We start from the raw sequence: 57671 nt of genomic DNA on the forward strand, positions 1-57671 counted from the left end.
CCATTTAAAACCGGGGACCTTAGAAATAGATTTTAAAACATAAACAACCTTAATTAGCCAATAAGCCTTATTTATCTTCAATAATCAATTTTAACAGGACAACAGTGAATTTATTTCAGCATCTATCTTGTTTTAAGACCCTGAAATAAATTCAGGGTGACGACTCATCAGAAAATTCTAGTATTTCTCCAAAGCGGCTTTAACCTTCTCCATCAGCCACATTGGTGTAGATGTAGCACCGCAGATACCAACTTTATCGTTTTCATTAAACCAAGTTTGATCTAACTCTTCAACATTAGAAATGAAATAAGAATTATCGTTATGTTTTTTACAAACATCGTAGAGCACTTTACCGTTAGACGATTTCTTGCCCGATACAAAAACGATTTTATCATAATGACTTACAAAATCTTCCAGCTCTTCGTAACGGTTAGATACTTGCCTACAAATGGTATCGTTAGCCTTAACTTCATAACCACGGCTCAATAACTCATCTTTAATGTGATAGAATTTATCGGTGCTTTTGGTGGTTTGGCTGTATAAAGTAAACTTAGCAGGCAATTCTACATTGTCCAGTTCAGCTAAATCCTGAAAAACAATCGCCTTACCATCGGTTTGTCCTTGTAGCCCGATCACTTCTGCATGACCATGTTTACCAAAAATAAGTACTTGCTCATCATCGTCATGCGAATTTTTAATCCTGTTCTGTAATTTCAGCACAACGGGACATGAAGCATCTATTAAAGTCAGGTTATTTTCTAAAGCCAGTTGATAGGTTGAGGGCGCCTCACCATGGGCCCTGATTAAAACCTTTTCGTCCCTTAAATTTTTTAATACTTCGTGATCGATGATTTTCAATCCCCGATTGGTTAAACGCTCTACTTCTTCATCGTTATGCACAATATCGCCGAGGCAATATAAATAACCTTCGTTATCCAGAATATCTTCAGCCATTTCTATGGCATATACTACGCCAAAGCAAAAGCCTGATGATTTATCGATGTTGACCTGTAAGTTTAAATTGCTCATTTTTTCTTAGGATTAGTTATTTATCGTGGTAATGTCCCTTTGCAGAAATTACAAATACAGTAATAATCTCTTCATCGATTCTATAGACTAACCTATCTTTTTTATTTATTTGTCTTGACCAATAGCCTGAAAATCCAAATTTTAATTTTTCAGGTTTACCTATGCCTGATGCCGGATGAATGCTTAACTCTATAAAAATTTGCTGGAGTTTTTTAATGGAAGCTTTATCTCCTGATTTAAGTATTTCAGCCAATTGTCTTTTAGCTTGATCCGTAATGTCTACAAAATACTTTTCCATATATTCTGAACATCCTTAACCCTTGTTAAACGTCCATTTTTCACATCATCCTCCCCTTTAACTATTTCATTTATAAATTCAGGGCTATAGCTTTTTTCTTTTTTAAAAGTTACATTCAACGCCTGTAACACAGCCTCAACTGCCAAAAGTTGCTTTTTATTTTTAGGCTGTACGATTAGTGTTTCCATGCTATAAAATTAATTAAAATAGTATCACAAAATTAAGCAAAAATATTTGTTCCAGTTGTCATGTATAAGACAACAAAAAAGATTAGCTGCGAAGCAAACATAGTAGCGCCAATATATTTTTGTTGTTTTAAGCCCAAAGCATAGTAAAACTTTAACAATATTACCGAAACAATAAACCAGGCCACATAATTCTGAACAGGGATTTCATGCCAGTCCCACTGCCAGTAATTAAATTTCATGGCTACTGGTTCCAAAAAGAAATCGAACACTACCAGTGTAAAAGCACCAAGAACCGAAGCCAAAATACTATGCCTGATTTTCATACTTTTCATCATTTGCCCAACACTGAAAATAAGGATCACCCAATTTACACCCATTAGTAATGGAACTGCAGCAACCTTATACCCCAATGTATCGCCGTAATAATAACTACCAAATATCTTTCCTGTATGCACACCTAATACTTCAACTAAAAAACCACAGAGAAACACACCCGAAACCAGTAACAATAAACGTTTCACATCGGCATTGTACGAAAAAACAATTACTGCAAACATTAGCAACAAATGAAAGGGGACAAGTTTGATAAAATAAGGCTGAGCAGCTGGGATTAAGAAACCAAGCAAGCCAACCACATGAAAAACGACAATTATTGCAACTGCAATCCTTTTAACCTTTAAATCGTTTCGATCGTTCTGCCCTTCCATGTGCTCGTTTTAAAAATATGTTTTTTTATAGAAATGAATGAAATGATTATGAAGAACAACATCTGTAAAGGATGTAAAATCAGGTTTATCAAAACATTTTGTCCCGATAAATAGGAGATCATTATTCTACTTAATACAATTAAAGTTAATGGTAATACAAGTAAAGCAACATTAAAGTTTAAGATTAAAATTACTGGTCCTATAGTTACCAAAAGCTGGTAAAGTAATAATATTATGATGTTATTACCAAAACCTGCCAGTAAATTCTTACTGAAACCATTTAAGCTTCCTCCTAAATTCTTATACATCCTACAATAGATCAGTCCGTTGGCTAAAAGGGCCTCTGCATTAAATTTTTCTTGTTTTACCAACTTCATAATCTCCACATCTTCTACAACCTGGTGTTTAACCCGCTCGTGCCAATGGTTTTCTTTGTAATTATTGGCATTAAAAAACATGCATTGTCCGCTTGCCGCTGCAAATGCCGGATTTTTTGAAAGCTTAACCAAACGCAAAGGCAATAAATTTAGCAGTATAAAATGCATTAAGGGCACCGTTAACCATTCGCCTATCGATTTTATAGTTTGGTTGGTAAAAACGCTTAACAAAGCCAGACCTCCAATTTCCATCCGGTTGATTAGGCTATTAATCAACCCTCTTTTTATCGATTCATCGGCATCAATAAACAATAGATATTTCCCTGTAGCCAATTCGCTGAGCTGATGACATGCATAATTTTTTCCAAGCCAGTTTTTCGGGAGTTCTTTTCCTTGTACAATTTTAAATTGCGGATTCGTAAGGCAAAAGTTTTCTACTACGGAGAAAGTACTGTCGTTGCTGTTATCATCTAACACAATAACTTCATAATCGATATAGTCCTGATTTTTTATCGAGACAAGCAATTCAATTATATCCTCTTCTTCATTTCTAGCGGGGATTAGGATCGAAACTTTATCATGATAGTGTTTAACTACTCTCGGCAGTTTAGGGTTAGAAAGGAAATTGAAAACGGTAACCGAAAACCGGATGACCAGGAAAATTAAAACGGCGTAAATAAAAATTGTCATTCAATTAGCTGATTTTGTTTAATAACCGATTGATCGTAATGTTTATTATAAGCGCTTTTTAGTAATTGTAAACTTACATATTCTTCATTCTCCCAGTGTTGTAAATAAGTATAAGCGGAGGGCTTTCTTTTTGCAAAATAATCAATAAAGGTTGCGGCAAAAATGATATTGATTTTTTTCTGACTGGCATTAATCATTTGCATCACTCCCTTTTCGAAACTGATATTTTTTAGATGGTTAGAATATAATTTACCCTGGGGGAATACAAGTACCAAATTTGCGGGGTTATCTAACAGTTTTCCTGCATAATTAAGGGTTTCCAAAACATCTTTACTTTTATTTTCGGCAGCAAAAGCACCAAGATACTTTAGAAAACCAACTTTAGTATAGTTTTCGGCATTCACTAAAACATGGAATTGCTTCTTAAATACTTTTTTATTGATGTAAAAGAGGAAAAAACCATCCCACCAGCTAAAATGATTGGCCAAAATCAAAATGGCAGTATCTTGTTTAATTCCCACCTCACCATATTTAAAAGCCGAAAAATCTTTTTTGATGATAAATTGGATGTACCAGGAGAAAAAGCGAAAGATCAAATTATTTTTTCTAGGCTGATACATTTCGGGAAATTGCAAAAAATTGGGGTTAATTGCAAATTTTACGGCATTTATAGACCTCGCTTGTAAAAGTAATATAGAATTTTTAATATCCTGTGCAAAGATTTCTCCACTACGGAAATGACGAATCACACGAATGGTTTACTTCGATTAAAGATAGCTCTTGTTCATCCTACAACTTCCATTTTACATCCATCTTAGCTCAAATAAACGCGATCTTCTTCACCTTCCACATCCATTACCACATCTACATGTTCTTTTAAGATGGTAGCCAGTTCAAGGCCAACAAAATCGGTGGCAATAGGAAAAATTTTATGGCTTCGATCAACTAAAACCACGGTGCGGATTTTTTTATGCGGCGTATTTAAGAAAACGCCCAAACCATAAGCAAGGGTTTTACCGCTGTTCAATACATCATCAACAATAATGATCACTTTGTTTTTCCAATGGCTTTCATCCAGATCTGTTGAAGCAACCAATTTGCTGCTTTCCTTTTGCAGGTCGATACGCAGTAAGGTGAGTTTAAAGCCTGAGATCTTTTTAAGCACTTTTTCTAACCTTAGCGCTAATTTGTAACCACGGTCCCAAATACCTGCAAGCACCACTTCTTTCTCATTCAGGTTATCTTCTAAAATCTGATAAGCGATACGGTCTATTTTCTGCTGAATTTGTTTCTTGTTAAGAATAAGTAATTGCGATGCCATTGTATAAAAAGGATTGAATACAAAAAGAACGATTTTAAGAATGAAATTCAAACTATTTGAAAAATAATTTCGATTGTTTGCAACGTTTTCACCAGAGATGCGTCTAATCTATAACCAAAACACAAAATCGAAGCCCTTGTTTCACAAATACAGCGTAATGGTAGCTTCAGAATCATTTAACGAAAAAATAACTATGAAAATCCTTATCAAATCATCAGCCATTTTGTTTATAGTGGTAACCAGCTATATGGCTAAAGCACAAGAAACTAAAAGTTTCACGGTTAAAAACTTCAACAGCATTGGGGTAAGTAGCGGAATTGACTTATACTTAACCCAGGGAGGCAGTGAAAGTGTGAGTATAAAATCAGATTCAGAAACATTGAAAGATATCATTGTTGAGCAAAGCGGCAGCAATGTTACCATAAAATTTAAAAACGGCATCGACTGGAGCGGTATGTTTAAAAACCGTACCATTAAAGCTTATGTAAGTTTTAAAACCCTAAATGCACTTGCAGCATCAGGAGGTTCGGATGTTTTTACACAAAACCAGATCAAGACAGATAAACTAGCCATTCGCTCTTCTGGCGGATCGGATTTAAAACTTACAATTGTTTGCAACGATTTATCTATTCAATCAAGTGGGGGCAGCGATCTCGATTTAAAAGGCAAAGCAGAAAATATGACCATCCAATCTAGTGGTGGTAGCGATATCGATGCTTATGGATTAATTACAGATTATGCAAAGGTTCAGGCTTCCGGTGGCTCTGATGTAAATCTTTACGTAAATAAAGGTTTAGAGGCCAGTGCAAGTGGCGGTGGTGATGTTAGTTATAAAGGAAATGCTTCACTCAAGAAAACATCAAGCTCAAAAAGTGGAGATGTGCACCACGTAAATTAAAAGTTTAGTTTAGTTAATAATACGCGCTGCTTTGTGGATGCAAAGCGGCGTTTTTTATTCGGTGATTGCACAGATTAATAGATTACACAGATTCTGATCATTATTGGCTATAGCAAGAAACCTGCAGCCTTGCTATCCTCTATCTTTTTCTGTACGGGTAGTAAATAAAGTTGGCCCCCTCTGGAACAATAACGAATACGCACATAAAATCTTCTGGTTTTTTATAAACCTTTAAGAAGGATTCCTTTTTCTCCTTGCTGATGATTCCTTTTTCTACAAATTCCTCCAATGTAGAGGCCTGTATTGTCCAATCGGTGTTAAGCTCTTCTTTATTTAAGATAAGTTCGCCAATGTTTACTTCATGTTGGTGTGCAATAAAAATTGGGTAAGCAGAAATACCTTCAACCATAATCTCAATTGCAACTTCTTTAATCGCATCAGCATAAAACTCCAGGTCCTTTTCTAAACTTACCAGCGGGCTCTCCTGCTTTTTTTTTGGTGTTCCGTTCTCTTCGGGCGTTGCGCCTAATAATTCTTCTCTATCCATTTCAAGGTAAAAGGTTTATGGTTTAAGGTATAGGTTTTTTAATATGACAACATTTGATTTTAAGGTTATAGCCTTAAACCTTTTGCTTTACGCCTTCAACCTTAATAATACTACATTTTCTACGTGTTGCGTATGCGGAAACATATCTACAGGTTTAATGCGCTCCACATCATATTTCTCTTTTAATAACTCTAAGTCTCTTGCCTGAGTAGCCGCATTACAGCTTACATAAACAATTTTTTCAGATTCCATCTCCAGCAATCTTTGTACTACATCTGCATGCATACCAGCGCGTGGCGGATCGGTAATAACTACATCTGGTTTACCATGGGCCAGAATAAATTCTGAAGTGAGAATATCTTTCATATCTCCAGCATAGAAAATTGTATTATCGATCCCGTTCAGTTCAGAATTGAATTTAGCATCTTCAATAGCGGTTGGCACATATTCTACCCCTACCACCTGCTTCACGTTTTTGGCAATAAAATTTGCAATAGTTCCTGCTCCGGTATATAAATCATAAACCAGTTCATCACCTTTAAATCCTGCAAAATCCCTGGTGATTTTATATAATTCGAAGGCTTGTTCAGAGTTGGTCTGATAAAAAGATTTCACGCCAATTTTAAAACGGATACCATCCATTTCTTCAAAAATATGATCGCGGCCAGAGAAAACCACTACATCCTGATCGAAAATAGTGTCATTCTTTTTTTGGTTAATGATATACAGTAAAGAAGTAATCTGTGGAAATTCATTTTTAAGAAAAGCCATCAAACCATCAACCTGTGTTTGTTCTGGATAAGCAAATACCACCGCAACCATTACCTCACCTGTGCTAGAAGTACGGATAATGAGGTTACGCAAAACACCTTCATGGTTACGCAGGTCGTAAAACGACAAATCATTTTCTAAAGCATATTTACGAACAGTGTTTCTAATCGAATTAGAAGGTTCATCCTGTAGATAACAGTGCTCGATATCTAAAATTTTATCGAAACGCAATGGTACGTGAAAACCCAGCGCGTTCATATCAAAATCTTCATCGCGCTCTACATCGGTTTTTTCTAACCAACGTTTGTTAGAAAATGTAAATTCGAGTTTATTGCGGTAATATCTGTTTTTTTCTGAGCCTAAAATCGGTTCAGTTCCTGAGGTATCTATTTTACCTAAGCGCTGTAAAGCCGCCTCAACATTTTTCTGCTTAAACTTTAATTGAGCATCGTAACCCATATGCTGCCATTTACAACCGCCACAGGTTCCGAAATGAGGACAAAAAGGATCTGTACGCAACGCTGATTTTTCATGAAGCTGATCGATAATTGCTTCAGCAAAATTCTTTTTCTTTTTGGTCAACCGAACATCCACCACATCACCAGGAACGGCTTTATCAACAAAAATGACCAATTCGTCAGCTTTGCCAACACCTTTTCCTTCTTCAGCAATATCGATTATATGTACGTTTGGAACAATAGTTACCGTACCAGGTTTTCTTCTACTCATTATTTTGCAAATATAGAAAAAAGAGGTTAAAGGTTAAGAGCAGAAAGGTAGAGGGTTAAAAAACCAATTAGTCAAAAGATTGGCCATAATCATCCTACTCGAACAAGAACTGTCCGGCAATGAAAACCCTGATTTTAAAAATTATTTTCCAAAAAATTTAAATGCTGCACCCCAAAAGCCATCTAACCAGTTAAATTTTAGGTCAAATTTTTCATCTACCAGTACAGAAAACTCTAATATTTCTTTGCTCATGATAAAAAACCTATCTATTTAAGCAATAATACTAATTTTATACCAAAAACCAAAACGGTATAAATTAATTTTATGTTAATTTTAGGTGTCGATCAAAAACTACTACTTATGCTGCCAACATCTCCCCCCACCCGCAACTACACGTTTACAATATCCTCCTGTTTTATTTTTGGCTCCACAAACTGAAGAGACTGGGGCAGTACTTCCTCCAGTTCCGCTCCCTGTTCCCGTAGCGATGTAATTACCAAAACTTGCAACACCGTTACCTAACTTGGTGTTATACGATATTTCAGCAAAATTATACCCAAGAGTACCATAAACTACTTCATCATTCCTTAAAATATACGCCTGAATATTTTGTGCGCTTGACAAACTTGTTTTAATTGATAGTTTTAAATCAAAAGAAACATTAGAACTAATTTTATAAGCCCATTTGCCACTATTATTTCTTATGGTTTTATTCTGATTATACATATCAGCATAAGAAATATCGCAGTAATCGCATGTAACCTCATAGCTAAATTCGATTGGAACTACAGGTACTTCTGTTTTTTTATCAACTGTTTTCTTACAAGAAAATATAAATATGGTGGCAATAACTATATACAAGCTGTTAAATGAGCCGATTCTATTCTTTTTCAAATTCTTAAGCATAAAGGTAAATTTTGTGATATTTTAATATTGTCTTGCACAAACATCAGAATAGAAAGTGACATCCGATTACGGCTTTCCGTATCACCTAAATTTTAATCAGCATGATATTAAAAAACTAAATAGCCAAGCGTTTATTATCAATTGATTTTCAAACCTTTATTTGATAACTAAATAAAAATCCGTAACTTAAAGTATCATTCACATAAAAATGGAGGTTCATTATGAACGTTATCCGTAAAATTGAACATTGGGGAGATGTTCATCACTCAAAATGGCTAGATTATCTTCGGATTATACTTGGCCTGATCATTTTTGGAAAAGGTGTTTCTTTCATTAGCGACACTTCGATTCTTCAGAACATGATTACACAAAACAACGTATTTGGTTTCTCGGGCATGCTTATCAGTGTCGCCATTCATGTTGTTGCATTTGCGCATTTGGTTGGGGGTGTTTTAATTACTTTAGGCTTAGTTACCCGCTTTGCCGTTGTAATTCAGATTCCAATCTTATTGTTTGCGGTGTTTTTTGTTAACCTTACGCCGGGCTTCTCCACACCGAATTCGGAATTGTGGTTTTCGGTACTGGTACTCTTTCTGCTCATCATGTTTTGGGTAGTAGGTTCAGGCCCGTTATCGGTTGATGAAGGATTGAAACACAAAAAGGGAAGACGTTACGCGTAGCTCATAAGTTTTAGCATGAATGAATGCAGCGGCAAAGCTATGGCTCCGCCCTGCATTGTAAAGGTGTCATTACCCGCATAAATAACAAAGCTACTACTGGGTTTTACTTCTTGACAAGCAAAGTAAAAGCCCTTTGATAATGAAGGCGCAGAACTTCTTTTAATTTCTATTGCCCATTTTTCGGCACTTGAAAACTCTAGAATTAAATCTATTTCTGCACCTCCAGGTGTTCCATAGTAGTAAGTTTGCACTCCTGATGGAATTACAGACATAATATTTTCAATCACAAAACCTTCCCAACTTCCACCTACTACCGGATGGCCAAGTAGTTCATTATAACTTTTTATATTGAGCAAGGCATGAGTAAGGCCGCTATCTCTTACATATATTTTTGGTGATCGTACAAGACGTTTCCCAACATTAACGGTATATGGCTTTAGTCGTCTAACTAATAATAAATCTACCATCAAGTCTAAATACCTGGCTATAGTTACTCCTGTAACCTCGATATTGCGGGCCAAATGGGCTGCGTTTAACACACTACCTTGATTGTGGGCAAGCATTGTCCAAAAACGTTCGAGCGTTTCTGCAGGAATACGTGGCCCCAATTGCGGGATGTCCCTTTCTAAATATGTTTTGATAAAGTCCCTCCTCCATATCAAACTATTTTTCTCCGATGCAGCTAATAAACTCTCCGGAAATCCACCTCTCAACCAAAGGTCGTTAACCTTAGCTAAATCCTCTTGTCCATACTCTACAACATTTACAGGAAAAAGCTCCAGATAAGTAATCCTTCCAGCTAACGATTCGCTAGATTGTTTTAACAAATCTAAAGATGCCGATCCGAGAAACAGAAATTGTCCGGTCTTATTCCCTCTTCTACGCTCTTTATCCACAATCCCTCTTATTTGCGAAAATATTTCAGGCAAACGTTGAACTTCATCAAGAATTAAGAGTAACTCTTTGTTATTTTGATGAAAAGCAGTGATATCTCTAACTTTTTCTCGATCTAACCGGTCCTCAAGATCTACATATATAGACTTAACGTCATCAATAAGGCTAATGGCCAATGTAGTTTTACCTATTTGACGGGGGCCTAACAGCACCACAACAGGGCTACGTTGTAACGCTTCTTTAAGCACTGGTTCTAAATTTCGGAGGATCATGTATGCAAATATAACATACAATATTATATTTGCATACATAATTACCTGTTTAAATTGATAAAAGATTCAAAAGCTATTATTAACTTTCGCTTTTACTAACGATCATGAAAACGAAGATACTTTTTGTACTGCTTTTTGCGGGACTGGGATGTTATGCACAAAATTCGACGGAAGAATATTTTAAGCTAACGCGAGCCGGATTCACCGAAAAAAATGCCTACGAAACAACTGCTTTTGTAGAAAAATACTTCCGTGTACCTGGCAATACAGGCTTTAATGCCAGTATCCATTATGTAGAAAGCATCCTTAAAAAGGCTGGTTTTGTAAAACAGGAGCAGAATGAGTTCGAAGCTCCTTTAACTTATCGCATCGAAAAAAGAGCGATGAAAAACAATACCTGGGAACCTGTTGATGCCAATATAGATATTGTTGGCGAATCTCAACCGCTTATTTCTTATAAAACTAACCGCAACATGATTCCGATCAATTGCGGATCAACAGCTGCAGGTGGTGTTACAGCTAGTGTGGTTTACATCGCCAACGTATTACCTGCTGAAATAGAAAAAATGGATTTAAAAGGGAAAATCCTATTTTCTGAGAACAGCCCGTCGCGGCTACTTCAAATAGCCACAAAAGCAGGAGCCATTGGCGTGTTGGGTTATTCGATGCCAAAATATACCCTACCAGAGGTACACCAAACTTCTATCCAGTTCGGCAGCATGAAAGCCAATAGCGAAGTATGGACATTGCTTTTATCTTATGCCGCCAAAGAAAAATTAAAAGCAGTCTGCTCAAAAGGCGAAACCAAATTGAAGGTGAATATTCAGACCAAAATTTATCCTTCCGAAGAATTAACCATAGTAGCAAATGTTAGAGGCAGTGTAAATCCTAATGAACGTTTTGTGTTCAGTGCCCATGTTCAGGAGCCTGGTGCAAACGATAATGCAAGCGGCGTTGGCACATTAGCCGAAATGGCAAGATTAACAGCAGCATTATATCAAGCAAAAAAGATAAGCCCGAAGCGTACCTTAACCTTTTTATGGGGCGACGAAATTGTATCAACAAGAAGATATATTACCGAAGATACCACCCGGGCCAAAGACATTATGTGGGGAATGAGTTTGGATATGGTTGGCGAGGACACTAAAAAAACCGGTGGCTCATTCCTGATTGAAAAAATGCCTGATCCATCGGCCATCTGGACAAGGGGAACTGATAAACATACCGAATGGGGCGCGGGCGATGTTACTGAGAAAGGTCTTTTCCCACATTATTTTAACGATTTCATCTTCGATATCTGCAAAGCACAGGGCAAATTTGCCAACTGGACGGTTAATTACAATCCGTTCGAAGGCGGTAGCGACCACACGCCATTCTTGCAAAATAAAATTCCAGGATTACTGATGTGGCACTTTACCGATGTGTTTTACCATACGGATAATGACAGGATTGATAAAGTTTCGCCAACAGAAATGAAAAATGTAGGGATAAGTGGATTGACTGCGGCTTATACTCTGATTTCGGCAGATGAAAATACTGCTATAGCTACTGTTTCGCAAGTTAAAGCAGACGCTTTAACCCGCTTAAAAACTGAATTTGAACTGAGCAAAAAAGCCATCGCCGAAGGAAAAGAGGTTACTGATGAAAAACACATTGTTGAAGTTTGGTGCAAATGGTATGTAGATGCACTGGCAACGATTAAGGAAATGCCAGTAAAATCTGAAACTACAAGAGTGGGATCGGCCATTAAGTTTGCCACTGGCGAAATCGAAAAACAAACAAAAGTGTATTTAGCCGAATTGAAGTAAGTTAGTTTTTATGGTTGATCAAATTAATAACTACTTTAACCATCATCTCTTTTTCTTTAGGATCACTTTCTGCAATAAGTAATGTAAGCGCAACCAGCGCATTATCGGCAATTCTTTTTGTACCATCTTCGCGGTAGAGCATTTTATTTTTATCCAGAAACCAAACAAATAAAAAGGCAGCGATCCGTTTATTTCCGTCAGAAAATGAATGATTTTTTACTACGAAATATAATAGATTGGCCGCTTTTTCTTCCATACTCGGAAAGCTCTTCTCCATCAAATGTTTGATAAATGGTATATAATGAACTTTTAAATGATTGGTCTTTTTCATTTCCAAAGAGTTTGCTTCCTCCAAATTTCACCCTCAAATCATCTATGGCTTCAAGTGCAGAATCATAATCTATTTTGAAATCGCCCCTATGGCCAGAAACTTCATTTTCTAGCTGCTGATGGTCATAACGATCAAGAACATCTAAAGCATAAACATAATCTGTAAGAATTTTAAAGGTATCCTTTAGCTCATCATGATTAAGCAAGTGGTTATTTTGAACAGCACCGACCAACTTAATCGCCTGCTTTAATTCTTTAAGTTGCTGACTTTGCTCTTGTAATTTTTTATGATTTAAGGCATACCCATTTATCAGATAATCTCTTAAAATCTGATTGGCCCATATACGGAATTTTGTTCCCTCAACCGATTTTACCCGATAGCCAACTGATATAATCACATCTAAAGAATAAAATTCGATTTCTCTGCTAACTGATCTATCGCCTTCTTTTTGAACTGTCAAGGATTTCTTGACAGTTGAACTTTTGTCTAGTTCATTTTCATTAAATATATTCTTAATGTGGAGACTTATATTCTGTTTAGTTTTATTGAAAAGCTGTTGCATCTGCTGCTGAGTAAGCCAAACAGTATCATTACCGAAAACCACTTCTATTGCCGGCAATCCCTCCTCATTTTTATAAATTATAATTTCATCCTTAGTCATTGCCTTAAGTTAGTAAAATATTTATTCTATTTTCGCACTATGCCTAAACCAAAAGCGATAATTATCGGAGCAGGAATTGCGGGAATTGCATCTGCTATCCGCCTTGCAATTAAAGGTTATGAAGTTGATGTTTTCGAAGCTGGCTCTAAACCCGGAGGCAAACTGGGTGAAATAGAAATGAATGGTTTCAGGTTCGATACCGGTCCAAGTCTTTTTACCATGCCGCAATATGTGGATGAACTTTTTGAACTGGCTGGTAAAAACCCTGAGGATTATTTTAAATACATTAAACTAAAAGAAGTTTGCCGTTACTTTTACGAAGATGGTTTAAGGCTAAACGCCACCTCCGATCTTGATAAATTTGCTAAAGAAATAGAAGAGAAAACCAATTCAACCGCAGCAGAAGTCAAGCGATATTTAAAACAAAGCGAGACAATCTACGAGGTTACTCATCGCGTTTTTTTAGAAAGAAGTTTGCACAAACTTAAAAGCTACCTCCATTGGGATACCTTAAAATCGATATTCCGCTTTGGCCAGATTGATGCTTTTAGAACACAGGCAAAAGCAAACCGAGCGTTCTTTAAGGATGATAGAATAGCACAACTTTTTAACCGATATGCCACCTATAATGGTTCCGATCCCTATCAGGCACCGGCCACATTGAATATAATTCCACATTTCGAGTACGGCTATGGAGCCTTTCTTCCAAAGAACGGGATGTACAGTATCGTTACTGCCTTAGTAAAATTGGCTGAAGAGTTAGGAATAAGATTTCATTACAACCAAAAAGCTGAAGAAATTATATATTCTAATGAACCTAAACCCAAAGTACAGGGCGTAAAAGTTAATGATAAAACCTATAAGGCCGATGTTGTTGTTTCAAACCTAGACATCTGGTTTACTTATAAAAATTTGCTTAAAGCCATACCCAAACCTAAAAAGCTCTTAAATCAGGAGCGCAGCAGTTCAGCATTAATATTTTACTGGGGAATGGATGGGAATTACAGTGATTTAGGTTTACACAATATTTTCTTTACTGAAGATTATCAAAAGGAATTTAATGCCATCTGGAAAGATAAAACCATTTGCGAAGATCCTACAGTATACATCAACATCAGCAGTAAACATATCAGGGGTGATGCACCTGCAGACAGTGAAAACTGGTTTGTAATGATAAACGTTCCGGCTAATAACGGTCAAAACTGGGATGTGTTGATTAAAGAAGCCAAGATAAATATTATCAAAAAGATCAGCCGTTTGTTAAACAGAAATATTGAAAAAGACATTATTTGTGAACAGATCTTAGATCCAAGATCCATAGAAAGCAAAACAGGATCGTATCAGGGTTCTCTGTACGGTAACAGTTCAAACAACCAGTTTTCTGCCTTTTTAAGGCACTCTAATTTCAGTTCAAAAGTTAAAAATTTATACTTCTGCGGTGGCAGTGTACATCCGGGCGGAGGAATTCCACTTGCTTTGTTATCGGCTAAGATAATTGATGATGATATCAGTTCAGTGGTTGGTCAATAGTTTAATGGTTCATGGTTGATAGCTCACGATATATAGCAGTATTGCTAAAAGCAATTATCGACTATAGACTGAAGACTCCAGACTAAGGACTGCAGGCTAACGACTCCCTTTAAGTGCCTCCTCGAGCTTTTCCCCATCAAGATCAAATGCGTCTACAATTACCTTTGCCTGGGTGTAAAAAGGATCACGTTCCTGAAGCTTTTCTTTGATAAATACTAAAAGCTGCTCATCATCTAAATCTTTAATCAACGGGCGCTTTTGGCGATTATGTAAACGTGAAACCAAAGCAGCAGGTTCCATTTGCAGGTAAACCGTTTCTCCATGTGCATTCATCCATTCCATGTTATCGAAGAAACATGGCAATCCGCCTCCAGTGGCTACCACACAGGTTTCTGGATAATCGAAGGTTTTAAGCATTTCGCTTTCATACTCCCTAAAGCCACTTTCTCCATATTCGGCAAAATATTCGGCAATGCTTTTACCGGTTTTTGAAACAATTTCAGCGTCAAGATCAATCACTGGGCATTCTAAACGATGTGCCAACTGTTTAGCTTTTGTACTTTTGCCGCAGCCCATATATCCGATAAGGAAAATTTTCATGTGTGTTCTATTTAACCAACCTAAAGTAAGTGATCGCGTTTTAACATAATATAATCGGTTACAGGTGGTGTAAAACCTTCTTTTTTTAATAAAGTTACAACCTGTCCGCGATGATAAGTAGAATGATTAAATAAATGAAATAAAATTTCATCTAATCGGTTTTCGTACTGAACACCTTGTGTGTTGCGGTACAAAATCTTTTTATCTAAAGGATAAATACTCAATGCCTCCCTGATCAGTTTAAAATTTTCTAAAGAAAGGGATTCAAAGTCTTCTTTTGGATGGGTATACCAAACACCATAAAGCGGTTTCTTACCAGAAATCCGTTGTGCCCAGATATGCTGCGCATTAAGCACATGACTAAATAAGCGTTCTGCATCCGACAATTCAATTGTTGCTAGTTTAAATATTTCGATAATCCGACCATCAGCAAACTCGGTATAATTGATGATTTCTTCTTCCTGCATCGTTTAACTTAATTTAACCCTTGGATCGACATAAGCATATAAAATATCAACCAGAATGTTGATGACCACAAACACGAAAGCGATAAAAAGAATAGACCCCATCACCACGGGAAAATCAGACATTTCTAAGGCGGTTACCGTTGTTCTTCCTAAGCCATTATAGCCAAAAATATACTCTACAAAAAAGGAACCTGCCAATAAAGAGGCAAACCATCCTGAAATAGCCGTAATTACTGGGTTCATGGCATTCTTTAAAGCGTGTTTATAAATTATAGTATTTCTACTTAAGCCTTTAGCTCTGGCAGTCCTGATATAATCCTGTGCCAAAACATCCAGCATAGCGCTTCTGGTTAACTGCACAATAATAGCCAAAGGCCTTAAACCAAGGGTAATCATCGGCAACCACAAATTTCTTAAGGTTAATACTTCACCATTAAATGGATCGTAAGAATATAAGCTACCGCTCATTTTTAGCCCTGTATAATTGCTCAGCAAAAAGCCGAACAGCCAGGCAATAATAATTCCAGCAAAAAAAGAAGGTGCCGATATACCCAGAATAGCAAATGCATTAGCTGATTTATCGATCCATGAATCTTTATAAACTGCTGAAAGTACCCCTAAAAAGACACCAATTATTGTGGCAAAAATCATTGCTGTTAAAGCCAGGATAAAAGTATTCGGTACTGTTTCCGAAAGTATAGCCGTTACATCGCGTTTGGTCTGGTAAGAACTACGAAGATATGGCCATTTAATCACCAGTGCCTTTTTATCAAAAGCCATCAGTTTTGCGTAATGGTATTTCTGTTGATTGGTGCTATCATTATCCAGAATACTAATTGGCGATAAATCGTTAATGTATAAAACGAACTGGACAGGTTTGGATCGATCTAAACCAAATTCTTTACGAACGGCTTCAAGCGACTGTACATCGGCCCTTTGTCCCATCGTCATCCGTGCAGGGTCGCCAGGCAAAATATTAAACAGCACAAAAACAACCAATATTACACCACCCATTACCAGCAGTCCATACATCAGTTTTTTTAGTGCGTATCCGATCATGTTTATTTATCGAAATATTTTCGACTAAGTTGGTCGAAGGTAGGAACGTTATGAAAATGCCATTTATTGATCACTACTCCGTTCTTCATCAATAAAACACCAGGATTTGCTCTTACCATACTTTTTAAGGGCACGGCATCGGCATAAAAAACCTCCGAAAACAGATTGTTCTTTTTGATAAAGGCCTGTGCATCCTGAGCAGAATTGGACGTAAGCAATACCGTACGGATATTAAATTGCTGAGTAGCGTTTAAGGCCAAGGCGTTTAATTTACCAATAGCAGTTTCATTAGTTGAATGAAGATCGTAAGCCACAAAAATTAAATTATAGTAGGGGTTTTCGATCAGTTCTTTGGTATAATCAGTACCCGAAGCATCAGTAATGTTCAGATCTTTAATTTTTGGTTCAAAACCTTTCTTAACTAGTCTTTTTGCCGGTTCGCCGATAATTTCCCAATTGTTATCCTTCCAAATCTCAGTTTTAAGATAGGCTTTATCGCTCATATCTTTCTCTTCATTGGTTTTCTTGTTCTTTAAGTGATACATGATTTCAAACTCATCTGGTTTTTCTCCTGGAGGAATCACCATTAATGATGGAAGATGTGCACCAACTTTATAAGGCAGGAAGTCGATAATCGGCAAAACATTATAAGTATACAGTCCAAAACCTAAAGATATAACTGTTACGGCAATGGCAATATTTCTTTGAATGGTTTCTTTTTTGAACAAAGGCTGGATCAGGTTCTTATTTAGAAAAATAACAATGATCAGCGCTAAAAGGATCAGGTCTTTACTGAACGATTGCCATGGGGTAAGTGGAATGGCATCGCCAAAACAGCCACAGCTGGTAACTACTTTGAACGCCGCAGATATAAATGTTAGCAGGGTAAAAAAGATAATGAGCAGCAATAAACCCCAGGCTACTTTTTCACTCCAGAAACCCAACAGCAATAAGGCCCCGAGAACAATTTCTAAAGTACAAAGTAAAATGGCAATACCAGTAGCCATCCCGCTCAGGAAATTCATGTGAAAAACTTCAAAATATTCCTGTAATTTATAGCCAAAGCCAAGCGGATCATTCGCTTTAATTAGTCCTGAAAATATGAATAAAGCACCGACAAAAATCCTGGAGAATCTTAAAAGTATGTTTCGCATCTGTATGTATCTATTTTTTAAAGGCTATTATGCTATTTATTTAACTCCGAGTTTAATTAGCGCGAAAACCGAATAGTTCAGCATATCCTGATAATTCGCATTAACACCTTCCGAAGCCAGGGTTTGTCCCTCGTTATCTTCTATCTGTTTAACCCTAAAAATTTTCATTAAAATTAAGTCTGTTAATGAGCTAATGCGCATATCACGCCAAGCCTCTCCATAATCGTGATTTTTGGCAAACATTAAATCTTTGGTCTCCGTTACCTTTTCTTCAAACCTTTTTTCAACTTCGGCATAAGGCATTTCATTCGGGTCACTTTCAGTCAATTCGAGTTGCATCATGGCAATAATGCAATAGTTTACAATCCCAATATATTCGGATATTACACCCTCTCCCACTTTGCTCACTTTTTTTTCCTCCAAAGTACGAATGCGCTGCGCTTTAATAAAAATCTGATCCGTGATCGAACTTGGCCTCAATATCCGCCACGCTGTGCCATAATCTTTAGTTTTTTTTAAAAATAATGATCTGCAAACTGCAATCACTTCATCGAATTCTGTAGAGGTATTTGTTTGTGCCAAAGCCAATAATTATTTAGTTTTTAGTGTATTTTTGTCGTGAAAAAACAAAAGCTAAAGATACATTTTTAAAGCGAAACCCAAATCCCCGAAAGGGTTTATTATGGCAGAAAAAAACTTTTTTGAGCCCAAACAAAGCTTAAACATTAAAGGTAAGCTTATCGATTTAAGTACGCCAAAAGTGATGGGGATTTTAAACATTACCCCAGATTCTTTTTACAGCAATAGTCGCACAAAATCGATAGATGAAGCTTTAAGCAAAGCGGCCCAGTACTTAAGTGAAGGTGCTACATTTATTGATATAGGCGGATACTCATCCAGACCAGGCGCCAAGGATATTTCTACCAATGAAGAGGTTGACCGCTTGGTACCAGTGGTAGAAAATTTAGTAAAAACATTTCCGGAGGCAGTTATTTCCATCGATACTTTCAGGGCGAAAGTTGCTCAGGAAACCATTTCTGCAGGTGCGCATATCATTAACGATATTGCCGCTGGCGATATGGATGAACAGATGTTCGAGACTGTAGCCAAGCTGCAAGTACCATACATCATGATGCACATGCAAGGTACGCCTCAAAACATGCAGCAAAATCCGGTTTATAGCAATGTATTGCTAGAAGTAATTGATTATCTGGCGAAAAAAATTGCCGCCCTTAAGGCCCTGCACATCCATGATGTAATTATTGATCCTGGTTTTGGCTTCGGAAAAACGATCGAGCATAATTACGAACTACTTAAACAGATGGAGGCTTTTAAAATTTTCAAACTCCCAGTTTTAGTAGGCTTCTCGCGTAAAGGAATGATTTATAAAACGCTTGGTACTACGGCAGCAGAAGCGCTGAACGGAACCACGGTACTTAATACTATTGCGCTGCAAAAAGGAGCCAGAATTTTAAGGGTACATGATGTTAAGGAAGCAGTAGAATGTGTGCAGTTGGTGGAGATGTTGGGTTAAACTGCCGCTATTGGATTAATTACCTTGGTCAAATATTTGTTATTATATCCTAAAATGATCAAGGTGATGACTCCTCTTAGGTTCGTCCTGCTGAACTTGTTTCAGCATCTATTCTCAAGAGACCCTGAAATAAATTCAGGGTGACGATCTTTATTAAACAATTAACCAGTTTAAACAATTAACCGATATTGTAAACTGAAAACCGTTTTACTATATTGCCATTAATGAAAGGATTAGATTTTGATTTTGTAAAATTCACCATTACCGATGTGGTTGACATTGTGCTTGTGGCACTTTTAATCTATTACGTTTATACCCTAATCCGCAATACCTTAGCTGTTAATTTGCTGGTTGGAATGCTTATTATCGCAATATTCTATCGTATTGTTGATGCTTTGCACATGAAGCTACTTACAGCCATCATAGAGAAATTTATGAGTGTGGGAATTATTGCATTGATTGTGATCTTCCACCCAGAGATCAGGCGTTTCCTTTTACTGATCGGAAAAAATGCTTTTTTACAAAAAAATAAGGCCTGGTGGGGGTATTTATTTGGCCGAAAAGAGATTGAAAGAAATAATTTAACCCGTATAAAACCAATTATCGACGCCTGTAAAAGCATGAAGAAAACGCGTACAGGAGCATTAATGGTATTTGTTAAATTCTACGATGAGCAGTTTTTTGCCAATAGCTGTGAGCTTGTTGATGCCAAAATATCAAAACGTTTGCTGGAAAGTATCTTTCAGAAAAACAGTCCGCTGCATGATGGGGCCGTGGTTATTTCTGAAAACAAGATTAAAAGTGCCAGTTGTATTTTGCCTTTAACGGATAACGACCAGTTACCTTCACAGTTCGGTTTAAGGCACCGCGCAGGTATTGGCGTTTCTGAAACAACCGATGCCGTTGCAGTAATTATTTCAGAAGAAACCGGAGAAATATCTTATGCCAAACAGGGCCGTGTAAGGATGAATGTTTCTTTCGGAGAACTGGAAAAATTGCTCAATAAGGATTTTTAGTAATCACAGGTGACGATCCAGTAAAATAACCTCCCAGTAAAAGCTAATCTTATTCATCAACCCATTAAACGCAAAATGGTAAATGTTTCCATTCACCATTTCATTATAAATTGAAATTATCTTTTATCGGTATAATCTCCCAATCTGTGTAATCATTTCCTAGCAGTATTGCTCAAAAGCACCGATCAGATTATCAGCGATCATTTGCGCTGGTCTACCCTCAATCTGGTGACGCTCGATCATGTGAACCAATTTACCATCTTTAAATAAAGCCATTGCCGGAGAAGATGGCGGAAAAGGCATCATGTAATTTCTAGCCTGATCTACTGCTTCTTTTTCCATACCTGCAAAAACAGTAACCAATTTATCAGGATGTTTTTCATGTGCAGCCGCTGCTCTAGCCGCTGGGCGTGCATTTGCTGCCGCGCAACCGCAAACAGAGTTTACAACTACCAATACAGTTCCCTCGCCTTTAATAGCTTGATCTACGTCTGCTGCATTTTTTAACTCTTGAAAACCAACGGTGGTTAATTCCTTACGCATTGGCTCTACTAAATATTCTGGATACATTATCTTAGTTTTTTATTTACAATATCAATGGTACAAAAATAAGAAAATCGAATGGCATGCACCATCCGATTTATATTTTTAAGGTAAAATTAATTATCTATTTCAAGCCTTTGATAAAGTTATCAAACATCTGAGGATTAGCGATGGCTCCAGCTATGACTAATATAACCATCACGATAAATAGTGCACTTAAAATGGTTGCAATCATTCCACAGATCTTGCCTGCTTTTGCATTTTTATATGATGATTCTGTATATAAACTCGGATTGAACCGATATTTTTTCATATCGCCAGCTCCTAATATCCAAGCTATTACGCCGAATATCAATCCAAATATGCCGTAAAAACAGCACGCAGGTATAGCCAAAATACCCAACACAAGAGAAGCTGTAGCATTTGGTAAGTTCTGCTGACCAAAGCCTCCTCCTCCAAACTGGCTAAATGGCGGTGGTTGTTGAAAGGGTGGTGGGGTTACTGGCCCATTACCCCAAGGCTGAAATGGGGCAGGTTCTGGTTTTTGATCTTTTGAAAGATCAATAGGTTTATTTTCCTGAGGGGTCTCTTGTTCTTCTGACATAGCTGTATTTAGATCAATTGGTGAGTGTATATTTTGTAAATGTAATTGATTAAAATAATTACTGCAACTCCTGCAAAAACGATTTTGATGAGCTGTGCCCCAAATTTAAAATCTACTTTTAGGTGTACGATGGTAAATAACACCACAAAAACGAGTGGGATTGTTGCGGGATAAAATTTAAACGATGCGATTAAATCCCCTTTAAAAAGGGCCAAAACCGAACGTTGCAAACCACATCCTGGACAATCTATCCCAAAATTCGCTTTAAAGGGACAGCTAAAAAGGTGATTTCCCAGCCAATCTAGAAAACTATGTTGCGGTTGAGCCATTTATATCACCAATAAATTTTCCCTGGGCATCTTTCCAGGCTTTATACTTCTCCAGGTCTTTAATCACTTGCCTGTACACCAGGTTTAGGATATAAATATCATCAACAAAGCCCAGAACAGGTACAAAATCCGGAATTACATCAATAGGAGATAAAAAATAAATCAGTCCTCCTAAAATGGCAATGATTGATCTTTTAGGAATTTCGGTATAATCGCCGTTCACATAATCTTTAGAAACAGCAAATAACAATACCAGCTTGGCCCAAACCCCTTCTAAATCGCCTTTATTGGTTACTGCCTTACCAAGCGCGTCTTTAATCGTATTGCTGGCTTTGGTTTTATCACTTAAGATTACCGAAGCTTTGCTTTGCGATTTTTTGAAGAAACCCAATATTTTTTCCCTGTTCAATTTCATGGTTAATCCTTTACAAATTAACGGCCAAAAGCATCATAATTGTCTTCCGCGTATTTAGTAAAACGATCTAATAACTTGATATTTTTATTTTCTATCGGTGTTAAATCATTATCAACGTTATTTTTAACAGGAACATACCATTCTACAGGATCGAAAAAATTTCTAAAAGTTTGTTTTTTAAAGGCATAGCCATGTCTGGCGAAAATGGTATTTTTAATAATCTGCAGATCTAGTTTTCTTAAATTCTTTACATCTTCTTCTTTGAGCACAGCGGTTGAAGCATTTAACTTAAAAATCTGATCGGAGGCGCTTCTGTAAAAAGCATTTGCCTCTAGGGTATCTATTTTTCCGTCTTCTGCAGTATCCACTCTTTTTATCATTTTATGATCGCTCCAGTCTACATAACTGCTTTCGCTTGGCAACATTAGGTTAGCATTGTAAGTAAATGCCTTTTTAATGAGCTTAAAGTACCTTTCGGGCCATTTCAATTCAGTTTTATAAGCGTTCCATTTACCGATTAAGGTATCGCCAACTAGAGTGATCTCAAACTTTCCATCGTACTTATCGCTGCCTGGTTCATCTAACACAAAAGTGATTTTCCCACCATCGTCAAATAGTTTACCTAATAATGGCCGGCTGTTCCCTGAAACCACACTCTGAGCAATCACCGTATCTTTGGTTATCTTTTTAATATTAATATTGAGTTTTCTTACCGCATCAGTCATATCGCCATCGTATTCCAGTTCATCTTCCGAATAAAAATCGCCGACCCAAAAACCGTAAAGTTCTTTGTGGATTTCCGGTTGAGCTACCTCAATGGCCTTTTTTTGTTCATTTGTTTTTTTAGTATCCCTGCAAGAAAGCATCAAAAATGGGAACAGCGCTAATAATAAGATCTTTTTCATCAATTAAATTATTTTCCGTTTAATGAGCCATTCGGCAATTAATAAATTGGGTATCCAGCCTAACCAGGCTATAATCTGGTAAACATCCATTGGTGCCAGATGAAATAAATATACTAAAATAACTTTCCATAACCTTAAGGTAATGGCTGAAGTTGCCAAAGCAAAACTGCGGTACATAAACTTTTTATGGTCGGTGACTTTCCTTTTCAAAATCAGCAGAACCGCCTTTAAGGTAAACCAGAACCATAAAACACCTAAAATAACAAATGAGGTTTTAGCCATTAAACCGCCATTTGCAAACCAGCCGATAAAAACGCCAGAGGGTGCGGCAAATAACAATACAAAGCTTGCATACAAATAGCCCAACCATTTATGTGCCTTGGGATATTTAGCTAAAATTTTAGAATTAAACTGCGTAAAACCAGCTAACAGTACAAATATGGCACTGTAGACATGGATGTAAAATATGGGAAGATAGGCTTTGATTCCTGATACTTCAGTCTGTTTAATCTGCAGAAAAGAAACTTCACCGCTCATTGGGATATACCGTAAAGTAATCTGCACCATTAACACAAAGAAATAGGCAAAAAACAATAGCCAGGCCACACGTTTATAGCTGATATTTTTCATCTATTTTTTTGTTAAAGAATGCCAATAACTTATATCGAAAGCAATTGCGATCAATTTCCACAGGCTCATACTGACATACCTAAATCAAGGTTAAGCTGATTTCATCATCTCCAAAATATCATCAACATATTTACGCTCATTGGCTAAACGTGGTACTTTGTGTTGTCCGCCGAGTTTATCTTTCGCCTTTAACCAATTGTAAAAGGTATTTGCGGGTGCGTTGTGCACTTTAGGGCGGGCTAAAGCCATATCTTTAAACCGTTTGGCATCGTAATCAGAGTTAACTTCACGCAAGGTCCGATCCATTACATCAACAAATTTTTCAAAATCGTTAGGCTGTTTATCGAATTCGATGATCCATTCGTGCCCACCGGCTTTTTCATCTTTAAAGTAGATCGGTCCGGCCGTATAATCTTTTATTTCTGCGCCGGTTTCCTGGCAAGCCTTAGTTAAGGCCTGTTCTGCATTATCAATGATCACTTCTTCACCAAAAGCATTGATAAAATGTTTTGTACGCCCGGTAATTTTTATGCGGTAAGGAGAAAGCGAGGTAAACTGAATGGTATCGCCAATCATATAGCGCCACAAACCACCATTTGTAGAAATTACGATGGCGTAATTTTTATGCAACTCTACTTCACCCAGCATCAATGCCTTAGGATTTTCTTCACAGATATTCTCCATTGGCACAAATTCATAAAAAATACCATAATCGAGCATCAGCAACATTTCTTCTGAGTTATCCTGATCCTGAATACCAAAAAATCCTTCTGATGCATTATAGGTTTCGAGATAATACATGTCGGCGGATGGGATGAGCTGTTTAAACTGTTCACGATAAGGTGCGAAGTTTACCGCACCGTGAATATACAATTCGAGGTTCGGCCAAACTTCCAGTAAATTGTGCTTTCCCGTAAGTTCGAGCACCTTTTTAGCCAGTACAATAGTCCATGTTGGCACCCCCGAAATACTGGTTACATTTTCGTTGATAGTGGCTTCTGCCATTCTATCCATCTTAATTTCGTAATTATCCATCAAAGCGATAGACATATCAGGCGTGCGGTAGTATTCTGCCCAAATTGGCAGGTTTTTGATCAGCACGGCAGATAAATCACCATAAAAACAATCTTCATTTAACTGATTAACCTGATGGCTACCGCCTAAAACCAAACCTTTTCCGGTAAACATCTGGTTATCGGGACGGTTATTGCAGTAAATGGATAGCATATCTTTACCACCTTTAAAGTGGCACTCTTCCAGCGATTCTGGAGAAACCGGGATAAATTTACTTCTATCGCTCGTGGTACCTGATGATTTTGCAAACCATTTGATATCAGATGGCCAAAGAATATTCTGTTCGCCATTCAGCATGCGCTCAATGTAAGGCTTCAGTGTATCGTAATTTTGGATCGGAACACGTTCCTGATATTGTTGTGGAGTCAAGATGGTTTTATAATCGTATAGTTTGCCCCATTCGGTATTTTCGGCACTATCAATCAAGGTATGAAACCACTCTTCCTGAACGTCGTAAGGATATTTCATAAAAAGCTCGATCTGGTGGATCCGCTTTTTCATTAACCAGGTAAAAATTGAATTTACAAATGCCATTTTTAAATGTTAAAATTAATGAGCTTCATTTTACCACAGATTTTCACAGATAAGCACAGATTTTTATACGGCGTAAATAATTTTATAGCAGTTTGTTTTAACATCGCGATTAGGCAACACACCAAATTAGAATTTGTTTGTCCACAGAAATACTTTTGTTGGTGATTAATTTATTAAACATCAAATTTCTTACGTTTCAGTACGAAGTTCGATCCAAGATAAACTTTTCTTACCATCTCGTTCTCAGCCAACACCTCTGGAACACCCTGTTCTAAAATTTTACCTTCAAAAAGCAGATATGCCCTATCGGTAATGGAAAGTGTTTCCTGTACGTTGTGATCGGTAATTAAGATTCCTATATTTTTATGTTTCAGTTTGGCAACAATACTCTGGATTTCCTCTACCGCAATTGGGTCTACCCCTGCAAAAGGTTCGTCCAATAAAATAAAATTAGGATTGGCAGCTAAAGCACGGGCAATTTCGGTACGGCGACGTTCTCCACCTGATAATAAATCGCCACGGTTTTTACGTACTTTATGTAAACTAAACTCATTAATCAGCTCTTCGAGTTTATCTCGCTGCTCCTCCTTGCTCATTTTACTCATTTCTAAAATGGCCAGGATATTATCCTCAACGGTAAGTTTTCTAAAAACCGATGCTTCCTGAGCCAGATAGCCGATGCCTTTTTGTGCCCTGCGGTACATCGGATCTTCAGTAATGTCTTCTTCTTCCAAGAAGATACGCCCCTCATTTGGTTTGATTAGCCCTACAATCATATAAAATGAAGTTGTTTTTCCGGCACCGTTTGGGCCTAAAAGACCAACAATTTCCCCCTGACTTACGTTAAAGGAAACATTGTTTACAACAGTACGCTGTTTATATTTTTTAACGAGATTTTCGGCTCTTAATATCATATATTGATTGCTCCGTCATCCTGAATTTAGTTCAGAATCTTTCTAATCAGATGCTGAAACAAGTTCAGCACGACGATTTATTTTATAGTTAATTAACTTTTATTCCTTTAATATTTAATTGCAAACGTTTTTTATCACGCCACACGTTTTCCTCTAACGTATAACAAACCGAAAACGGTACCTTTGGTTGTAAAAGATTTTGAAATTCGGCCAACCCAAATGCAATGCCTTCAAAAATAGGCGAATTTTGTTGTTTTATATTAATTTTTAAATGATTTGCACCAACAGCCATGGCGTGCTGTGCGAGATATACATTGTGGGTAACAAAAATAGGTGCCATATTTTCTGGCCCGAAGGGTCCCATTTGCGATAAAACGCGATAGAATTTACCATCTATCTGTGCCAGATCGATTTCAGCATCAATCCTGATCATCGGTGTAAGCAACTCCTCTGTAATACTAGCCGATACAATTTCTTCAAACTTATCAGCAAAGGCATCTACGTTATGTTGCTGCATGGTTAAACCTGCAGCAAATTTATGCCCGCCATATTGATCCAGTAAATCGGCACACCCGCTTAAAGCTTCATATAAATCGAAACCCACTACCGACCGGCAAGAACCTGCTACATGTCCGTTTGATTTTGTTAATACGATTGTAGGGCGATAATATTTTTCAGTTAAACGTGAAGCTACGATTCCGATTACCCCCTTATGCCAGTTTTCGTTAAAAACGACAGTAGTTTTTTTATTGATTAAAATATCACTTTCGCCAATTAAAGCCAAAGCCTCGCGGGTAATGTCCTGATCGTAAGTTTTACGTTCAGTATTTTTAAGGTTGATGAGTTCGCTTTGCTCTAGTGCGTTTCCATCTACCTGGCAAAGTAACATGGCAACCGCATGCTTGGCATGGTCTATCCTTCCAGCGGCATTAATGCGCGGGCCTAAGGTAAAAACTACATCGGTAATGCTATAGTTTTCGGTTTTGCCCGACACTTCCATCAGAGCACGCAAACCTTCGCAAGGGTTGGTATTTAATTTTTTTAAGCCGTAATAAGCTAAAATCCTATTTTCGCCAACTACAGGAACAATATCAGCGGCAATGCTTACCATTACCAAATCTAAATATTGCAGATAAGTTTCTTTAGGGAGTTGATGTTTTTGCACATAAGCCTGCGCCAGTTTAAAACCAATACCGCAGCCTGCAAGTTCTTTAAAAGGGTATGCACAATCAGCACGTTTAGGATCTAAAACGGCAATAGCCCGAGGTAGTTCATCTCCGGGTAGATGGTGATCACAGATAATGAAATCGACACCTAAAGTGTTGGCGTAATCAATTTTATCGATAGATTTTATTCCACAATCTAAGGCAATAATCAAAGAAAATCCATTTTCATTTGCATACTCAATCCCTGCGGTAGAAATGCCGTAACCTTCCAGATAGCGATCGGGAATATAATATTCTATATTTTCGGTAAGCTGTGAAAAGAAACTGAAGGCCAGTGCCACCGATGTTGTACCATCTACATCATAATCGCCGTAGATCAATATTTTTTCTTGCGTGGCCAGAGCAGTTTCGATACGGGCAATAGCAACATCCATGTCCTTCATTAAAAAAGGATCATGGAGATGATCAAGATCTGGTCTAAAGAAATCTTTCGCCTGGTCAAAATCACAAATATTCCGCTGCACAAGTATCTGTGCCAATGAGCGATCTATGTTGAGTTGTTCTGCTATTTTAATTACCGTGGCATCATTACAATCCGATGCCAGCACCCATCTTTTTTCCATTTAATTCTGTCTCCGAACAGTAAATATACATTTTAATTAAATATGATGGTGGTAAACTTTAACACGCTACTGTCCAAAGCATTTAAATACAAAAAGTTAGTTTTTACTTCGAATTTCCGGGATAAGCCTGATAAAGCTGCATCAAATGTGCTTTTTCATCAGCATACTTTGCATCGTCAATTAAGTTCACACGTTCTGCCGGATCCCAAGATAAATTGTAAAGCTCGCTCAGCTCTTTATCATCCTTTTTAGTAATCCTCAGTTTCCAATCGCCATCTTTTACACCTTCTAAAACATAATTATGATAATAGATTGGGCGGTGCTTTTTATTATCATTTTTGTTGGTTAGCAAACCAGAGATAGACTCGCCATCATATACTTTCTCTGGAAGTTTAATCTTGGTCCACTCGGCCAGCGTAGGAAAAACATCGAGATTAGAAATCGGCTTGGTTAACTGAGTATTGTTAAGCGTATGACCTTTCCAATATACGATAAACGGCACACGGTGACCGCCTTCGTAGGAGATGCCTTTAGATCCCCTAAAAATTCCTGCGGAACCTACATGGTAAAATTTGGTAAAACCATCCTCATACATCCGCTGTGGCGCATTAATCCATGGGCCATTATCACTGGTGAAGATGAAAATGGTATTATCGGCCTGGCCAGAAGCAACTACCTGTTTCCATATTTCAGCTAAACCTGCGTCGATATCTTCGATCACATCGCCCAATTCTCCGCCTGCTGAAGGTGTTTTTCTACTTTTTTGCGCGGCAAAAGCAACAGGCAAATGTGGCATATTCTGCGCCAGGTAAAGAAAAAATGGTTTCTTAGCTGCTGCACTTTTTTTAATAAATTTAATTGACTCGCGGGTATAAGAACTGGTTAAAATGCTATCGTGCGGTTTATAAATTTCTGGTTTGGTATTTCTGAATATCTTAATTGTGGTATCGGTTTTAACATAAGGCGCTCTATAATCATGACTATATAAAAGTCCATAAAACTCATCAAATCCCTTTTTGTTTGGCAGCGAAACACCATGATCGCCTAAGTGCCATTTACCAACCAAAGCGGTAGCATAGCCTGATTGTTTAAGCAGCTGTGCAATGGTAATTTCATCTTCGGGTATTCCGCGTTTATCGCCCGGACCAATTGGCCAAGGTAAATCCATCCTACTGCAATACCTACCTGTTAGTAAAGAAGCCCTTGAGGGCGTACAGGTTGGCGAGGTAGTAACAAAGTTGGTAGCTTTTATCCCTTTTGCAGCCATTCCATCTAAAAATGGTGTTTTAATCAGCGGACTTCCATAACAGGAAATATCGGCATACCCCATATCATCGGCCAATACAATAATTACGTTTGGTTTTTGCTGTGCTTTTAATTGTATCGAAAAACTGCAAGCCAGTAGAAAAATTAAGATTCGGAGATTCATGTGTGAAATTTAAGCATCATATTTTACAAAAAAAGGAAGTATCCAAGCTTTTACCAAAACAAATACTAATGTTTAGATTGTTACCTTTGTAAAAACATTAAAGATCTACATTTTGCAAGTTCACACCCTATTCGAAGGAACCTATTCTGTTGATGCAACAAAGAAATTTGTGCCTTTCGACCCCGCTATACATCATTTTAAAGACAGACCCGCATCGTTATTCATCAATGTTCAGCCATTTTTGGTTAAATTAAAGAATGATCTGATTCTTTTTGACACGGGTTTAGGTTTTAGTGATGACCACGGCGAGCTGATTTTACATAAAAACATCCGCAATGCAGGTTTCGACCCGACGGATGTAACCAAGGTTTTGATGTCGCATTTACATTATGACCATTCTGGTGGCATGATCCATAAACAAGGAAATGAGAAAGTTGAGTTGAGTTTCCCTGATGCAGAATATGTAATTAACCAAGGTGAATGGGAAACGGCTTTTAGCAGCACTTCTTCTTCTTACCATACCGATATTTTCGATTTTGTGCAGCGCAACGCGCAATTGAAATTTGTTGAAGGCGATGGCGCATTGGACGAAACCATTACTTACGAATTTACAGGAGCCCATTGCCCCAACCACCAAGTTTTCCTTTTAACCGAAGGTAAACAGAAAGTATTTTTTGGTGGTGATGTATTGCCAGAACCTGAAGAACTGGTTAAAAACTTTATTGCCAAATACGATTTTGATGGTCGTAAGGCAATGGAACTCCGCAAAGAATTTGGCAAAAGAGCAGCCGAAGAAAACTGGGAATGTTTGTTCTATCATGGCAAAAGTGCAGCTACGGGGTTTGTGGATGAAGTTGAAGGTGGGTTTAGAATTAGGTAGTTCATTAGTCATTAGTCATTAGTCATTAGTCATTAGCGTGAACAGCTCAATGGTGGCTTTGGTATGAGTTGAGAATTAAAATCAATTTATTTTCATCTCAGTACGTACTTGCATATTTTCGTCATCTCCGCAGCGGAGAGATCTTTAATTTCGCTGCACACTGCAACCCTTATTTCTTGCACTGCCTTTAATCTTTAAACCGATCAAAGCGACATCCTTTTGGCTATGGTGCCGAACGCAGTGAAGAACAGCCAAATGATATAGCGCAGAGCGGGAACTCACCTTAATTATTGTACAGCAACTGCTTTCCTAAACGGTGAAAGGCTCTCTTATAATTCTTTTTTACCACAAAGGTCCCAGAGCAGGAAACGAAAGACACAGCAGGGTGCATATTTAGAATTCTTAATAACGCTATGCTCCTCTGCACGCTCAGAGGCGAAGCTTAGTGCTCTTTGTACAAAACGCTGCATACTTTGCGGTTAAACAAAAAAAGCCCAGACAATGTCTGAGCTCTCCTTTTCCGAGACGGAAATAATTATTTTTTAGCTACTAATTTAACGGCTAATTCGAAGTTATCATCAATCGCTTTGTCGCCAATGCTATCGAAGAAAGATTTAGAACCATATTTGATGTCATATTTAGTTCTGTCAACAACGATTTTACCTGCTAAAGCTGAAGCTGTACCATCTGCATTAACTGTTACAGTTGCAGGGAAGCTTAATGGCTTAGTAATACCTTTGATAGTTAAATTACCTGTTACAGTTACATTTGCTCCTGAACCAGCAACTTTAGTAATTACGAAAGTTGAAGTTGGGAATTTAGCTGTACCGAAGAAATCGTCTGCTTTTAAGTGACCTTCTAATTTTGCGCTGCCATCAGCATCTTTAATTGAAGTCATATCAATTACAAATGTACCACCAGTTACACTTTTACCATTAACGGCTAAAGTACCTGATTGTAAAGCTACAGTTCCGTTGTGAGAACCTGTTACTTTTTTACCAACCCAAGTAATGGTTGATTTTGCTGCATCTACAGTATAAGTTACTGGTTTAGTTGGGTTTTTAAAAGCTGACAATGCTACTGCTGCCACTAATAAAAAAATTGAGCTAATTTTTAATTTCATTTTCTGGTTTTTTAAAATTTGATATAAATATAGATGAACTCTCGATTTACTGTTGTTGACCTATGTTAAGTTTTTCAAAAATAATCGGATTTATTCAAGATCATTCTATTGACTGCAGGATTATAACAATGGTTTAATTTGTTTACTTTTTTATGTGAACAGAAAGGTAGAAGGCGGAAGGTAGAGGGTTTTTGTGCTAAACCTAAAAAGACATAGGATGGAGAGTTGTTCCAACCTCTAAATATTCCTCTTTCTCCAGCTAACCAATAGCTCGCCTGCTTCAACATCCAAAAATGTTGCTACATCAAATAGTCTTTTAATTGAAGGCTGAGCCGTATTAGTACACCAGCTTGAGACGGTCTCCGGCGCAATTTTTAGCGCATCAGCCAATTCTTTATTGGTTATCCCTTTTTCCGCTAAGGCGGCCTTTATTTTATTATAATTGATTTTAGTCATAATTGATAGATAACCCCAATATAATATTTATAAAATAAGGCTACAAATCATAAAAACGCGTAATTACATTATTAAAATAATTTAATACTTAATTTTATTGATTAATTACATTATTTTTTTACGACTTTATATAAAATTAGAGAATAGATTATAGTGTAAATGGTAAAGCAAATGCAGATCTGTTATTCTTTTATACCCAGCTCATCGATTTTTTTAATGCAGTTATCTACAAGGACAAAAGAGTTAACAATTGCAATAAAAATGTGGAAGATTATAAACGATATTTTCTTCCTATATTTAATAATGGCAAAAAAATTACCCGATAATTTAAAAAATGGAATTGAAGCCCTTTCAGGTATCTCAATGGATGATGTGAATATTCACTACAATTCTGATAAACCTGCACAATTGGCTGCTTCGGCCTATGCACAAGGCACGGATATTCAAATAGCTCCAGGCCAGCAAGGACATTTACCACACGAGGCATGGCATGTGGTACAACAGAAGAAAGGCAAGGTTAAACCAACGGCACAATTAAAACCAAACGCAATTATTAATGATGCCGGCTTAGAAAAAAAAGCCAATGAAATGGGATCAAAAGCAAATAAATTATAAATAAAGCAATAGCTTATTTAAATATCGCACTTACTAAAGTGTTTACACCCCAATCCCCTCATCTCTAAACCTGACAGCAGCGAAAATCCTTTTTGTTTTCACTTACAGTAAAAGATTGCCCCGTCGTTCCTTCTCAGCAATGACGATAATAGGGGATTTACAAAACAAAAAGATTGAAACGAATGGCGGGGCTGCAGCCTCCGATGGAAAACTGGCATTCATTTCCAAAAAAAATCTGCAAGTTTTATGAAACGAATCCATAAAACTTGCAGATCAATATGTTCGTGAAGACACGAACCTAGGCATTTATAATAATTTATCTAAATAGATTGCCACGTCGTTCCTCCTCGCAATGACGATCGGGAGTAATTAAGGCGATGGAAAAGAAAACCCTCAACCTTCCCGCCCTCTACCTTACTAAGGAACGATCTCTTCCAAATAACTCTCTACCGGCGGACAGGCACAGATCAATGATCGATCACCATGACTATCGTTAACACGGCCAACCGATGGCCAGAACTTACGTTCTAATACATAAGGAAGCGGGAATGCAGCAGTTTGACGGCTATAAGCATGGTCCCATTCGTTAGCAGTAATTACCGAAACCGTATGCGGTGCATTTTTTAATGGGTTATCTGTTTTATCTAAAGTACCGTTTTCTACTGCAGTAATTTCATTTTTAATCGCAATTAAAGCATCGCAGAAACGGTCTAGCTCGTGTTTAGGCTCCGATTCTGTAGGCTCAACCATTAAGGTACCTGCAACCGGAAACGAAACTGTTGGTGCATGGAAACCGTAATCCATTAAACGTTTTGCGATATCGGTCACTTCAATTCCGAAAGCTTTGAACGAACGGCAATCTAAAATCATCTCATGTGCACAACGGCCCTGAGCACCTGAATAAAGTACCGGATAATGTTGCTCTAAACGCGCTTTCATGTAGTTTGCATTTAAAATGGCATATTTAGTAGCGTTGGTTAATCCTTCAGCACCCATCATGGCAATATAAGCGTGAGAAATGATCAGGATAGAAGCCGAACCCCAAGGTGCAGATGAAACTGCAGAAATAGATTTTCCTTTGTCGATATCAACCACAGCATGACCTGGAAGATAAGGAACCAGGTGTTTAGCCACACCAATTGGGCCCATACCCGGACCACCACCACCGTGAGGGATACAGAAAGTCTTATGCAAGTTTAAGTGACAAACATCGGCACCGATATTAGCCGGACTTGTTAAACCAACCTGTGCATTCATGTTTGCCCCATCCATATAAACCTGTCCGCCATTAGCGTGGATAGTTTCGCAAATTTCGATAATACTTTCTTCGAACACTCCGTGGGTAGATGGATAAGTTACCATCAAACACGACAGGTTATCTTTGTGTAATTCTGCTTTCGCTTTTAAATCTTCAACATCGATATTACCGTTTTCTAAAGATTTAACCACAACAATTTTCATATCGGCCATTGCAGCAGAAGCAGGGTTTGTTCCGTGTGCCGAAGCAGGAATCAAGGCTACGTTACGGTGGAAATCGCCTCTGTCATGGTGATAAGCGCGGATAACCATTAAACCCGCATATTCGCCCTGAGCACCAGCATTTGGCTGTAAACTCATAGCTGCAAAACCGGTAATTTCACTTAACCATTTATCCAATTCATTGAAAACAGAATAGTAACCCAATACCTGATCTGCAGCGGCAAACGGGTGGATGCGACCGAAATGAGACCAGGTAACCGGGATCATCTCTGCCGTGGCATTTAATTTCATGGTACAGCTACCCAAAGCAATCATCGAGTGGCAAAGTGATAAATCTTTAGCTTCTAATGATTTGATATAACGCAACATCTCGTGCTCTGAATGATGCGAGTTAAAGATTGGGTGTGTTAAATAAGCTGAAGTACGTTGTAATGCAGCCGGAATAACGGTTTCTACATTTTCTACTACTTCAACCTGATCGGCTGCGACAGCTTTAACTTTAGCAAAGATTTTAGCAATTAAAGCTACATCTTCGAAAGTACTGGTTTCGTCGAACGAAATAGTCACAACGTTACCAACATAGTTTAAGTTGATTTCATTATCGATACATCCGGAGTGGATACCACCTTTTAAATCGCCTAAATCGAAACGGATGGTATCGAAATATGCAGCGTTTAACTGCTCAAAACCTAAATCTTTTAATGTAGCGGCTAAACTGATGGCTAAACCATGTGTACGTTCTGCGATGGCTTTTAATCCTTTCGGACCATGATAAGCAGCATAAAAACCAGCCATAATAGCTAGTAATGCCTGTGCGGTACAGATGTTTGATGTTGCTTTATCTCTACGGATGTGCTGTTCGCGGGTTTGCAAAGCCATACGCAAAGCGTAATCGCCATGGCTATCGATGGTTACACCAATAATACGACCTGGGATATTACGTTTATATTCTTCTTTAGTGGCAAAAAATGCTGCGTGTGGTCCACCAAAGCCCATTGGGATACCTAAACGTTGTGTTGTACCTACCACCACATCAACTCCCCACTCGCCCGGAGGCGTTAATAAGGTTAAGCTTAAAATATCGGCAACTACCGTTAATTTAATATTTTGGTTGTGCAATGCAGATGCAAAGTCTTTGTAATCAAAAACTTCACCATTTCCTGCCGGATACTGAACAATAGCACCAAAGAAATCTTCAGTGGCTACAAAATCTAAATGATTTCCGATAACCAGTTCAATGCCATAAGGGTTAGCACGTGTTTTTAAAATATCGATCGTTTGAGGGAAAAGCAATTCAGAAACAAAGAACTTTTTAGCCGCCTGATTTTTACGCAAGCTATATTGCATAAACATCGCCTCCGCGGCTGCAGTACCTTCATCCAATAAAGATGCATTTGCAATTTCCATCCCGGTTAAATCGATAACCATGGTTTGGAAGTTTAACAAAGCCTGTAAACGGCCCTGGGCAATTTCTGCCTGGTACGGCGTATATTGTGTGTACCATCCTGGGTTTTCGAATACGTTACGTAAAATTACACCCGGGGTAATGGTGTCATAATAACCCTGACCGATAAAGCTTTTGAAAACTTTATTCAACAATGAAGTTTGTTTTAAAGCACCAAGATATTCAGTTTCTGATTTCGCTGCAGGCAGGTTTAAAGGTTGTTTTAACCTAATTGCCGTCGGGACAGTTTGTTCAATCAGCTCATCAATAGAATTTACGCCAACAGTGTGCAACATTTCGGCTGTATCAGCCTGATTAGGAGCAATATGACGATTTTGAAAATCTTCCTTGTAGTGGATATTTAAGCTCATGCGGTATGAATAATAAATTTGCGTGCAAAGGTAGCAAAAATGAAGCTGTATTTCACTATCAATCAGTGTAAAAAAGGCGTCTTATTTATGCTTAAAAGCTACAAAATAGGTAGATTTTATGAGCAAAGACCAGGACAAACGTTTGTTCAATTTCAAGTAAAATTTTGATTATTTGGAAAGCAATGCCTGTACTGAAATTTAAATTTGTTCCCGCCATCCGCTTCAATCTTTTTGTGATTATTGTATGCTGATGCACGAAGCATCTGTTTCATCGGCTGCAGATGCTTTGTACCTCAGCATGACAGTACATTCAGGGCTGCTGCGACCAAAAAGGATTTTCGCTGCTGTCGGTTTTATAAACAAAAGGAACTGCAATAAACCTAGGCTGCAGAATGCATTAGAATCATCTATTTTTAAATTCAGGCTTTTAGCTTAAACCTTTGGCCTTTCAGCTTAACCTTCCCCTTACTTCTGCACTTTCCAACCCTCGTCTTTACTCAGCTTTAACTTATAGGTTTTGGTAATGAAGTTGCTGTTTTTATTGGCATCCTTATCGAAGGGTTCAAAATCGGTGGTATTCATTTTAAGTGATACGGTAACTTTTGCCGTACTCGAATTTACCTGAGAAAAATCTACAGGTTTTTCATCGGCTAGAACATATTCTACCACTTTTACTGTTGCTTTATCGCGATCTTGTTTTAAAACCAGCGGACTCGCTTTGTCGGTTAAGGTAATTTGGTAAACGAAACTGCTATCTTTTGAAAGGAATTTCTTTTTAGCCGCTTTCAAATCTAATGTCACCAAGCCTTTGCTTGCTAAAGTTTTATATTTACCAAGCTCAAACATATCGTTGGTACTGTTAAACTTTATTTCTCCAAAGTTGAAACGTGTAGTTTTATATTCAGGATTAGCTTTCAAATAATCAGTAATTACTGCTCCAGCCTCATCCTGATTAATAGTGGTTTTGGTTTTACAGGCGGTTAATCCAACGATGATAAAAGATAAAATATAAATAGTCAATTTTTTCATGCGTATATGTTTATGCTTTTAAAGATATTTAATTTTTTGATATACAACCAATATAAACCACAGAGTGCACTAAGTTTTCACAGAGATCCTCTTGCCCCCTATATCCTTAATTGTTAAAAATAATAGCCCAGCTTTGAGCCCTCTGTACCTTCTCTCTGTGTGCTTTGCGGTAAAAACTAGATTAATCTCGCTTTAAATACTTCAGATTAGGCAAAACCATTGCCGATAAAATCACCACAACACCCACCCACCTTAAAAACGATACCTGCTCCTGCAGTACAAATCCAGCCATCATTACGGCAACAGGTAATTCTGCAGCACTTAAAATAGAACTAATGGCTGTTCCTATCCTTGGCACGCCTTCAGCATAAAATAATGGTGGAATAACCGTACCAAAAACCGAGATAATCAATCCCCATTTCAATAAACTTCCACCCAATGCACCATTAAACAAAAATACTGGTGGGAAAACAATGAAGATCAATATACAGGCACCGCTAATCATCAGGGCACTTTTCTTTAACGGAACATATTCATTTCCGATCCTACCGCTCAATAATAGAAAGCCGGCGTAACAAAGTGCAGCCAGCAAACCGAAACCTATCCCTTTAAGATCCATACTTTCGATACTGGTTTCTGCCATTCCGCTGGCTAAAACCGTTCCGCCTAAAACCAATAAAATAGCCAAAAGCTGTAAGCCTGTCGGTTTCTTTTTAAAGATGAGGTACTCCATTAAAATACTCATCCAGATAAACTGCATCAATAAAATAATGGCAACCGAATTAGGCACCAACTTTACGCACTGGTAATAGAAAATACTCACCAATCCTGTACAGGTACCAGCAATTATCATTTTCCACCAGGGTGTTATGGCAGGCACAGCTTTAGCTTTATAACTGGCGGTTCTGCTTTGAAGGAAAAATAATATCCATAAAATTACGGCGCCGAAAAAAGCTTGAGTACCAGTAACATCGCCTAAGGTATAACCTTCGTGATAAGCCAGTTTAACAAACGTAGAAAGGATACCGAAACTACAGGCGCCCAAAAAAACAAGGAGAATTCCTTTTAACATTTATAACGTATCAAGTATAGAGAATCAAGTACAATTAGCTTTCTAAGCCAGTTGTTGTAAATATTTCTGAATGGTGGTTTCCAAACCTAAATAAAGAGCATCACTGATTAAAGCATGACCAATTGAAACTTCCAATAAACCTGGGATGCTCTGCGCAAAATAATGTAAGTTGTGTAAATCCAAATCGTGCCCCGCATTAATACCCAAACCCACTTTATTGGCATGGTGTGCAGCAGCAATATAACTCACTACCGCCTTTTCGCGGTCGGCAAAATAATTATGGGCATATGCTTCGGTATATAGTTCAATCCGGTCTGTTCCGGTTTCGACAGCACCTTCTACCATTTCTACCACAGGATCAACAAAAATAGAAACACGGATGTCTTCCTTTTGAAAAACAGCAACCATTTCTTTCAGGTAATCTTGATGTTTGATGGTATCCCAGCCGTGGTTTGAAGTAATCTGACCTTCGGCATCAGGCACCAAAGTAACCTGCGCAGGTTTATTGGCCAATACCAGATCAACAAATTTATCTTCCCTACAATTTCCTTCAATATTAAATTCTGTCGCAATAACAGCCTTTAAATCGTACACATCCTGATAGCGGATATGGCGTTCATCAGGGCGTGGATGCACGGTAATTCCCTGTGCGCCGAAACGCTCGCAATCTAATGCAACCTTAACCAGATCAGGATTATTACCCCCGCGACTGTTGCGGAGTGTAGCAATTTTATTGATATTAACCGATAACTTTGTCATGCGACAAAGATAATGCTTTGCCCCTGTTAATCTTAAACCTTAAAAAAATTTGACTTTTTTTTGCTCATATTTGCTTCCTGTAAATGAACTTAAAAGATACCTCCCTATATAGAATTTTAATCGTCCTGATTGCTTTGGTGAGTATATTGGCTCTTTTTGGTGGGGTGATGGAACCCGATTCAGCACTTTATGCATCCATAGCCAAAAATATGGTGTTGCGAAATGATTGGATCAATATTTATGTTCGTGGTGCAGATTGGCTGGATAAACCACATTTAACTTTTTGGCTGGCTGCTGCCTCATTTAAAGTTTTCGGGATTAATGCTTTTGCCTATAAACTTCCGTCTTTTCTGTTCGGATTATTGGGTGCAGGTTACCTTTATAAACTGGCAAAGGATATTTATAGCGAAAAAACTGGGTTAATCAGCGTATTGATTTTTTTAAGTTCGCTGCATATCCTTATTTCCACTTTTGATGTACGTGCCGAGGTTTACATTACCACTTTTACCTTGGCAGCCATTTATCATTATTATAAAGCACACCAAGGTTCTTTCTGGCATATTGTTGCAGGTTCCTTTTTCGCCGCCTGTGCCATTATGATTAAAGGCATATTTGTATTGATTCCTGTTTTTGGAGGTTTCATTATCTATTGGTTATTAACCAGTCAGTTTAAACAGTTATTGAAACCGAAATGGTGGCTGGCCATTGTGCTGATTTTCATTTTTATTATTCCAGAACTATATGCTCTATATGTTCAGTTTGATTTACATCCCGAGAAAGTGGTATTTGGAAAAACTGGCATTTCTGGCTTAAAATTCTTCTTCTGGGATAGCCAATTCGGTCGCTTTTTTAACAGTGGACCGATAAAAGGCAAAGGCGATATTTCATTCTTCCTGCATACCACGCTTTGGGCATTTTTACCCTGGTCGATACTTTTTTATACAGCAGCAGTTAATCTTTTTAAAAAGAAAAACAGAGCCGGTTTACCTGCTCAAAGCATTATCATCTGGACCAGTGCGGCAATTACTTTCCTGTTGTTTTCATTGTCTAAATTTCAGTTGCCACATTATATTTTAATCATTCTCCCACAATTTGCAATTATTACGGCCCTATATGTACAGAAGTTGGAAGGCAAAATTTTAAAGGTATTTTTCATCATTCAAAATGCACTGGCAGTTTTAATCGTTTTGATGTTATCTGCCGTTGCTGTCTTTTTCGGGTTTACCAATAATTACATCGCAGTTGCAATTTTGGTCATTTTATTGGCAGTTTCTTTTTTAATTTTCAAAGGATTAAAAACGGAAACACTAATTGGCCGCACCTTATTAACTTCGGTAGGTTTAATGATATTTCTTTCATCTTTCTTTTATCCCACACTTTTAAAATACGAAGCCGGTATGCAAGCAGGTTTATGGCTGAAAGAAAATTATCCAGGTACAAAACCCATGGTACTTATTTACAGCGACGCATACTCCTTTGATTTTTACGCCGAAGGCGAGCCTAAATATTTCTGGAGTTATGAAGAACTGGAGAAAGTTAATCCAAAAGGATTAATTCTATTTGTTGACAAAAGAGACATAGACAATGTAAGATTTAAGTATGCCGCAAAAATATTACAGGATTTTAGATATTTCCATACGACTAAATTGACGCCAAAATTCTTAAATTCAAACACAAGAGAAGAAGTACTAGAACATTTCTTTCTAATAAAAATACTTTAACTTGATGGATTTATTTTTCCGCATCTTAAAATTTGGATTGACAGGTTTCCTCGGCATGGCGATTGATTTCGGTGCCACTTGGCTATGCAAAGAGAAAATCAGGATAAACAAATATATTTCTAATGCCATCGGTTTTACTTTGGCCGTAACCAATAATTACCTCATTAACCGGGTATGGACATTTCAGAGCACCAATAGCCATTGGGGAACTGAATTCAGCAAATTTTTAGTGGTGAGTTTAATCGGTTTAGGGTTAAATACCTTTATTATTTATCTTTTTCATCAGCGGAAAAACGGAACAAACTTTTACGTGGCGAAGTTTTTTGCAATTGTAATTGTATTTGTATGGAATTTTTTGGCGAATATGTTGTTTACATTTAGGTAAAATACTTTCGAAATGGATCCTGAAACAAGTTCAGGATGACGGTCGGTTCAAAATTTTTATGCAATTTGCGCGGACTAATGAGCTAATGACCACTGAACGATGAACTATTTAAGTAACGTTTTTGCCAATAAAATAGAACACCACAAGCCATATTAATCCTTTAATCAGGAAGAATAAAAACCCAACTAGCCCCACCCGCTTAAACCATAATTTTACTTTTTCTTTGTTCATGGCGATGTTTGTAAAGATAATGGATTTGGCTTAAATTAGAAAGATTTTAAATAAGGAAATATGAAGTTATCTAAACATCTGTTGCTCTTTTTTTTCTCCATTTGCTTGTTCAGCACTCAAGTTTCTGCTCAGAATTTTGATAACCTTAAACGGTATAAGGTAAGTTTTGCCCTGGCAACAGGTGCTAACGAGAAGCTGATTGCATTGAGAAGTTTCTTTGCAAATAATCAAAAATATTTATTACTGGTTAATCCCGAAACCTTAGATACTAAAGTTGATTTAGCAGCTGGTTATACCACAAGCAGCCTTCAGTATTCCAACGTATTAGCCATTTTTAAAAATACAGCATATATTAAATCCCTAGAAGCCGCAGCCGCTAAAGATCTGCAGCTTCAAAATGCAGGGATCGACCACGCCATCCCGAATGAAAAAGGAATTACTTTAACGATCGATCTTTGTCCATCGCACAAGGCTTTGGACAGGATTATTTTTCAGTCTGTTTTCGATGAATTTAAAAAGATAGAACAGCCTGCGCCATTAGCAGTTTCCGTTTCGGGCAAATGGATGCTTAAACATCAGGATGACCTGAACTGGCTGAAAAGCCTAACGGAGAAAAAAGAACTGAACATTACCTGGGTAAACCATACCTACAACCATGAGGTAAATAAGCTGCCACTGGCAGAGAATTTTTTACTCGCACCGGGCACCAATTTAGACGTAGAGGTATTGGAAAACGAAAAACTAATGCTCAAAAATGGATTAACGCCATCGGTATTTTTCCGTTTCCCGGGCTTGGTATCTGATAAGACCATTGTTGAAAAAATTGAAGCCTACGGATTAATTCCGATTGGAAGCGACGCCTGGTTAGCCAAAGGACAACAGCCTAATGCAGGAAGCATTGTACTTATCCACGGTAACGGAAATGAAGAAGTTGGTGTAAAAGATTTCATCCGGTTATTAAAAACTAAACAGGCGGATGTAAAGAACAAACAGTGGTTGCTTTTCGATTTAAGAGAGGGTTTGGAAAAGGAATTTGAATAACCTGCTTTTTAACCGCAAAGGACGCAGAGTGAAGGCGCGGAGCACACAAAGCCCGGTCAAATAGTTTTCGATGATCCAGTTTAGCGCCTCTTTGCGAAAAGCTTTGTGTTCTTTGCGGTAAAACTACTTCTTAACCGGCAATAACTTTATTTCTTTTGCTTTAAAGCGGTTATTTACAATCTCGCCGGTAACTTCTGCTTTACTTACGGCATTACAAAAACCATGCTCGCCATGGGCATCGCCAAAATCGTCAATACCTTTTCCATCCACAAAATAAGATTTACCATCTATTTTCACAGCTAATTCGCAATCTTTACCTTTCATTTTAAACTGGCATTCGCCACAGGCAATATCTACCGTTTGTTTGGTAATTACTTTTGCTGTTTCAGCTTTTTTAGGTGTGGTTTGAGCATTCGCAGAAACTGCAAATACGCCAAGAATTAAAGCAAATATTAACTTTTTCATTATACCTTCTTTTTTCAAATGTAAGTTTTCAAAAACAAAAGGACTACAATTCTTTGTAAAATAAACCTGATGGGAACGAACATCCCGATTCTTCCATCGGGATAAAGTGTACAGCAGGGCTGAAGCCTCCGAAGAGCAATGAACGTCCGTTTTCAAAAAAACAACTGGAAACGCCCCGCCTTACAGGCACCCGTCGGGGAGTGGAAAAAAAAGGGATATGCAAATCTGCACATCCCTTCGATATTATGGTATTTAATTAACTGCTAATTAAAAACTGTAAACTGAATTAGTACCTGTATGTATCTGCTTTGAAAGGACCTTCTACCGGTACGCCAATATAATCAGCCTGGTGTTGATCCAAAACATCTAACTCTACACCGATTTTTTCTAAGTGTAAACGGGCAACTTTTTCATCTAAATGTTTAGGCAAAGTATATACCTTGTTTTCGTAAGCGCCAGTGTTGGTCCAAAGCTCTAATTGAGCTAAAGTTTGGTTGGTGAATGAATTACTCATTACAAAACTTGGGTGACCAGTTGCGCAACCTAAGTTAACCAAACGACCTTCGGCTAAGATAATTACATCTTTACCATCGATGGTATATTTATCAACCTGAGGTTTAATTTCAACTTTAGTATCGCCATAAGCACCGTTTAGCCAAGCCATATCGATTTCGTTATCGAAGTGACCGATGTTACAAACAATCGCTTTATCTTTTAATGCTCTGAAGTGTTGTTCGCGAACAATATCACAGTTACCGGTAGTAGTTACTACGATATCTGCTTCTTTAATGGCATTAGCCAGTTTTTTAACTTCGTAACCTTCCATTGCAGCCTGTAAAGCACAGATCGGATCAATTTCGGTAACAATAACGCGTACACCTTGTGAGCTTAAAGATTCTGCAGAACCTTTACCCACATCACCATAACCACAAACAACAGCCACTTTACCAGCCATCATTACATCGGTAGCACGACGGATTGCATCAACCAATGATTCGCGGCAACCGTATTTATTATCGAATTTAGATTTTGTAACAGAATCGTTTACGTTGATTGCAGGTAAGTGCAAGGTTCCGTTTTTCATTCTTTCGTACAAACGGTGAACGCCAGTTGTAGTTTCTTCTGATAAACCTTTAATGCCTGCAATTAGCTCAGGATATTTATCGAAAACCATATTGGTTAAATCGCCACCATCATCCAAAATCATGTTTAATGGTTGTTGCTCCGGACCGAAGTGTAAAGTTTGTTCTATACACCAATCGAATTCTTCTTCATTTAAGCCTTTCCAAGCATAAACCTGAATACCCGCAGCAGCGATTGCAGCAGCAGCATGATCTTGTGTAGAGAAAATATTGCAAGATGACCAGGTAACTTCTGCACCAAGGGCCACTAATGTTTCAATTAATACAGCCGTTTGGATGGTCATGTGCAGACAGCCTGCAATACGCGCACCTTTTAACGGTTGTGTTGGACCGAATTCTTTGCGTAAACTCATTAAACCTGGCATTTCTGCTTCGGCTAATTCGATTTCTTTACGGCCCCATTCTGCCAGTGAAATATCCTTAACTTTGTAAGGGATATAAGAAGTCTCTACTGATGACATAATTATTTGTTTTAAAATGAAATGCAAAGTTACGGCATAGCTTTGTCAAACCCAAATAATTAAAGGGTAAGCGGGTTGGAGGATTGTAAAATCTCTAAGTTTATAATAAGAATCTCATTATTAAGCAAAACCGTGCTTTAAAAAGATAATAATTCATTTGAAAAGCAAATCCTGCAGTTCTTAGGTCGGGTTCAGCCCTGTCATACATTATAACTCCAATGAAGAATCGGAGGCTGCCGTTCCCATAAGGTTTAGATCACATAAAACTGTGCTGCGTTTGTAAAGCTGAGATCAACCTAAAACAAAACTTTGATTTACAGCTAATTATTTCTTAAATTGTTATAACCAAATTAAGTTTTATGAAAAGCGTAAAACACTTGTTAGATACCAAACAGGTACGGATTATCTCGGTATCAGAAAATATTTCTGTTTTAGATGCTTTAAAAGTAATGACAGAAAAGAACATCAGCGCAGTATTGGTCATGGAGAACGACCGGCTACATGGCATTTTTACGGAACGCGATTATGCCAGAAAAATCATCCTTCAGGGCAAATCATCAAAAGACACCTTAATTAAAGAAGCCATGACGGCCAGCCCGATCACCATTACTTTAAGCGACAGTATCGATTATTGCATGGAGCTGATGACCGATAAACACATCCGCCATTTACCAATTGTAGAAAACGATGAGGTAAAAGGAATGGTTTCGATCGGCGATGTGGTGAAGTTTATCATCGCAGACCAGAAACAGACCATTTCACAATTGGAAAGCTATATTAGTGGGTAGTGCTAATTATACCATACATTTGATCGGATCATTCTGCAAATAAACTGAGTTCCGTCATTCGAGCGGAGCGCAGTGAAGTCGAGAAATCATTACTTCCACCTCCACTCACCAGCAATACTCAAAGGCTCCTTTAAGTTTTGAGATTCCAAGAAAGCCCTTAACTCTTCTTCGCCCTGAACACCAACGGGAATTTTCGGTGTATTGGCTAAGGCATAAGTTAACATGGCGCTGTAACGTACTGTATTTTTAAGTTCCTGCTCGTCAACCAGTTTAAAGCTATCGCCATCTGAGTGATAAAATGGGCCAGAATTGTTTGGCAGTTTACCACCAAAACCACCGCCAGTGGGAATACCTTCCAGCATAAACGGCTGATGATCGCTATGCAACCCTGCACCGGCATTAAACAGGTTTTTGAAACCAGTATCTATTTTTACGATATCGGCTCCCCAGGCCGTAAACAAATCTTTCATTTCTGTTCTTGAAGTAGAAAAACCTTTCGGGTCGTTGGTCATGTCGTAATTCAACATAAACTTTACCTGGTTTAAGGTTTTGTCCTTTTTAGCCTGATTGATATAAGCTTTAGAGCCTAATAAACCTTGTTCTTCACCCATAAAAAGCACAAATTCTACAGTACGTTTAGTTTTTAGATTCAGCTTTTTAAAAGTCCGTGCCATATCCATAATGGCGAAAGAGCCGATACCATTATCGATGGCACCGGTTGCCAAATCCCAGCTATCCAAATGTCCACCAACTACAATTTTATCTTTGGGCAATTCAGTTCCTTTAAAAGTAGCCACTACGTTTCTAGCTTTGATCAAACCCGAGAAATTAGTCATAGCGATGTGGGCAATCTGCGGCTGCGACTTAATTTTCTCTCTTAAAGCCATTCCATCCTCCAAGCCAATGCAAATAGCAGGAATAGAGATCAACTTGCCTGTTACCGAAGCGGTTCCAGTTAAAAGCACACCATCTTTTACCGTATTAATGATAATTACACCAATGGCACCATATTTTGTGGCTATGGCGGTCTTTTCTGAGCGGTGCAATGATTTTGTTCCTGCAGGAGAACCTGGTAATACCCCTAAATAAATCAGGGCAATTTTACCTTTAAACTTTTCGGGGCTGGCCTGATAATCTACCTCAAGCCCATTACCCGCATCAACAATATCTCCGGTAACATCCGCACTCACTGGCGAATGTGCCAGCGTAACAGCTTTCATTTTGGTCAGGCTGTTTTTATCATTACCAATTTCTACACTGATGGTTTTTCTGGCCCAACTTTCTACTTCGAAAGGTTGAAATTTCACCTCGCAGCCATAAGATTTTAATAAATCAAAAGCATATTGCTCAGCCTTTGCTCCATTTGCAGAGCCTGTTAAACGGTGACCGATGGTTTCGGTTTCATATTTAAGGGTTTGATAAGCTTTGGAGTTTTGTTGTACATCAGCATTAATTTTAGCAAAAACATCGCCGAATTTATCTTGTGCATTAGCAAGCAAAGTGGTACAAATAAGCGCGGTAGAGAAAAGGTATTTCATTAAGTTTAGTTTATCTGCTGAAAATACAAATTTTCGGTAGAGATTGCCAGCTGTAACGTTTATTTTGCTTTTGTAAATGCCATTTTAAAAGCCAGCCCCATTAACACACTTGCCATAAACCATTTCTGAACTTTAACCCATTTTGGACTTTTGGCAAAAAACACCGCTACTTTTGAAGCAGAAAGAACAATGATTAAGTTAACTGTAAAGCTCACTAAAACCTGAGTAATACCGAGCTGCAAACTTTGGGTCATAACAGAACCATATTCAGATTTTATAAATTGAGGAAAAAACGACAGATAGAACACTGCCACTTTGGGGTTTAGTACATTGGTTAAAAAACCAATACTGAATAGCTTAGACGGTTTATCGTGCGGCAAATTTTGTGGACTTTCAAAAATACTTTTACTGTTTGGTTTTACCGCTTGGTAGGCCAAATATAACAGGTATAATACACCAAAAACCTTCAAAGTATCATAAGCATAAGGCACTGCAAAAAGCACTGCTGTTAAACCAAAAGATACCATCACAATGTGGAAAAGGAAACCACAGAGCACACCAGCCAAGGAAATTAGCCCAGCCTGTTTACCTTGGATTATAGACCTGGAAATGAGGTATAACATGTTTGGACCAGGGCTCACAACCAAAACCAATGCCGCCAAAGAAAAAATAAGTAAATTACTGAAAGGTATCATAATGTATAAAGTTAGCTATGTAGGGCCAGCATTTTGGTGTTGCAAATAACTAGTGTAGCAAAGGAATAAATTAGTTAGATAAAATGCAAAGCCAAAAAATGAAATTTATGCCTCTTGCCTCAGCTTGACATGCAGCTTAGGTTTTTTAGAATAATTTTAGTGGCAAACATTTCAAATGGTAATCCTAAGGTTGTGCATGCACTGTTTTCTTTGGAAAAACCAGCGAGGCTACAATGCTGATTACCAAAATACTTAAAATTACAATAAGCGAATGTTCCGTGGTGAAACCCCATTTTTCCAGATAGGTATGCCCTAACATTTTTATACCGATAAAAGCCAATAAAAATGCTAAACCTGTTTTTAGATAATGGAATTTATGAATAATGTTAACCAATAAAAAGAACATGGAGCGCAAGCCCATGATGGCAAAAATATTAGAAAAGAATACAATGTAAGGATCTTTGGTTACTGCAAAAATAGCTGGTATAGAATCTACCGCGAATAATAGATCGGTAAATTCAACAATTAGCAGCACCAAAAATAATGGCGTAACCAGTGTTTTATGGTTAATTTTTACAAAGAATTTTTTGCCCTCATATTTGGGGTGGATAGAAAATATTTTCGAGGCCCATTTTACCACAGGGTGATTTTCCGGATCAATCTTATCATCTTCATCTTTACTGAAAAACATTTTTATGCCCGTAAAAACAAGGAAAGCGCCAAACAAATAGAGTATCCAGGCAAATTTTGCAATTAGTGCTGCACCAACAAAGATGAAGATAAAACGCATGATAATGGCACCCAAAATGCCCCAGAATAATACGCGGTGGTAATATTTTTCTTCAACGGCAAAGGCAGAAAAAACGAGCACAATCACAAAGATATTATCTACCGAAAGCGCATATTCAATAACATAACCAGTTAAAAATTCGAGGCCAAGGTTTTGTTTATAAACCGCTAAACTGCCTTCAAAATCATTAGGAATTAATTTAATATGGTGCTGGTGCTGTATTACAATTTGTTGCAGGTGTGCAAAATCCTTTATTCCATGTAGTTGGTGCCCCTCTGTTAACAGGATAAAGTAAAAGCCGATTGCCAAAGCCACCATAATTAAACTCATTACTCCAGCCTGTTTTAAGCTTATCACATGTTCTTTCCTGCTAAAAAGACCAAGATCCAAAGCAAGAATCAACACAATAAAAAGAAGAAAACCTAAGCTAAAAAGTAATTCGTTACCCATTATTTTTTACGTTCAGTGGTATACAGTACAAGTTGTTCTAAACCAGTGCGTGCTTCGCCTGCCTCAAAACTGTGCAGAATATCAAATGCTGAATGCTGGTACTCCAACATTTTCTCATTGGCATAATACACACCTTGGTGGGCATTTACGAAATCAATAATCTGTTGTATTTTAACGGGATCATCCTGATGGTTTTTCACCAGGTTAATCATTTTTTTACGTTCTGTTTTATCCGCTTTATTTAGGGCATAAATTAAAGGCAAGGTTACTTTCTTTTCCTTAATATCAATCCCCAAAGGTTTGCCAACATCATCGGTTCCAAAATCGAAGGTGTCATCTTTAATCTGAAAGGCAATCCCAACTTTTTCGCCAAATAAGCGCATTTTTTCTATCGTTGCATCATCAGCACCCGCCGAAGCAGCACCCGCAGCACAACAAGACGCAATTAAAGAAGCGGTTTTCTGACGAATCACATCAAAATATAAGTCTTCCGAAATATCCATCCTCCTTACCTTTTCTACCTGCAACAACTCACCCTCGCTCATTTGCTTCACCGCTTCTGATACAATCTGTAACAAACGGTGCTCGTTATTGTTTACTGAAAGTAGTAATCCCTTGGCCAGTAGGTAATCGCCAACCAAAACGGCAATTTTATTTTTCCATAAAGCATTGATAGAAAAAAAGCCGCGGCGTTCGTATGCATTATCTACCACATCATCATGCACCAAAGTAGCGGTATGTAAAAGCTCAACCAAGGCAGCCCCACGGTGGGTTGATTCTGTAATTCCACCGCACAGTTTAGCTGCAAAAAATACGAACATAGGCCGCATTTGTTTACCTTTTTGCTTTACAATATAATGGGTAATCCTATCCAGCAACGGTGCGTCGCTATGCATCGATTCTTTAAAGGTTTTTTCAAACGCTTTAATATCAGCAGCTATAGGTGTTTTTATCTGTTCGATTCCCGGCATTAAGTCGAAAAATTTTGATTGCAAACTTAAGCTAATTTCCCATAAAAAGATAATGTGTATTCGTATTATTAAGGATTTGAAAAGCGATAACAGCAATCCTTAACATCTTTACTCCTGCTTTTGCCCATAGGCCTCGCCCTCATGCTTCGGCCTGTAGGCTATTTGGCGCTATCAGGTTCAATATTATGGGGTAGTGCAGGTAAAGTCTCCTCGAAGCGATAATTAATTCATCTAAAAATTAGCTTTATTTAAATTCAAATTTTACATTTAAACCAATATTTAATGGCATGAAAAAACGCTACAAAGTACTTATCGGCCTTTCGGCATTAATTGTTGCAGGTTACTTATTGGGGCCAAAACCCAAAAAGCCGATTTACAATGAAGAACTTATACAGGTTCCAGATCTGGAAGATTTAGACCGTTATGTTGCCAGTATCGAATCGATGCATAAGATAAAACCAGGCAACGAAGCAGAAATCATCTGGGCCGATACCCTTCATCAGCAAACCGAGTATGCCATTGTGTATTTACATGGCTTTTCAGCATCAAAAACTGAAGGCAACCCGGTATATTTAAATTTAGCCAAAAAATTAAATGCCAATTTATATCTGGCACGCTTAGCCGACCATGGTATAGATACACTTGCGCCCATGCAATATTTTACTGCCGACCGCCTTTGGGAAACCAGTAAACAGGCCTATGCCATCGGTAAAAAACTGGGCAAAAAAGTAATTTTAGTAGGCACTTCTACTGGTGGAACTGTCGCGTTAAAGTTAGCGGCCACCTATCCTGAAATCAACAGTTTAATTTTATTGTCGCCCAATGTGGCTATTAATGATAAAAATGCCTGGCTTTTGAATAATCCATGGGGCTTACAGATTGCCAGAAAAGTTGTGGGTGGCGATGAACGTAAAGTAGACGACCGCACCGACGAATACAAGAAATACTGGTACACCAATTACCGCCTCGAATCGTTAGTAGAACTAGAAGAATTTATTGAGAGCAGTATGGTGAAAAAAACTTTCCAAAAAGTAAAGCAACCAGTTTTAATGCTTTACTATTACAAAAATGAACTCGAACAGGATCCCGTTGTTCGGGTAGACGCCATGCTGAAAATGTTTGATGAACTGGGTACACCGAGTAATTTAAAAAGAAAAGTAGCTATCCCCAATGCCGGGAACCATGTAATGGGATCGTATATTACCTCGAAAGATTTGCCGGGTGTGGAAAAGGCGATTGAAAGCTTTGTGGGAAGTACTTTGAAGGTACCCGCTCACTGATCTAGTCATATCAGTGGGATCGTCACCCTGAATTTATTTCAGGGTCTATTTTAGGAAAGATGCTGAAACAAGTTCAGCATGACATTGTGTTAGGCAATAAGGCTAAAAATCAACACCAATATATGTTAATCGAACGCCGTCTTATAGACTTACAAGTTTTTCCATCGCTAATCCCCTGGCTAAACTTCGGAAGAAATTTAACTCAGAATATTCTTCACAATCATTTCAGCGTGCACCCTTGAGTTTTCGATAAAAAGTTTGTGCGTATCCAATCCACCACAAACCACGCCAGCCAAATACAATCCTTTTACGTTGGTTTCCATGGTTTCTTCGTTGTAGGCAGGGCAAAGGCTTTCGGGCAGGTCAATACCGAATTTTCTTAACATCGAAAAATCTGGCTGATAGCCAGTCATGGCAATTACAAAATCATTTGGAATGGTTTTTATTCCTTCTGGCGTTTTAATATCTACTTCGCCTTCCCTTATTTCAACCAGTTCTGAATTGAAAAGTGCTTTAACTTCACCTTCTTTAATCCTATTCTGAATATCTGGGCGCACCCAATATTTAACATGTGGACCGAGATCGTTACTGCGTACTACCATGGTTACATTCGCACCCTTGCGGTAGGTTTCTAAGGCAGCATCAACCCCCGAGTTATTGGCACCAACAACTACTACATCCTGAAAGGCATATAAATGTGGGTCTTTATAATAATGTGTTACTTTTGGCAAATCCTCTCCTGGAACGTTCATCACTAAAGGCACATCATAAAAGCCAGTGGCTACAATTACATTGTTAGCGGTATAGTTGGTTTTAGAAGTATTGATTTCGAAAATATTGCTATCGTTTTTAATTACCTGCTGTACCCTTTCAAAAAGATGGATGTTTAAATCGAATTTTTCGGCTACTCGGCGATAGTATTCAACGGCTTCATTTCTGTTAGGCTTCGGATTAATGGTTACAAAAGGTACCCCTCCAATTTCTAACTTTTGAGAAGTAGAAAAGAAGGTCATAAATACAGGATAATTGAACAAACTGTTCACCAATGCACCTTTTTCTACAATTACATAGCTTAAGTTCGCTTTTTTTGCCTCTATTGCACAAGCCATCCCTATCGGGCCAGCACCTATAATTAATATGTCGTAATGATTTTGATTTGCCAAACTAGTTATATCTTAGGTTGTCATTCTGAACCTGTCGAAGAACCTTGATTGCATTTCGACAAGCTCAATGTGACGGGTGCTTTTATTATACCTTCATTGCTTTACTTGGGCAGGCGAAATCGGTTCTTTTTAAACCAGTATTTTTAATTGCACCGTAACCGCCCGCAACATCAATTACATTTTCTACTCCACGCGATTTTAAAATAGAGGTGGCTATCATCGAGCGGTAACCACCTGCACAGTGAATGTAATAAGTAGCTTTTGGATTGATCTCACCGGTCCAGTCGTTAATAAAATCTAACGGACGGCTCAGCGTAAACTCTAGGTGTTCTGCTTCGTATTCACCTGGTTTACGCACATCAAGTGCTGTAATTTCTCCGGTAAGGCTAGCTTGTTCAAATGCTTCTGCAGAGATTGATTCAATGGTATCGATTTCTTTGCCAGCATCTGTCCATCTTTCGAAACCACCGTCTAAATAACCAATAGTACTATCATATCCTACACGGGTTAAGCGGGTAATGGTTTCCTCTTCCTTACCTTTATCAGTAATGAGTAAAATTGGTTGCTGTAAATCGGTAATCAAAGCACCAACCCAAGGTGCAAACTGGCCGTTAAGGCCAATATTTATTGAATTTGGAATAAAACCTTTGGCAAAAACCTGCGGATCGCGCGTGTCGAGCATAATAGCCCCTGTTTGGTTTGCAGTAGCTTCAAATTGCTGCGGTGTTAAGGCATTTAAACCTTTCTCGTAAACCTCATCAATACTTTCTACACCACCTTTATTAATGGCCGCATTTTTTGCAAAATATTGTGGCGGTGGCAAAATACCATCTGTTACCTCGGCAATAAACTGTTCTTTTGTTTCGGCTTTTAAAGCGTAATTAACCTCCTTCTGATGTCCTAAAGTGTCGAAAGTTTCTTTACTCATACTTTTACCACAGGCAGAACCTGCCCCATGCGCCGGGTAAACGATTACATCATCAGCTAAGGGTTTTATTTTTTCATTTAACGAATCGTAAAGCATTCCGGCTAAATCTTCCATTGTTAAATGACCTTTCTGCGCTAAATCAGGTCGACCAACATCACCAATAAATAAGGTATCGCCACTAAAAATGCAATAATCTTTTCCATTTTCATCGCTTAGTAGGTAAGTTGTCGATTCTAAAGTATGCCCCGGTGTATGCAAGGCGGTAATCGTTACGTTTCCGATTTTAAACTGTTCGCCATCTTTAGCAATGTGCGATTTAAATTCGGTTTTAGCAGTTGGGCCGTAAATAATTTCGGCACCAGATTTCTCTGCCAGATCTACATGCCCGGAAACAAAATCGGCATGAAAATGTGTTTCAAAAATATATTTAATGGTAGCGCCAGTTTTTTCCGCTTTCTTTAAATACGTGGCAACTTCTCTCAAAGGATCAATAATTGCAGCTTCACCGTTACTTTCGATGTAATAAGCGGCTTCTGCCAGGCAACCTGTATATATTTGTTCTATTTTCATGTCTTCTTCGCAACGTCACCTTGTCCCGATTTTATTATTGAGATCAGTTCTTACCAGAAAGATACTGAAACAAGTTCAGCATGACGAGTCTATTACAGCAAAAATAGGGCTAAATAATTATAACCGAAATGATGTTAGTCATAATTGCAGAAGTTTTACTTATTGGGATTCAGCGCTCATAGGTTTGCAAAACATAAGGTCTAAGAAAATCCTTAACTGAAAACTGTAAATTGCTAGCCGCAAACTGATTTGGGCGTTACCCAAGCTACGCAAGGGTCGGGCTTTTCAGGGCTGCGCTTCGCTCCGGTACCGATGAAAAATCGGCACTGAACCCTTACAATCCCTAACGCAAAAACCCACCGTTTTAAACAAAGTTAGCAGGTTTTTGAAATTCGTTGGTCGAGATCTGCAATCTCGACCTTGTTGGCCTTAAAGATTACAAATCTTTAGTTCTGTAGACGGGATTACAAATCCCGACCAACACTAATCTTTAGTCAGCTCACCTCTTAACGATTCTTCCATCAGTTTACGGCTTTCTTCTACGGATAAACCCAAGCCCATTACAAACATCAGTTTGGTTACAGTGGCTTCGAAAGTTAAATCGTAACCGCTTAATACGCCCATTTTCAGTAATTCTCTGCTCGTTTCGTAACGGCCAAGCTGAACTGAACCTTTTTTACATTGAGAAATATCGATAATAATTTTTCCATTCAAAATAGCCTGACGCAAACTATCTAGAAACCATTGTGCCGTTGTGGTATTGCCAGAGCCAAAAGTTTCTAGAATAATGGCATCTACTTTTGAATCTGTTATTGCCTGAACGGCCTGTGACGTTATACCAGGATATAATTTCAGCACACCGATGTTCGAATTAAAATTGGTATGCAATTTCAATTCTCCTTTTGGTGTTTTAAGAATATAATTTCTGTAAAACTGAAGGTGAACGCCCGCTTCGGCAAGTATTGGATAATTTGGCGAGCGGAAAGCCTCAAACTTTTCACTATTGTATTTTATAGATCGGTTACCCCTGAATAATTGTGCATCAAAATAAATGCAAACCTCAGGAAAAAGTGCTTTACCGTCTTCTTTGGTCGCTGCAATCTCTAAAGCGGTAATCAGATTCTCTTTGGCATCAGTTCTGATTTCGCCAATCGGAAGTTGCGAACCAGTTAAAACAACAGGTTTAGCCAGATTTTCGAGCATAAAGCTCAATGCTGATGCGGTAAACGCCATAGTATCAGATCCGTGAAGGATCACAAAACCATCGTACTGATCATATTTATGATAAACAAGTTCGGCTAATGTTTTCCATATTTCAGGATCCATGTTTGATGAATCCAATACAGGATTGAAGGAATGCACATCTAAATCGTAATCTAAACGGCTTAATTCTGGAACGTTTTCTTTTATCTGCTCGAAATTAAATGGAATTAACATTCCATTTGTAGGATCGTTAATCATTCCGATGGTACCACCGGTATAAATTATAAGTATTTTGGTCATTTGGTTGGTTGAAGGTTGCTCACCGCAAAGAAACTAAAAAATTACAAATGATCAGTCTGAATTTTTAAATTACCAACAAAAAAGCCAAAAAACGTTAATATATTGCCAATATAATAAATTTTAAGCCAATATATTACAATACAAGAAATTCAATTCCGTCATCATCTCCAACTTGTTTCAGAGACTTAACCGTCACCAATTGATTGCTTCGTTAGCCGAAAAAGCCTTCTCGTAATGACGATCTCTTAAACTCCGAAAATTTTTTTTGAGTTCTCAGTAGTTACATCTGCAATTTCTTCAATAGAGACGCTATAAATATCGGCTAGTTTTTGGGCTATATAAATTAAATAACTGCTTTCATTGGGTTTTCCGCGGAAAGGAACCGGAGCCAGATAAGGCGAATCTGTTTCTAAAACCAGGTTAGCTAAGGGAATTTCTGACAATACCAGATCCAACCCTGCTTTTTTATAGGTAACTACACCACCAATGCCTAAATAGAAATTTAAATCGATAGCCTGTTTAGCCTGTGCCAAATTACCAGTAAAACAATGAAAAATACCCCGCAATTTTTCGTCCCTTTCATTTTCCAACAGCTCGAAAACCTCATCAAAAGCCTCGCGACAATGGATCACAATCGGCAAACCTAAATCTTTTGCCCAGGCAATCTGTTTACGAAAAGCATCTTGCTGAATGGTTAAAGTAGTTTTATCCCAATACAGATCAATCCCGATTTCGCCAATGGCATAAATTTTCCGATCAGAAATGCTATTGTAGATTTTGTCTAGCTGTACCAGGTAATCTTCCTTCACGTCACAGGGATGCAGCCCCGCCATCGCGAAACAATTTTCCGGATATTTAGCCACCAGATCATCAATCATAGCAATTGATTTTACATCAACATTAGGCAAAAACAAACGGTTAACATCGTTCTCAAAACAACGCTCCATTAACTGGGCCTGTTTTTCAGCATCCTGCTCGTAATATAAATGGGTATGGGTATCGGTGAAAAGCATGTTTTATTATAGTATCAAGTATTTAGAATTAAGTATCAGGATGGATTTACCGCTCTTGGTGCTTTCATAAGAAGTTCTATTTCGTTTCAGCCTTGCTTTTCTTCGGTGTTTTAACTTTGGACTCCTGATTTCCTACTTCAGACTGTGAACTCCACTCCATTTCCTTTCTCAAGAATTTACCAGTTGAACTGATCGGATTCTGGATCAAACCTTCTGGCGTACCTTCGAATAAAATTCTTCCGCCGCCAGCGCCCCCCTCTTCTCCTAAATCAATTACCCAATCGGCTACCTTAACCACATCTAAATTATGTTCGATTACCAAAATGGTATTTCCTTTATCAACCAATTCTTGCAATACACCTAAAAGCACATTAATATCTTCGAAGTGAAGCCCCGTTGTAGGTTCATCTAAAATGTAGAAGGTTTTTCCAGTATCTTTTTTAGAAAGTTCTGTAGCCAGTTTAACACGTTGCGCTTCTCCGCCTGATAAAGTAACCGACGATTGCCCCAACGTGATATAACCTAAACCAACATCTTTTAATGTTTTGATTTTTCTATAAATGATCGGAATGTTTTCGAAGAAATTGCAAGCATCTTCGATACTCATATCCAATACGTCACTGATTGATTTTCCACGAAAACGCACTTCTAAAGTCTCCCTATTGTATCTTTTTCCGCCACATTCTTCGCAGGGCACCTGTACATCAGGCAAGAAATTCATTTCGATTACCTTTAAACCAGCTCCCTGACAGGTTTCGCAGCGCCCACCTTTTACATTAAAAGAAAAACGGCCTGGTTTATAGCCACGAATTTTCGCCTCTGGCAATTGCACAAACAGATTTCTGATATCGGAAAAAACGCCGGTATAGGTTGAAGGATTTGAACGTGGCGTTCTGCCGATTGGTGCCTGATCGATTTCAATCACCTTATCGATCTCTTTCAATCCATTAATTTTCTCGTAAGGCAAAGGTTGTTTTTTCGCCCTAAAGAAATGATGATTTAAAATAGGATACAAAGTTTCTGTAATCAAACTCGATTTACCACTGCCCGAAACCCCGGTTACAGCAATAAATTTACCCAAAGGAAAATCTACCGAAACTTCTTTTAAATTATGCCCCGTAGCTTTTACGATAGACAATTTATGTCCATTTCCTTTTCTGCGGTTTTTTGGTGTTTCAATTTTCTTTTTGCCGTTCAGGTAATCGGCTGTTAAGGTTTTTGATTTTAGGATATCTGTTGCCGTTCCTTCAGCAACTACGGTTCCACCATGGATACCCGCCCCAGGGCCAACATCAATTACCCAATCGGCCTCCAGAATCATATCCTTATCGTGCTCTACCACCAAAACTGTATTTCCAAGATCACGGAGATTTTTAAGTGCATTGATTAAACGCTCGTTATCGCGCTGATGCAGCCCGATACTTGGCTCATCAAGGATGTACATTACGTTCATCAATTGCGAACCGATCTGCGTGGCCAAACGGATACGTTGTGCCTCGCCACCTGAGAGAGTACGGGCCGTACGGTCTAAAGTTAAATAAGTTAAACCTACATCTGTTAAAAAACCGATCCTCGCTTTAATCTCCTTTAAAATTTCTTTGGCAATAATATTCTGACGGTCGGATAAACGTTCATCAACTTTTTCAAACCACTGATGAAGATTATTGATATCCAT

General features: G+C 38.0%; 59 protein-coding genes (1 of these 59 running past the window's edge). 13 read left to right on the forward strand and 46 right to left on the reverse strand.

What is annotated here, in order from left to right; all coding sequences use genetic code 11:
* Positions 1 to 177: 177 nt before the first annotated feature.
* The 7 genes from HDC90_RS15030 to HDC90_RS15060 form a co-directional block, all read right to left on the reverse strand.
* The gene (locus HDC90_RS15030) at positions 178 to 1029 is read right to left on the reverse strand and encodes a 4-hydroxy-3-methylbut-2-enyl diphosphate reductase (protein ID WP_184467748.1); all 852 of its coding nucleotides are present in this window, start codon (positions 1027 to 1029) and stop codon (positions 178 to 180) included.
* A gap of 16 nt (positions 1030 to 1045) precedes the next feature.
* Positions 1046 to 1327, reverse strand: coding sequence for a Txe/YoeB family addiction module toxin (locus HDC90_RS15035; protein ID WP_184467750.1), 282 nt, complete (start codon positions 1325 to 1327; stop codon positions 1046 to 1048).
* Positions 1309 to 1515, reverse strand: coding sequence for a DUF2683 family protein (locus HDC90_RS15040; RefSeq protein WP_184467752.1), 207 nt, complete (start codon positions 1513 to 1515; stop codon positions 1309 to 1311). The genes HDC90_RS15035 and HDC90_RS15040 overlap by 19 nt, the downstream gene beginning before the upstream one ends.
* 32 nt (positions 1516 to 1547) lie before the next feature.
* The gene (locus tag HDC90_RS15045; RefSeq protein WP_184467755.1) at positions 1548 to 2222 is read right to left on the reverse strand and encodes a carotenoid biosynthesis protein; all 675 of its coding nucleotides are present in this window, start codon (positions 2220 to 2222) and stop codon (positions 1548 to 1550) included.
* Positions 2192 to 3289 (reverse strand): glycosyltransferase family 2 protein, encoded by a 1098-nt coding sequence (locus HDC90_RS15050; RefSeq protein WP_184467757.1) that lies wholly within the window; start codon positions 3287 to 3289, stop codon positions 2192 to 2194. The genes HDC90_RS15045 and HDC90_RS15050 overlap by 31 nt, the downstream gene beginning before the upstream one ends.
* Positions 3286 to 3924, reverse strand: a complete 639-nt coding sequence (locus tag HDC90_RS15055; RefSeq protein WP_255497689.1) for a 1-acyl-sn-glycerol-3-phosphate acyltransferase — start codon at positions 3922 to 3924, stop codon at positions 3286 to 3288. The genes HDC90_RS15050 and HDC90_RS15055 overlap by 4 nt, the downstream gene beginning before the upstream one ends.
* A gap of 179 nt (positions 3925 to 4103) precedes the next feature.
* Positions 4104 to 4610, reverse strand: coding sequence for a phosphoribosyltransferase family protein (locus tag HDC90_RS15060; RefSeq protein ID WP_029275623.1), 507 nt, complete (start codon positions 4608 to 4610; stop codon positions 4104 to 4106).
* 193 nt (positions 4611 to 4803) lie between these two features.
* Between HDC90_RS15060 and HDC90_RS15065 the strand changes: the two genes are divergently transcribed.
* On the forward strand, positions 4804 to 5508 hold the full coding sequence (locus HDC90_RS15065) for a head GIN domain-containing protein (protein WP_184467759.1): 705 nt from the start codon (positions 4804 to 4806) through the stop codon (positions 5506 to 5508).
* Positions 5509 to 5647: 139 nt separating this feature from the next.
* Here the strand turns inward: HDC90_RS15065 and HDC90_RS15070 are convergent, their stop codons facing one another.
* From HDC90_RS15070 to HDC90_RS15085, 4 genes are all read right to left on the reverse strand, one after another.
* Positions 5648 to 6055 (reverse strand): hypothetical protein, encoded by a 408-nt coding sequence (locus HDC90_RS15070; protein ID WP_184467761.1) that lies wholly within the window; start codon positions 6053 to 6055, stop codon positions 5648 to 5650.
* An 87-nt stretch (positions 6056 to 6142) separates the two neighbouring features.
* The gene (rlmD, locus tag HDC90_RS15075; RefSeq protein ID WP_184467763.1) at positions 6143 to 7555 is read right to left on the reverse strand and encodes a 23S rRNA (uracil(1939)-C(5))-methyltransferase RlmD; all 1413 of its coding nucleotides are present in this window, start codon (positions 7553 to 7555) and stop codon (positions 6143 to 6145) included.
* A gap of 141 nt (positions 7556 to 7696) precedes the next feature.
* Positions 7697 to 7807, reverse strand: coding sequence for a hypothetical protein (locus tag HDC90_RS15080; RefSeq protein WP_029275619.1), 111 nt, complete (start codon positions 7805 to 7807; stop codon positions 7697 to 7699).
* Positions 7808 to 7909: 102 nt separating this feature from the next.
* On the reverse strand, positions 7910 to 8461 hold the full coding sequence (locus HDC90_RS15085) for a hypothetical protein (RefSeq protein WP_184467765.1): 552 nt from the start codon (positions 8459 to 8461) through the stop codon (positions 7910 to 7912).
* Positions 8462 to 8682: 221 nt separating this feature from the next.
* Between HDC90_RS15085 and HDC90_RS15090 the strand changes: the two genes are divergently transcribed.
* Complete coding sequence (locus HDC90_RS15090) at positions 8683 to 9141, forward strand: DoxX family protein (RefSeq protein WP_184467767.1); 459 nt, start codon at positions 8683 to 8685, stop codon at positions 9139 to 9141.
* Here HDC90_RS15090 and HDC90_RS15095 read toward each other — a convergent pair.
* Positions 9132 to 10346, reverse strand: a complete 1215-nt coding sequence (locus HDC90_RS15095) for an ATP-binding protein (protein WP_255497690.1) — start codon at positions 10344 to 10346, stop codon at positions 9132 to 9134. The genes HDC90_RS15090 and HDC90_RS15095 overlap by 10 nt on opposite strands.
* A 65-nt stretch (positions 10347 to 10411) precedes the next feature.
* Here HDC90_RS15095 and HDC90_RS15100 point away from each other — a divergent pair, with 65 nt between their 5' ends.
* On the forward strand, positions 10412 to 12115 hold the full coding sequence (locus tag HDC90_RS15100; RefSeq protein WP_184467769.1) for a M28 family peptidase: 1704 nt from the start codon (positions 10412 to 10414) through the stop codon (positions 12113 to 12115).
* 1 nt (position 12116) lies between these two features.
* Here the strand turns inward: HDC90_RS15100 and HDC90_RS25750 are convergent, their stop codons facing one another.
* A complete protein-coding gene (locus HDC90_RS25750; RefSeq protein ID WP_370576639.1) occupies positions 12117 to 12392 on the reverse strand; it encodes a type II toxin-antitoxin system death-on-curing family toxin in 276 nt (91 codons plus the stop codon).
* The gene (locus HDC90_RS15105) at positions 12313 to 13107 is read right to left on the reverse strand and encodes a virulence RhuM family protein (RefSeq protein WP_221451863.1); all 795 of its coding nucleotides are present in this window, start codon (positions 13105 to 13107) and stop codon (positions 12313 to 12315) included. Before HDC90_RS15105 ends, HDC90_RS25750 begins: the two co-directional genes overlap by 80 nt.
* A gap of 39 nt (positions 13108 to 13146) precedes the next feature.
* Between HDC90_RS15105 and crtD the strand changes: the two genes are divergently transcribed.
* Positions 13147 to 14637 carry a 1-hydroxycarotenoid 3,4-desaturase CrtD gene (crtD, locus tag HDC90_RS15110; protein ID WP_184467771.1) on the forward strand — a complete coding sequence of 497 codons (1491 nt, stop codon included), beginning with the start codon at positions 13147 to 13149 and terminating at the stop codon, positions 14635 to 14637.
* 96 nt (positions 14638 to 14733) lie between these two features.
* Here the strand turns inward: crtD and HDC90_RS15115 are convergent, their stop codons facing one another.
* Genes HDC90_RS15115 through HDC90_RS15135 form a run of 5 tightly spaced genes read right to left on the reverse strand, consistent with a single transcriptional unit; the run spans position 14734 to position 18499 of the window.
* A complete protein-coding gene (locus HDC90_RS15115) occupies positions 14734 to 15237 on the reverse strand; it encodes a shikimate kinase (RefSeq protein WP_184467773.1) in 504 nt (167 codons plus the stop codon).
* Between the two features lie 20 nt (positions 15238 to 15257).
* Positions 15258 to 15704: a DinB family protein gene (locus tag HDC90_RS15120; protein ID WP_184467775.1), complete on the reverse strand. Its 447-nt coding sequence runs from the start codon at positions 15702 to 15704 to the stop codon at positions 15258 to 15260.
* Between the two features lie 3 nt (positions 15705 to 15707).
* Entirely contained in the window at positions 15708 to 16763 is a 1056-nt protein-coding gene (locus tag HDC90_RS15125; RefSeq protein ID WP_184467777.1) for an ABC transporter permease, read from the reverse strand.
* 2 nt (positions 16764 to 16765) lie between these two features.
* The gene (locus HDC90_RS15130) at positions 16766 to 17917 is read right to left on the reverse strand and encodes a BT_3928 family protein (protein WP_184467779.1); all 1152 of its coding nucleotides are present in this window, start codon (positions 17915 to 17917) and stop codon (positions 16766 to 16768) included.
* Positions 17918 to 17953: 36 nt separating this feature from the next.
* On the reverse strand, positions 17954 to 18499 hold the full coding sequence (locus HDC90_RS15135) for a DUF1599 domain-containing protein (RefSeq protein WP_131032057.1): 546 nt from the start codon (positions 18497 to 18499) through the stop codon (positions 17954 to 17956).
* A gap of 100 nt (positions 18500 to 18599) precedes the next feature.
* Between HDC90_RS15135 and folP the strand changes: the two genes are divergently transcribed.
* A complete protein-coding gene (gene folP / locus HDC90_RS15140; protein ID WP_184467781.1) occupies positions 18600 to 19451 on the forward strand; it encodes a dihydropteroate synthase in 852 nt (283 codons plus the stop codon).
* 224 nt (positions 19452 to 19675) lie between these two features.
* Positions 19676 to 20467 carry a diadenylate cyclase CdaA gene (gene cdaA, locus HDC90_RS15145; protein ID WP_131532925.1) on the forward strand — a complete coding sequence of 264 codons (792 nt, stop codon included), beginning with the start codon at positions 19676 to 19678 and terminating at the stop codon, positions 20465 to 20467.
* Between the two features lie 159 nt (positions 20468 to 20626).
* On the opposite strand, the gene HDC90_RS15150 is transcribed toward cdaA, so the two are convergent.
* The 10 genes from HDC90_RS15150 to HDC90_RS15195 all read right to left on the reverse strand — a co-directional run bounded on the left by HDC90_RS15150 (position 20627) and on the right by HDC90_RS15195 (position 29633).
* Entirely contained in the window at positions 20627 to 21037 is a 411-nt protein-coding gene (locus tag HDC90_RS15150) for a BrxA/BrxB family bacilliredoxin (RefSeq protein ID WP_184467782.1), read from the reverse strand.
* Positions 21038 to 21134: 97 nt separating this feature from the next.
* On the reverse strand, positions 21135 to 21614 hold the full coding sequence (locus tag HDC90_RS25345) for a CCC motif membrane protein (protein ID WP_221451864.1): 480 nt from the start codon (positions 21612 to 21614) through the stop codon (positions 21135 to 21137).
* A gap of 8 nt (positions 21615 to 21622) precedes the next feature.
* Positions 21623 to 21943, reverse strand: coding sequence for a DUF2752 domain-containing protein (locus HDC90_RS15160; protein ID WP_184467784.1), 321 nt, complete (start codon positions 21941 to 21943; stop codon positions 21623 to 21625).
* Entirely contained in the window at positions 21924 to 22358 is a 435-nt protein-coding gene (locus HDC90_RS15165; RefSeq protein ID WP_184467786.1) for a YkvA family protein, read from the reverse strand. The genes HDC90_RS15160 and HDC90_RS15165 overlap by 20 nt, the downstream gene beginning before the upstream one ends.
* Before the next feature lie 17 nt (positions 22359 to 22375).
* Positions 22376 to 23263 (reverse strand): YARHG domain-containing protein, encoded by an 888-nt coding sequence (locus HDC90_RS15170; RefSeq protein WP_184467788.1) that lies wholly within the window; start codon positions 23261 to 23263, stop codon positions 22376 to 22378.
* Between the two features lie 3 nt (positions 23264 to 23266).
* Entirely contained in the window at positions 23267 to 23893 is a 627-nt protein-coding gene (locus HDC90_RS15175; protein WP_255497693.1) for a DUF2306 domain-containing protein, read from the reverse strand.
* Positions 23894 to 23983: 90 nt separating this feature from the next.
* Positions 23984 to 25501 carry a GH3 auxin-responsive promoter family protein gene (locus HDC90_RS15180; RefSeq protein WP_184467790.1) on the reverse strand — a complete coding sequence of 506 codons (1518 nt, stop codon included), beginning with the start codon at positions 25499 to 25501 and terminating at the stop codon, positions 23984 to 23986.
* 173 nt (positions 25502 to 25674) lie between these two features.
* Positions 25675 to 26415 carry an LPS export ABC transporter ATP-binding protein gene (lptB, locus tag HDC90_RS15185; RefSeq protein WP_108197705.1) on the reverse strand — a complete coding sequence of 247 codons (741 nt, stop codon included), beginning with the start codon at positions 26413 to 26415 and terminating at the stop codon, positions 25675 to 25677.
* An 88-nt stretch (positions 26416 to 26503) separates the two neighbouring features.
* Complete coding sequence (recJ, locus tag HDC90_RS15190) at positions 26504 to 28204, reverse strand: single-stranded-DNA-specific exonuclease RecJ (protein WP_184467792.1); 1701 nt, start codon at positions 28202 to 28204, stop codon at positions 26504 to 26506.
* A 103-nt stretch (positions 28205 to 28307) separates the two neighbouring features.
* The gene (locus HDC90_RS15195) at positions 28308 to 29633 is read right to left on the reverse strand and encodes a sulfatase-like hydrolase/transferase (RefSeq protein WP_184467794.1); all 1326 of its coding nucleotides are present in this window, start codon (positions 29631 to 29633) and stop codon (positions 28308 to 28310) included.
* A 112-nt stretch (positions 29634 to 29745) separates the two neighbouring features.
* On the opposite strand from HDC90_RS15195, the gene HDC90_RS15200 reads away from it, so the two are divergent.
* Positions 29746 to 30513 carry an MBL fold metallo-hydrolase gene (locus tag HDC90_RS15200; RefSeq protein WP_184467796.1) on the forward strand — a complete coding sequence of 256 codons (768 nt, stop codon included), beginning with the start codon at positions 29746 to 29748 and terminating at the stop codon, positions 30511 to 30513.
* 535 nt (positions 30514 to 31048) lie between these two features.
* On the opposite strand, the gene HDC90_RS15205 is transcribed toward HDC90_RS15200, so the two are convergent.
* Together HDC90_RS15205 and HDC90_RS15210 are read right to left on the reverse strand one after the other, a co-directional pair.
* Entirely contained in the window at positions 31049 to 31636 is a 588-nt protein-coding gene (locus HDC90_RS15205; RefSeq protein ID WP_184467798.1) for a YceI family protein, read from the reverse strand.
* Positions 31637 to 31873: 237 nt separating this feature from the next.
* Positions 31874 to 32092, reverse strand: a complete 219-nt coding sequence (locus HDC90_RS15210; protein WP_184467800.1) for a helix-turn-helix transcriptional regulator — start codon at positions 32090 to 32092, stop codon at positions 31874 to 31876.
* A gap of 303 nt (positions 32093 to 32395) precedes the next feature.
* Between HDC90_RS15210 and HDC90_RS15215 the strand changes: the two genes are divergently transcribed.
* Positions 32396 to 32707 carry a DUF4157 domain-containing protein gene (locus HDC90_RS15215; protein WP_221451865.1) on the forward strand — a complete coding sequence of 104 codons (312 nt, stop codon included), beginning with the start codon at positions 32396 to 32398 and terminating at the stop codon, positions 32705 to 32707.
* Between the two features lie 417 nt (positions 32708 to 33124).
* Here the strand turns inward: HDC90_RS15215 and gcvP are convergent, their stop codons facing one another.
* The 4 genes from gcvP to HDC90_RS15235 all read right to left on the reverse strand — a co-directional run bounded on the left by gcvP (position 33125) and on the right by HDC90_RS15235 (position 38861).
* Positions 33125 to 36001: an aminomethyl-transferring glycine dehydrogenase gene (gene gcvP, locus HDC90_RS15220; RefSeq protein WP_184467804.1), complete on the reverse strand. Its 2877-nt coding sequence runs from the start codon at positions 35999 to 36001 to the stop codon at positions 33125 to 33127.
* A gap of 465 nt (positions 36002 to 36466) precedes the next feature.
* The gene (locus HDC90_RS15225) at positions 36467 to 37030 is read right to left on the reverse strand and encodes a hypothetical protein (RefSeq protein WP_184467806.1); all 564 of its coding nucleotides are present in this window, start codon (positions 37028 to 37030) and stop codon (positions 36467 to 36469) included.
* Between the two features lie 181 nt (positions 37031 to 37211).
* Entirely contained in the window at positions 37212 to 38102 is an 891-nt protein-coding gene (locus HDC90_RS15230; RefSeq protein WP_184467808.1) for a DMT family transporter, read from the reverse strand.
* A gap of 42 nt (positions 38103 to 38144) precedes the next feature.
* The gene (locus tag HDC90_RS15235; RefSeq protein ID WP_184467810.1) at positions 38145 to 38861 is read right to left on the reverse strand and encodes a pyridoxine 5'-phosphate synthase; all 717 of its coding nucleotides are present in this window, start codon (positions 38859 to 38861) and stop codon (positions 38145 to 38147) included.
* Positions 38862 to 38944: 83 nt separating this feature from the next.
* On the opposite strand from HDC90_RS15235, the gene HDC90_RS15240 reads away from it, so the two are divergent.
* The 3 genes from HDC90_RS15240 (at position 38945) to HDC90_RS15250 (ending at position 42239) form a co-directional block, all read left to right on the forward strand.
* On the forward strand, positions 38945 to 40582 hold the full coding sequence (locus HDC90_RS15240) for a glycosyltransferase family 39 protein (RefSeq protein WP_184467812.1): 1638 nt from the start codon (positions 38945 to 38947) through the stop codon (positions 40580 to 40582).
* Positions 40583 to 40586: 4 nt separating this feature from the next.
* The gene (locus HDC90_RS15245; RefSeq protein WP_184467814.1) at positions 40587 to 40967 is read left to right on the forward strand and encodes a GtrA family protein; all 381 of its coding nucleotides are present in this window, start codon (positions 40587 to 40589) and stop codon (positions 40965 to 40967) included.
* A 291-nt stretch (positions 40968 to 41258) separates the two neighbouring features.
* Positions 41259 to 42239 (forward strand): polysaccharide deacetylase, encoded by a 981-nt coding sequence (locus HDC90_RS15250; RefSeq protein ID WP_184467816.1) that lies wholly within the window; start codon positions 41259 to 41261, stop codon positions 42237 to 42239.
* Between the two features lie 123 nt (positions 42240 to 42362).
* On the opposite strand, the gene HDC90_RS15255 is transcribed toward HDC90_RS15250, so the two are convergent.
* Both HDC90_RS15255 and ahcY read right to left on the reverse strand, forming a co-directional pair.
* The gene (locus HDC90_RS15255) at positions 42363 to 42704 is read right to left on the reverse strand and encodes a DUF6370 family protein (protein ID WP_184467818.1); all 342 of its coding nucleotides are present in this window, start codon (positions 42702 to 42704) and stop codon (positions 42363 to 42365) included.
* Between the two features lie 286 nt (positions 42705 to 42990).
* Positions 42991 to 44307: an adenosylhomocysteinase gene (gene ahcY, locus HDC90_RS15260; RefSeq protein ID WP_184467820.1), complete on the reverse strand. Its 1317-nt coding sequence runs from the start codon at positions 44305 to 44307 to the stop codon at positions 42991 to 42993.
* 359 nt (positions 44308 to 44666) lie between these two features.
* Between ahcY and HDC90_RS15265 the strand changes: the two genes are divergently transcribed.
* Positions 44667 to 45095, forward strand: a complete 429-nt coding sequence (locus HDC90_RS15265) for a CBS domain-containing protein (protein WP_184467823.1) — start codon at positions 44667 to 44669, stop codon at positions 45093 to 45095.
* 89 nt (positions 45096 to 45184) lie between these two features.
* On the opposite strand, the gene HDC90_RS15270 is transcribed toward HDC90_RS15265, so the two are convergent.
* The 4 genes from HDC90_RS15270 to HDC90_RS15285 form a co-directional block, all read right to left on the reverse strand.
* On the reverse strand, positions 45185 to 46633 hold the full coding sequence (locus HDC90_RS15270; protein ID WP_184467825.1) for a M28 family peptidase: 1449 nt from the start codon (positions 46631 to 46633) through the stop codon (positions 45185 to 45187).
* Positions 46634 to 46692: 59 nt separating this feature from the next.
* Complete coding sequence (locus HDC90_RS15275; RefSeq protein WP_184467827.1) at positions 46693 to 47328, reverse strand: LysE family translocator; 636 nt, start codon at positions 47326 to 47328, stop codon at positions 46693 to 46695.
* 184 nt (positions 47329 to 47512) lie between these two features.
* Positions 47513 to 48568 (reverse strand): TerC family protein, encoded by a 1056-nt coding sequence (locus tag HDC90_RS15280; protein ID WP_184467829.1) that lies wholly within the window; start codon positions 48566 to 48568, stop codon positions 47513 to 47515.
* Positions 48568 to 49539, reverse strand: coding sequence for a polyprenyl synthetase family protein (locus tag HDC90_RS15285; protein ID WP_184467831.1), 972 nt, complete (start codon positions 49537 to 49539; stop codon positions 48568 to 48570). The genes HDC90_RS15280 and HDC90_RS15285 overlap by 1 nt, the downstream gene beginning before the upstream one ends.
* 287 nt (positions 49540 to 49826) lie before the next feature.
* Here HDC90_RS15285 and HDC90_RS15290 point away from each other — a divergent pair, with 287 nt between their 5' ends.
* Positions 49827 to 50819 (forward strand): carboxylesterase, encoded by a 993-nt coding sequence (locus HDC90_RS15290; RefSeq protein WP_184467833.1) that lies wholly within the window; start codon positions 49827 to 49829, stop codon positions 50817 to 50819.
* Positions 50820 to 51016: 197 nt separating this feature from the next.
* On the opposite strand, the gene HDC90_RS15295 is transcribed toward HDC90_RS15290, so the two are convergent.
* The 5 genes from HDC90_RS15295 to uvrA all read right to left on the reverse strand — a co-directional run.
* On the reverse strand, positions 51017 to 51982 hold the full coding sequence (locus HDC90_RS15295; RefSeq protein WP_184467835.1) for a YpdA family putative bacillithiol disulfide reductase: 966 nt from the start codon (positions 51980 to 51982) through the stop codon (positions 51017 to 51019).
* Between the two features lie 85 nt (positions 51983 to 52067).
* A complete protein-coding gene (locus HDC90_RS15300; protein WP_184467836.1) occupies positions 52068 to 53480 on the reverse strand; it encodes a rhodanese-like domain-containing protein in 1413 nt (470 codons plus the stop codon).
* Positions 53481 to 53963: 483 nt separating this feature from the next.
* Entirely contained in the window at positions 53964 to 54983 is a 1020-nt protein-coding gene (locus HDC90_RS15305; RefSeq protein ID WP_184467837.1) for an asparaginase, read from the reverse strand.
* 245 nt (positions 54984 to 55228) lie between these two features.
* Positions 55229 to 55996, reverse strand: coding sequence for a TatD family hydrolase (locus HDC90_RS15310; protein WP_184467839.1), 768 nt, complete (start codon positions 55994 to 55996; stop codon positions 55229 to 55231).
* Between the two features lie 76 nt (positions 55997 to 56072).
* Positions 56073 to 57671, reverse strand: partial view of an excinuclease ABC subunit UvrA gene (uvrA, locus tag HDC90_RS15315; RefSeq protein WP_184467841.1) — the 3' portion only. Its footprint extends 1317 nt past the window's final position; the window shows 1599 of its 2916 coding nt (coding positions 1318–2916); the start codon falls outside the window, past its right edge — the gene reads right to left on this strand; it ends in the stop codon at positions 56073 to 56075.

Origin of the sequence: Pedobacter sp. AK013 (assembly GCF_014205835.1) — a bacterium.
Classification (GTDB): Bacteria; Bacteroidota; Bacteroidia; order Sphingobacteriales; family Sphingobacteriaceae; genus Pedobacter.

Excerpts from the sequence above, each read along its gene's own strand:
- HDC90_RS15030 (WP_184467748.1), bottom strand. The coding sequence starts at position 1,029 with ATGAGCAATTTAAACTTACAGGTCAACATCGATAAATCATCAGGCTTT.
- HDC90_RS15035 (WP_184467750.1), bottom strand. The coding sequence starts at position 1,327 with ATGGAAAAGTATTTTGTAGACATTACGGATCAAGCTAAAAGACAATTG.
- HDC90_RS15040 (WP_184467752.1), bottom strand. The coding sequence starts at position 1,515 with ATGGAAACACTAATCGTACAGCCTAAAAATAAAAAGCAACTTTTGGCA.
- HDC90_RS15045 (WP_184467755.1), bottom strand. The coding sequence starts at position 2,222 with ATGGAAGGGCAGAACGATCGAAACGATTTAAAGGTTAAAAGGATTGCA.
- HDC90_RS15050 (WP_184467757.1), bottom strand. The coding sequence starts at position 3,289 with ATGACAATTTTTATTTACGCCGTTTTAATTTTCCTGGTCATCCGGTTT.
- HDC90_RS15060 (WP_029275623.1), bottom strand. The coding sequence starts at position 4,610 with ATGGCATCGCAATTACTTATTCTTAACAAGAAACAAATTCAGCAGAAA.
- HDC90_RS15065 (WP_184467759.1), top strand. The coding sequence starts at position 4,804 with ATGAAAATCCTTATCAAATCATCAGCCATTTTGTTTATAGTGGTAACC.
- HDC90_RS15070 (WP_184467761.1), bottom strand. The coding sequence starts at position 6,055 with ATGGATAGAGAAGAATTATTAGGCGCAACGCCCGAAGAGAACGGAACA.
- rlmD (WP_184467763.1), bottom strand. The coding sequence starts at position 7,555 with ATGAGTAGAAGAAAACCTGGTACGGTAACTATTGTTCCAAACGTACAT.
- HDC90_RS15080 (WP_029275619.1), bottom strand. The coding sequence starts at position 7,807 with ATGAGCAAAGAAATATTAGAGTTTTCTGTACTGGTAGATGAAAAATTT.
- HDC90_RS15085 (WP_184467765.1), bottom strand. The coding sequence starts at position 8,461 with ATGCTTAAGAATTTGAAAAAGAATAGAATCGGCTCATTTAACAGCTTG.
- HDC90_RS15090 (WP_184467767.1), top strand. The coding sequence starts at position 8,683 with ATGAACGTTATCCGTAAAATTGAACATTGGGGAGATGTTCATCACTCA.
- HDC90_RS15095 (WP_255497690.1), bottom strand. The coding sequence starts at position 10,346 with ATGTATGCAAATATAATATTGTATGTTATATTTGCATACATGATCCTC.
- HDC90_RS15100 (WP_184467769.1), top strand. The coding sequence starts at position 10,412 with ATGAAAACGAAGATACTTTTTGTACTGCTTTTTGCGGGACTGGGATGT.
- HDC90_RS25750 (WP_370576639.1), bottom strand. The coding sequence starts at position 12,392 with ATGGAGAAGAGCTTTCCGAGTATGGAAGAAAAAGCGGCCAATCTATTA.
- HDC90_RS15105 (WP_221451863.1), bottom strand. The coding sequence starts at position 13,107 with ATGACTAAGGATGAAATTATAATTTATAAAAATGAGGAGGGATTGCCG.
- crtD (WP_184467771.1), top strand. The coding sequence starts at position 13,147 with ATGCCTAAACCAAAAGCGATAATTATCGGAGCAGGAATTGCGGGAATT.
- HDC90_RS15115 (WP_184467773.1), bottom strand. The coding sequence starts at position 15,237 with ATGAAAATTTTCCTTATCGGATATATGGGCTGCGGCAAAAGTACAAAA.
- HDC90_RS15120 (WP_184467775.1), bottom strand. The coding sequence starts at position 15,704 with ATGCAGGAAGAAGAAATCATCAATTATACCGAGTTTGCTGATGGTCGG.
- HDC90_RS15125 (WP_184467777.1), bottom strand. The coding sequence starts at position 16,763 with ATGATCGGATACGCACTAAAAAAACTGATGTATGGACTGCTGGTAATG.
- HDC90_RS15130 (WP_184467779.1), bottom strand. The coding sequence starts at position 17,917 with ATGCGAAACATACTTTTAAGATTCTCCAGGATTTTTGTCGGTGCTTTA.
- folP (WP_184467781.1), top strand. The coding sequence starts at position 18,600 with ATGGCAGAAAAAAACTTTTTTGAGCCCAAACAAAGCTTAAACATTAAA.
- cdaA (WP_131532925.1), top strand. The coding sequence starts at position 19,676 with ATGAAAGGATTAGATTTTGATTTTGTAAAATTCACCATTACCGATGTG.
- HDC90_RS15150 (WP_184467782.1), bottom strand. The coding sequence starts at position 21,037 with ATGTATCCAGAATATTTAGTAGAGCCAATGCGTAAGGAATTAACCACC.
- HDC90_RS25345 (WP_221451864.1), bottom strand. The coding sequence starts at position 21,614 with ATGTCAGAAGAACAAGAGACCCCTCAGGAAAATAAACCTATTGATCTT.
- HDC90_RS15160 (WP_184467784.1), bottom strand. The coding sequence starts at position 21,943 with ATGGCTCAACCGCAACATAGTTTTCTAGATTGGCTGGGAAATCACCTT.
- HDC90_RS15165 (WP_184467786.1), bottom strand. The coding sequence starts at position 22,358 with ATGAAATTGAACAGGGAAAAAATATTGGGTTTCTTCAAAAAATCGCAA.
- HDC90_RS15170 (WP_184467788.1), bottom strand. The coding sequence starts at position 23,263 with ATGAAAAAGATCTTATTATTAGCGCTGTTCCCATTTTTGATGCTTTCT.
- HDC90_RS15175 (WP_255497693.1), bottom strand. The coding sequence starts at position 23,893 with ATGAAAAATATCAGCTATAAACGTGTGGCCTGGCTATTGTTTTTTGCC.
- HDC90_RS15180 (WP_184467790.1), bottom strand. The coding sequence starts at position 25,501 with ATGGCATTTGTAAATTCAATTTTTACCTGGTTAATGAAAAAGCGGATC.
- lptB (WP_108197705.1), bottom strand. The coding sequence starts at position 26,415 with ATGATATTAAGAGCCGAAAATCTCGTTAAAAAATATAAACAGCGTACT.
- recJ (WP_184467792.1), bottom strand. The coding sequence starts at position 28,204 with ATGGAAAAAAGATGGGTGCTGGCATCGGATTGTAATGATGCCACGGTA.
- HDC90_RS15195 (WP_184467794.1), bottom strand. The coding sequence starts at position 29,633 with ATGAATCTCCGAATCTTAATTTTTCTACTGGCTTGCAGTTTTTCGATA.
- HDC90_RS15205 (WP_184467798.1), bottom strand. The coding sequence starts at position 31,636 with ATGAAATTAAAAATTAGCTCAATTTTTTTATTAGTGGCAGCAGTAGCA.
- HDC90_RS15210 (WP_184467800.1), bottom strand. The coding sequence starts at position 32,092 with ATGACTAAAATCAATTATAATAAAATAAAGGCCGCCTTAGCGGAAAAA.
- HDC90_RS15215 (WP_221451865.1), top strand. The coding sequence starts at position 32,396 with ATGGCAAAAAAATTACCCGATAATTTAAAAAATGGAATTGAAGCCCTT.
- gcvP (WP_184467804.1), bottom strand. The coding sequence starts at position 36,001 with ATGAGCTTAAATATCCACTACAAGGAAGATTTTCAAAATCGTCATATT.
- HDC90_RS15225 (WP_184467806.1), bottom strand. The coding sequence starts at position 37,030 with ATGAAAAAATTGACTATTTATATTTTATCTTTTATCATCGTTGGATTA.
- HDC90_RS15230 (WP_184467808.1), bottom strand. The coding sequence starts at position 38,102 with ATGTTAAAAGGAATTCTCCTTGTTTTTTTGGGCGCCTGTAGTTTCGGT.
- HDC90_RS15235 (WP_184467810.1), bottom strand. The coding sequence starts at position 38,861 with ATGACAAAGTTATCGGTTAATATCAATAAAATTGCTACACTCCGCAAC.
- HDC90_RS15240 (WP_184467812.1), top strand. The coding sequence starts at position 38,945 with ATGAACTTAAAAGATACCTCCCTATATAGAATTTTAATCGTCCTGATT.
- HDC90_RS15245 (WP_184467814.1), top strand. The coding sequence starts at position 40,587 with ATGGATTTATTTTTCCGCATCTTAAAATTTGGATTGACAGGTTTCCTC.
- HDC90_RS15250 (WP_184467816.1), top strand. The coding sequence starts at position 41,259 with ATGAAGTTATCTAAACATCTGTTGCTCTTTTTTTTCTCCATTTGCTTG.
- HDC90_RS15255 (WP_184467818.1), bottom strand. The coding sequence starts at position 42,704 with ATGAAAAAGTTAATATTTGCTTTAATTCTTGGCGTATTTGCAGTTTCT.
- ahcY (WP_184467820.1), bottom strand. The coding sequence starts at position 44,307 with ATGTCATCAGTAGAGACTTCTTATATCCCTTACAAAGTTAAGGATATT.
- HDC90_RS15265 (WP_184467823.1), top strand. The coding sequence starts at position 44,667 with ATGAAAAGCGTAAAACACTTGTTAGATACCAAACAGGTACGGATTATC.
- HDC90_RS15270 (WP_184467825.1), bottom strand. The coding sequence starts at position 46,633 with ATGAAATACCTTTTCTCTACCGCGCTTATTTGTACCACTTTGCTTGCT.
- HDC90_RS15275 (WP_184467827.1), bottom strand. The coding sequence starts at position 47,328 with ATGATACCTTTCAGTAATTTACTTATTTTTTCTTTGGCGGCATTGGTT.
- HDC90_RS15280 (WP_184467829.1), bottom strand. The coding sequence starts at position 48,568 with ATGGGTAACGAATTACTTTTTAGCTTAGGTTTTCTTCTTTTTATTGTG.
- HDC90_RS15285 (WP_184467831.1), bottom strand. The coding sequence starts at position 49,539 with ATGCCGGGAATCGAACAGATAAAAACACCTATAGCTGCTGATATTAAA.
- HDC90_RS15290 (WP_184467833.1), top strand. The coding sequence starts at position 49,827 with ATGAAAAAACGCTACAAAGTACTTATCGGCCTTTCGGCATTAATTGTT.
- HDC90_RS15300 (WP_184467836.1), bottom strand. The coding sequence starts at position 53,480 with ATGAAAATAGAACAAATATATACAGGTTGCCTGGCAGAAGCCGCTTAT.
- HDC90_RS15305 (WP_184467837.1), bottom strand. The coding sequence starts at position 54,983 with ATGACCAAAATACTTATAATTTATACCGGTGGTACCATCGGAATGATT.
- HDC90_RS15310 (WP_184467839.1), bottom strand. The coding sequence starts at position 55,996 with ATGCTTTTCACCGATACCCATACCCATTTATATTACGAGCAGGATGCT.